A 51240-nucleotide genomic window follows, 5' to 3' on the forward strand; every position below is an offset into this window, starting at 1 on the left:
TACTGTCTTTCAACTTTTAAATAACAACGGTTTAGCTATTTTCAATCTAATTTATATTTTTTGTGCACAGAACCTAGCTTTTAGAGATAAAAAGATAAATTATATCAATTACTTTTTCTTATTAAAAGAAAACCATTTATCATAAACATGGTCTAAATGATTTGTGCTTGACTGATAACCTTTAATATATGGTTTAACTAAATGAGTCACCGTACCTGAGAAAAGCGGTATAATAGGATAGTCAGCCATAGCTAAATTTAAAGCCTTGGTATAGTAAGGCTTAGCAGCTGCTGGATTCGGCTGTTTCTCGCCTTCTTTAATTAACTTATCATACTCCGGATTACAGTATCCAGTATAATTATCATCATTATTACACATCCACATATCCGCAAAATTATCTATAGCATTAAAATCAGCAATCCACCCTCCTCTAGCAACACCATTATACGCACGGGCTGATCTTATTTTTATAAACACCTTAAACTCAGAATTCGCCTCTTTTGACTCAACTCCCAAAGTATCTTTCCACATTTGAGCGATAGCTTCAACATTCTTCTTAATTACGTTTTCTGTATTATATTCTATATCTACTTTAAGTGGATGATCTTTAGAGTATCCTGCCTCTTTATAAAGTTTTTTAGCTACAGCAATACGTTTAGACATTGGCCAATCTTTCCACTTATAACCAATATCTTTATACATACCTCCCTCAATACTACTAGGGAAAAAGCTATATGTTGGTGTTTCTCCATCTTTTGTAACATATTTAACTAAATCTTTACGATTAATAACCATAGATAATGCTTGACGTAATTTAAGATTATCTTTAAAAGGAGGTTTAGTTAAATTAAAATTTAAATACTCTAGAGTCAACCATTCTGCATGGCGAACTTGACTACCATACTTTTGCTTAATTGCTTTTAAATTACTAACTGGGACAGAGGAAACAAAATCTAAACGACCTGATTCATAAGCATTATAGGCAGCTGTTCTATCAGTAATTGGTAAAAATTTTACATTTTTAATATGAACATTCTTAGCATCCCAATAATATGGATTCTTCGTAACAGTTATATGTCCATTTGGTATCCATTCTTTTAATTCATAAGGACCATTTGAAATAAGTTTGCCAGCCTGGAAAAAGCTTTCCCCATACTTCTCAACTCCTGGTGCATATACAGGATATGTGCTAGTATCTGCCATAATACTTAAAAAATAGTAAACTGGGTGATCAAGCGTTATTTGTAAAGTATATTTATTAATAGCTTTTACTCCCAGTGTAGAAACTGGCTTTTTACCATCCATAATTGCTTGAGCATTTTTAATTGGCGCTAGTTTATAACTCACTTCCGAAGCACTTTTAGGATTTACAGTTCGTCTAAGCGAGTAAACAAAATCTTCTGCTGTAATAGGCTCTCCATTTGACCATTTAGCATCTTTGCGTAGATAAAAGGTATAAACTAAATTATTATCTGAGATCTTCCAAGAAGTCGCTATGGCAGGAATAGGTTGATTTGCCTGATTCTCTCCAAGCAGTCCTTCTCCAAGATCATACTCAATAGCTGCTGAAACATTTGTTGAAACATGCATAGGATCCAAAGACTCAGGCTCAGTCAGGTTACCTTTAACAAGAGTATCTTTATCTGCAGGAGCATATATATCTGATTTTGACGATCCACTTTTATCCTCACTTGAGCTACAACTAACCAAACTCATTGTTAATAAGCTTGCGGCTACCATTATTATTAAACTTTTTTTAACCTTCATAATTACCCTTCAATACTTTCTTTGAAAAAAACCTTACTAAACATTCTAGCTAAAAGAAGTTCAAATCTATTAAATTTTACAGCTATTTTTTAAATAAAATTAATTTAATATTCATGATAGGTAATAAAATGATTTTACTTATATCGTCACAGACAGATTAAGTTAAAATGATAAAGAATATAAAATAATTAGGAAGAAGATTAGGTTTTATATAACGTTTGTTACTTGTGTAAGAACACCTAAAAGAAGCATCGGCATGATACCTAAGAACAACAGCACTAAACCATTTACACTTAAAGCAACAAGTGTAGATAATGGCGCCTTAACTTTATGATCATTTTCTGGATCATCAAAATACATAGTCTTAATTACTCGTACATAGTAGAACGAAGCGATTACAGCCATCATTAATACAAAACATGCTAGCACATAATTACCATCATTAATTAGACCCATCACAACAAATAGCTTAGCGATAAATCCACCAAATGGAGGGATACCTGCCATTGAGAATAAAACTATAAGTAAGATAAATGACAACCATGAGTTCTTTGTGTTAAATCCTTTAAGATCTTTCAAAGTCTGAACCTCATAACCGCCCACACTAATAGCTGTAAGAACCCCAAAAGCTGCTAAAGCTGTAAATACATAAACAATTACATAAAAACTTGCAGCAGTTAACGCATAACCTTGTGGGTTTAATGTTGTAGCTAAAAGTACAAAACCTATTTGAGAAACTGTAGAGTAACCAAGTAATCTTTTTATATTAGTCTGAGATAGTGCAACTAAACTACCAAAGAATATTGATAAGATACCAATTACTTTGAATAAGTATACCCATGAATCTTTAAGTGAAGGAAAGCCTACAAAAAGAATATTCACAAGCATCGCAAAAGCAGCTACTTTAGGAATAGTTGCAACAATATTAGCTACTGCATTTGGTGCACCTTGATAAACATCTGGCAACCACATATGAAATGGAAATGCTCCAAGCTTGAATAAGAATGTGGCAATCATCATCACTAAACAAACTAGTAAGAATTTCTGCTCTAAGCCTGTAAAGTTATTATGTGCTAAAGCATGAGCTATACCTGAAATATTTAGCTGACCAGTCATACCATAAACAAAAGACATACCAAATAGTAAAAGAGCAGAAGCAATCGCACCTAATACGAAGTATTTAATAGATGCCTCTAAGCCTTCACCTGAATTTCTGTAGATAGCAATTAAAGCATACAAAGGTAATGATAAAAGCTCTAAACCAACATATATAGTAATCAAACTATGTCCTGCTATTAGAACCATCGCACCTAGCACACATAGCATTAAAAGAGTATAAAAATCACCATCAGATATTTTTCTATCTCTAACATATTCTCTTGAATATAAGGCAACAAATAGAGATAAAATTAATATCGTGATCTGTAAAGTATAAGCAAAGCCACTAAATACAACCTGCCCCTCAAAAACCGAACCACTTGACTGAAGTAAGTAGTCTTTAGCAAATGTAGCTATAAGAGCTAGTGCCGCAAACACTTGGAAAAATATATAATTTATATTTCTTATTTTTCCATGTAGGAACAATCCTGAAAACATTACAACTATAATACCAACAGCTAATAATATTTCCGGTAATATGTAAAGTATTGATAAACTCATAATCAAAACACCACCTTATAGAGATAAACCAACAATATTTGCCGATGCAGCAGCTGAAAGATGCAATATCGGCTCTGGATAAAAACCAAACAATAAAGTCGGCACCGCTAACAATATAAATACAAAGAACTCCATCTTACCTAAATCTTTAAGATTAGCCACTTGCGTAGACACAACCTCTCCAAAGAAAACTCTCTTATACATCCATAGTGTATATATAGGAGCAATTATCAAAGTCAGACCAGCTATCAAAGCTATTAATGGAGAGTACTGGAATACTGCTAATAAAATCATAAACTCACCCACAAAACCACTTGTACCAGGTAAGCCTACATTAGCCATACAGAAAAGTAAGAAGAATGTTGCAAATATCGGCATAGTTTTAGCTACACCAGAAAAATCAGAGATTTGTCTTGTATGCATTCTTAAATACAAATAACCAACACCAATAAACATACCACCAGATGAAAACGCATGAGCTATCATTTGGAACACTGCACCTTGGATAGCAAGTTGGGCATGAGTATTTCCTAAAGCTGTACCATCTTTTAAAATAAAGATCGAAAATAAACCAAGAGTAACAAGCCCCATATGCGAAATTGATGAATATGCGATTAGTCTTTTAACATCTGTTTGTGCTACAGCTACTATACCAACATAAACAATTGCTATTAGAGACATAATTATTAGTACATATTCTAGAGATGCTGTTACTTCAGGTAACATTGGAATAGCAAATCTTAAGAAACCATACGCCCCTAACTTAAGCATTAGTGCTGCTAATATGACAGAACCACCAGCAGGAGCTTCTGAATGAGCATCAGGTAACCAAGAGTGGAATGGCCACATTGGAATCTTAACAGCAAATGCTAAGAAAAATGCTCCAAAGACTAACCATTGAGCAGTAAGAGTAAAGTTAACTCCATTTGCCAATGCTTGAGAATGTGTTGCCCAAGCAATAAAGTTTTGAATAGAATAAGTATCTGCACTTACTAAAACATCTGAAGGAGATGCAGCTACTTTTGTCTGTATATACAGAATAGCAGCTAATAAAAATACTGAACCAAAGAATGTATACATAAAGTATTTAACAGCGGCATATGCTTTATTTTTACCACCCCAGATACCTATACCTAGACAAGTTGGAATAAGCAATGCTTCCCAGAAAATATAGAACAATATAGAGTCTGTCGCACAAAAAACACCATTTGTTAAACCACATGTGATCAAAAAAATTGCCATGTACTGTCTAACTTTGGTTTTAATCGATGTCCAAGCAGCCAATACAATTACTAAAGTTGCAAAACAAGTTAAAACAATAAATAGTACAGAGAAACCATCAACCCCAAGGTTATAGTAAACATCATGCATCCCAAAAACCTTGAACCATGTAAATGACTCTTGGAATTGCATAGCTGAGCTACCATAATCAAAAGATGCTACTAATGGTACACATAACGCTAGAGTTAAACAGCTAAACACTAGTGCAACCCAACGAGCAGCATCACCATGTAACTCTTCAGTTTTTGTTGCTAAGACAACAAAGCCGCCAATTATTGGTAGCCAAATTATCAAACTTAATAAATAATTACCTAAATTCATAATACAAATTTACCCCTAACCTGCCTAAACTAAAATCAGCAAAATCATAAATAACAATACACCTATCATCAATACAAATGCATAGTCAAACAGATACCCACGTTGGATCTTTCTAAAACTATCACCAGTATGATAAATTAAGCTAGACGTACCTTGGACAACTGCCTTATCTATGATAAATATGTCTATAACTTTCCATAAGAAGTTACTAATAGCTAAGAAAATTGCAACAAAAACAACATCATATAATGCATCGATGAAGTATTTCTTAACTAAAATATGATAAACAATTCCTACGCCAGATTTTGTACTAGCTAAAGCTCTAGGAATGCTTGGTAGCCATATATAAAGCACATATGATAATACTAAAGCACTAGTTGCTAACCAGAAAGGCACAGTTGAAACAGAATGCTTAATAAAGGCAAATGAATTAAATGTATCAGGCTCGCTCGCTAAATCAGCCGTTACAGACATACCATGTAACCCTGATTGAACGTATGAACTTATAGTGTTACCAAACAGTCCATGACTTTGTGATAATATACTTGTAAAGAAGTACTCACCGATAAAAGCAGAAGGTATTGCTAATAATATTAACGGTATCAATATGCTTAAAGGAGACTCTTTAATATGTGATTTTTCTTCTTCAGACATTCTCTCTTTACCATGGAAAACTAAGAAGAACATTCTAAATATATAAAAAGATGTTACAAAAGCACATGCTAATACCATATAGTATGCAAACTGATGCCCAAATACTGTAGTTGTTTGTGCTGCCTCAATAATTAGATCTTTAGAGAAGAAGCCAGAAAATGGTGGAAGAGCTGCAAGTGCCCATGCACCAATAAACATACACAAGTATGTAACAGGCATATATTTTCTTAAGCCACCCATTCTGCGAATATCTTGCTCATGGTGCATAGCCACAATAACAGAACCTGCCGCTAAGAATAACAATGCTTTAAACATTGCATGAGTCATAAGGTGAAACATTCCTATTGAAAATGCACCTGCACCTTGTGCAACCATCATATAACCAAGTTGCGATAATGTACAATAAGCAATAACTCTTTTAATATCCGTTTGTACAATAGCAATCAAACCCATAAATAAACAAGTGATTGCACCTATTATAAGTACAAAACTTAGAGCAGCCTCAGACAAGACAAACATTGGGGAAAGTCTAGCTACCATAAATACACCAGCTGTTACCATTGTCGCAGCATGTATCAAGGCAGAAATTGGAGTAGGACCTTCCATTGATCCTTCTAACCATGAGTGTAGCGGGAACTGTGCTGATTTACCCATTGCACCGATAAATAAAAGCACACACATTAAAGTAACAGGGCTAAAGCTCATTCCTAAGAAGTGTACAACTTGAGTATTATCAATGTTTGGTAAAGCTGCAAAAACAGTTGTGTAGTCGACAGATCCTGTATACAGAATAACAGCTCCGATACCTAGTAAGAAGCCTAAATCCCCTATTCTATTTACAATAAACGCTCTTAAACTTGCCACATTAGCATTATCTCTATTGAAATAAAAACCAATTAGTAAATATGAGAATAAGCCAACACCTTCCCATCCAAAGAATAAAAGTAAGAAGTTATTGCCCATAACTAGACATAGCATTGCAAATGTAAAGCCTGAGATATATGAGAAGAATCTTGCGTAACCTTCTTCACCTTTCATATATCCAATGGAGTAAATATGCACTAATGTTGATACAAATGTCACAATTAGCATCATATATACTGTAATTCTATTTACAGTAAAACCAATATCGAAAGAAAACAGTTTTGAAACTGGAGCCCATTGATAATAGCTAACACTATAAACTTCAGAGCCGCTAAATACACCACAAGCTAAAATCACACTAAGAACAAATGAAAGTCCACATAGTGAAATTGTGAAAAAATTAACACCTGCATTTTTGACAGATTTACCACCAAAGCCAGCAATTATTGCTCCAAGTAAAGGTGCTAAAACTATAACTGCGATTAATACAGCTGCTACTTGAGTACTTATTATCATAGCTTGATTAACCTCTCAGTGTATTAAGTTTACTTAAATCAATAGTTTTACGCTTTCTCGATATGGCAACAACTATAGCTAAACCTATTGCTGTTTCAGCAGCTGCTACTGCCATTATAAAGAATACAAAAACTCCGCCCATTGCTTGATGATGCATATTAGCAAATATCAAAAAATTTGTATTAACCGCTAAAAGCATTAGTTCTATAGACATTAAAAGTATCAAGATACTTCTTCTATTTATAATGATTCCGGCAACACTAATAACAAATAAAATCGTACTAAAAATTAGTCCATTTGTAACTGAAACTGAGATACTACTGCCCATCTTTCGCACCCTCTTTATTACTTGGCATCTTCACCATAGTCAGACGATCTTTCGCCCTAACTTTAACCTGCTTAGTTGGGTTAACTGACTTATTATCTTTACGCTTAGGTCTTAATGTAAGCGTTACTGCTGCAGTCATCGCTGCCAATAATATAAAGTCAATAAGCTCAAACACATACAAGTTGTTATTATTAAACATAGTTGAGCCTATTGTTTTTAATCCACCGACTCCACCTTGCATAGTTACACCTGCAAATACATGTGTAACCGCATAACTAATAATCGTTGCAAATATGGCACAAACTATTATCGCAGCTAAAGCATAGAAGAATCTCCCAACTCTTCCTTCTTTTTCAACATGTAAATCTAACATGAAGACCACAAACAAGAACATCACTAGTACAGCACCAACATAAACAACTATGAGTAATAATGCCAAATATACTTGTTGTAAAATAATCCAAACAGCCGCAGTAAATATAAATGTAAATATCATCGCGATTACTGAGTTAACAGGATTATTCCCCAACACCAATACTAGAGCTGAAATAATAGCTAGCGATGCAAAAATATAAAATAAAATATCTGTTACAATCATCTTTTTACCTAAAATCCTTATCTTGTAGCCTATCAGCAGCTATTTGCGACTCATACTTATCACCTACAGCAAGAAGTTTAGCTTTTGTCATAATATTCTCACCGCGCTCTTCAAAGTGGTATTCTAGAATATTTGTCTCAACAATTGAATCAACAGGACAAGACTCCTCACAGTAACCACAGAAGATACACTTAAATAAGTCTATTTCATAACTTGAAGTTCTACGCGAACCATCTTCTCTTTCAGTTGAATTAATCGTGATAGCTAACGCAGGACAAACTACCTCACATAGTTTACACGCAATACATCTTTCTTCACCATTTTCATAGCGTCTAAGAGCATGTAAACCTCTAAATCTATTAGATATCGGAGTTTTTTCATCTGGATACTGTACTGTAACCTTGCGCGTAAAAAAGTGTTTACCTGTTACTTTAAGACCTTTTAAAAGCTCCCATAGTAAAAAGGTTTTAAAAAAATTCGTTATATTTCTCATATCACTATCCCTTACCACCAAGGTCCTAGACCAAATCTAACCATACAAGCAACTACTACAACCCATACAAATGTTAAAGGTATAAATATCTTCCAACCCAAACGCATAATTTGGTCATATCTATATCTAGGGTATGTAGCTCTTACCCATAAAAACATGAACATGAAAATACCAGTTTTACCAAATAACCAAATAACTCCTGGCACAAAGCTAAACACGTGCTCTAAAGGAGTTGCTTGGAATGGTGAGTTCCAACCACCTAAAAACATAATAGATGTTAATATACTAATCAAAATCATATTTGCATATTCAGCCAAGAAGAATAAAGCAAATCTTGCACCTGTATATTCTATATGGTGACCAGCAACAATTTCTGACTCACCTTCCACAACATCAAAAGGTGCTCTGTTTGTCTCAGCGATACCTGCTATAAAATACACAATGAATAACGGGAATAAAGGTATAAAATACCAGTGCCATATCCCACCAACCTGAGCGTCTATAATCCCTGTAATTCCCATTGAGCCTGCTGCAATTACAACACCCACGATAGAAAAGCTCATAGCTAACTCATAAGATATAACCTGCGCACCTGCTCTTAAAGCACCAAATAGTGAATATTTATTGTTTGACGCCCAACCTGCTATCACAATCCCATAAATTGAGAATGAAGTCATTGCTAGGATATATAATAGACCCAAGTTCATATCCGATAGCACCACCCCTCTTGAGAAAGGTATAACAGCCCAAGCTGCATAAGCTGGTGCAAATGCTAATATCGGAGCTATGAAGAATAAGTATCTATTTGACTTATTTGGAATGATTATCTCTTTTAAGAAAAGCTTCAGTGCATCAAAGATTGGCTGTAATAAACCAAATGAACCAACCCTGTTTGGCCCAAGTCTATCCTGCATATATCCAATTACTTTTCTTTCTGCATATGTATAATAAGCTACTACTAATATTAGAGGAATTATTATTAACAACGTATACAGAACTGTCCATAAAATATACTCTATCATATTACTTCTCCCCTTCTACTAGCTTAATATTAACGCTATCACCTTGCATAAAATCTTTATACAGACTTCTCGGGATCATAATATTTTTAGCTTGCAAGCTTGGATCAACGATAACTTCTGGGTTTATCTCATTATCTATATCATAAATCTTAACAGTGCCTGATTTGACTTTAAGACCAATATCATCCGCTAATTCTTGAGATATTCTTACACCAGAGAATCTCTTCGCATCTTTTGTCTGTTGAAGAGGCTCAGCTCTTCTTAATAAACTACTAGAGCCATAAACAGGGTTTGATGCTAAAAATGCTATATTCTTTTGGTAATCAAGACTTGCATTTAATATCTGAGTAACATGGTTTATAGATACTCTAGTCCTATTTGCATAAGTATCTTCAGAAACCTCATTTATAGAGTTATACTCAAATCCTTCTAAGCCTAAAAGATTGCCAAGAACTCTTAGTATTCTCCATAACTCTTTGTTTTCAGCATACGGCTTAACAACTTGCTTAAACTCTTTTGTGTTACCAAACATATCAACGAAGCTACCACTAGTTTCGTAATGAGTAGCTACTGGTATAATTATATCAGCTACATCTTTAGTAAACCTATCTGCAAATGGAGTAAAGCTTACAACTATATCTATATCATCTAGAGCTTTTCTAAGTTTTTGCTCACCATATAAGCTATCTTTAGATAATTCAGTATGAGCTGTCAAAAGAAGTTTAGTCTTTGTTTGAGCATTTAAACACTTATATGTACTAAACTTTGTTTTAGATGAGCTAAGGATTCTATCAGCAGCCACTGAGTTAACATCACTAGCTAAAACACCGCCCTTAATATTTGTAACTTTTTCTAAAACATCTAGCACACAAAACACCGTTTCAAAAGCATCCGAGTTTACAATATCCTGACCGATAATTATCTTAGGGTTATCTGCAGCTATTATTTTATCTGCCGCATCTCTTATTTCTCCTGCTGGATCAACTTTTCTTAAGATTTCATCTAAATCGCCATATGGCAAGTTTGCTCTAACAAAAATTGCCTTAAGCAAGGACAATGCTATGTACTGGATATTATCAGCTGCTAACCTAACTTGTTTGATATCATAATTAAAGCTATAGTCACAAACATTCCAAGCAACTGCATTAGCATTATTTTTTTCAACAGCATCTTTAACAGCTAAGTTAACTAAAGGATATTCTTTTCTAATATTTGAACCAAATACTAATACAAAATCACTACTTCTAATATCATCTAAAGAACAGCTTAGGCCTTTACCTGAGCTAATACCTGAAATATCAGCATATTGTCTCACACGAGCATCAATATTATCTGAACCTACTGAAGCTAGTAGTTTCTTCATCAAAAACATTTCTTCTGATGTTGAAGATTCAGACATAATAGCTGAGATAGCTTCAACGCCATCTTTTTCTTTAGTTTTTTCAATAGCTACTTTAACAAAATCAAGAGCCTCTTCCCAAGAAACATTTGTCCAACCGCCAGATTTTTTAATCATTGGTTGCTGAATTCTTTCTTGGCTATACAAGCCTGAATACTCAAATCTATCTCTATCAGCTATCCATGTACCTGTTACCTCGCTTTCTCTTGGAACAACACGAACGAGCTTGTTTTGATAAACATGAGCATTTATATCTACAGCCAATGCATCACCTGATGAGACTGTTGAATACTGTTTAAGCTCCCATGCTCTAGCCTTAAATCTAAAGGGTTTTGATGTAAGAGCTCCAACTGGACACAAGTCTATAACATTACCAGATATTTCTGAGTCAAGCATATCTCCAGAAACATAAGTGCTAATAGAAGAGTGATCTCCTCTACCCATAACACCTAACTCTTTAATTCCCGCAACTTCGTCTCCAAAGCGAACACAACGTGTACATAAAATACATCTTGTCATGTCAGTAGCTACTAGCGAACCTAAATCAGGATCTGCAACAGCTCTCTTTGACTCAACATAATCAGAAGCAGTTTTACCATACCCCATAGCAATATCTTGCAACTCACACTCACCACCTTGATCACATATTGGGCAATCCAATGGATGGTTTATCAGTAAGAACTCCATCATGTCTTTTTGCATCTTCAATGCTGTCTCAGAGCGAGTTTTGACTTTCATGCCATCCATAATAGGTGTCGCACAGGCCGGAGATGCTCTTCTAGCACCTTCAACATCAACTAGACACATCCTGCAATTAGCAGCTACGGATAATTTTTTATGATAGCAGAATCTTGGAATATAAATACCATTCTCATCTGCAACTTCTATAATTGATTGATTAGGTAAAGCTTCATAATTTTTACCATCAATCTCTATATTTATTCTTTTGGATTCTTTATTGTCTGACACAGAACTACCTCAATCAACTATTGATCCACTATACTTTTACCATTATTCTCAATCATATAAACAAACTCATCTCTAAACTTATTTATATAACTTTGTACTGGCCATGCAGCTGCATCACCTAAGCCACAAATACTATTTCCTTCTATATTTGTCGCCACTCTTACAAGACTATCTATATCTTCAGGTCTACCTTCACCAGCTATGATCCTATGCAATGTACGAGCAAGCCAACCCGTTCCCTCTCTACATGGCGTACACTGACCGCAAGACTCTTCATGATAAAAATCTGCTAATCTAGCTAGTGTTCTGACCATACATGTAGTCTCATCTAGCACAACAACTGCTCCAGAACCTAGCATTGAGCCAGCTTCAGCTATAGATTCATAATCCATATTCGCTTTTAGCATTTCTTCGCCCGTTAGAATCTTAGAAGAGCTACCACCAGGTATCACAGCTTTAAGCTTATGGCCCTTACGCACACCACCACATATTTCTAATAGCTCTTTGAAAGGCATACCTAAACCAATCTCAACAACTCTTTGCTTTTCAACATGGCCTGAAACACAAAACAACTTTGTACCGCCACTTTTCTCAGTACCTAGTTTCTTAAACCATTCGCCACCATGTTGTAATATTGCTGGCACAGATGCATATGTTTCAGTATTGTTTATATTTGTTGGTTTACCATATAAACCTACAAACGCTGGGAAAGGCGGTTTAAATCTCGGACGACCTTTCTTACCCTCTAGAGAGTTTAAAAGCGCAGTCTCCTCTCCACATATATATGCACCAGCACCTACTGCTGAATATAAATCAAATGAAATCCCAGATGATTTTATATTAGAGCCTAATATACCTGCTTGATAAGCTTCTATAAGAGCATCTTCAAATCTTCTTATAGGCTCATAAAACTCGCCTCTAGTATAATTATAACCAGCTGTAGCTCCAACCACATAACCAGCAATAGCCATACCCTCAATAAGTTGATGAGGATTTCTTCTTAGAATTTCTCTATCTTTACAAGTCCCTGGCTCACCCTCATCTGAATTACAGACAACATATTTTTGCCCTGGAGTATTACGTGGCATAAAACTCCACTTCAACCCAGTAGGGAAACCTGCACCACCTCTACCTCTAAGCCCTGATGTTTTTAACTCTTCTATTATCTGCTCAGGAGGAATTTTTTCAGTTAATATTCTATTCCAATAAGAATATCCTCCTACAGATAAATAAGATTCCAAACTATAAGACTCATTTAAATGTAGGGTACGAAAACAAACTTCATTAGCCATTTACCACTACTCCAAAGAATCAATAAGTTGATTCACTTTTTCTATAGTCAAATTTTCATAAAAAACTTTATCCACCTCTAGCATTGGTGAACCACAACACGCACCTTGGCACTCTACTTCTTTTAGCGTTATACGACCATCTTTTGTAGTCTGACCAGGCTTGATGCCAAGTTTTTTCTCAATATGCTTCAAAATATCATATGCTCCATTTAGCATACATGAAACATTTGTACAAAGGTTTAGCTTATGTCTACCAACTGGCTGAAGATCATACATACAATAAAAAGTAGCAACTTCATAAACATCTACTTTACTAACCTGCAAATACTCTGCTAAGGCCGTTTGTAAATCATCCGTCAAAAAACCACCATTTTGATCTTGTAAAATATGCAAGCCCTCTAATATAGCCGATCTTCTTTGATCTGCTGGAAACTTACTTAAAACTCTATCAATATCTTCTCTCGCTTGCGGCGATATTAAATCTACTAAAGACATCCTTCCTCTACCTATCTACATCACCAAACACAACATCTATTGTTGAGATAATTGCCGGAGCATCTGCTAACATATGCCCTGCTAATAACTCATCCATCGCACTAATATTTGCAAAACCTGGCGCTCTCATTTTCAGCCTATATGGCTTGTTTGCACCATCTGATTTTATATACACCCCAAACTCACCTTTAGGATGCTCCGTGCCAACATAAACCTCTCCCTCTGGAGTGCAATACCCTTCTGAGAAAAGTTTAAAGTGATGAATAAGCTCTTCCATATTATTTTTCATTGCATTTCTTTTTGGAGGAGCAACCTTATGATCATCTGAAAGCACTGCTCCTGGATTAGCTCTTAGCCAATCAACACACTGCTTCATAATCTTATTTGACTCACGCATCTCTGCCATTCTCACAAGATACCTATCATAACAGTCACCATTTGCACCTACAGGAATATCAAAGTCCAACTTATCATAAACCTCGTATGGTTGAGCTTTTCTGATATCCCAAGCAACTCCACTACCTCTAAGCATAGGACCTGTAAAACCAAGCTCCTTAGCTCTTTCAGCAGTAACAACACCAATATCAACTGTTCTTTGCTTCCAAAGTCTATTATCAGTTAAAAGAGTATCAATCTCATCTAGAGACTTCTCAAAATCAGTAACAAAAGAGTCTAAAAAATCGAGCATGCTACCTTGTCTATTAGCATTTATCTTTTTAGTTTTTCTCTTACTAGTAAATCTAGTTTGCTTATATTGTGGCATCTGTGTTGGTAGATCTCTAGCTACACCGCCAGGCCTAAAGTATGCTGCGTGCATACGAGCTCCCGATACAGCTTCATAACAATCAAAAAGATCTTCTCTAACTCTAAATGCATACAAGAAAACTGTCATTGCACCTAAGTCAATACCACATGCTGCAACCCATAAAAGGTGATTAAGAATCCTTGTCATCTCGGCAAACAATACTCGAATATACTGCCCTCTTTCTGGCACTTCTAACTCAAGCAGTTTCTCTATTGCCATAACATATGCATGCTCATTACACATCATCGATACATAATCTAGCCTATCCATATAACCAATGCTTTGATTATACGGTTTAAATTCAGCAAGCTTCTCTGTACCTCTATGTAGTAATCCCACATGAGGATCCGCTCTAACAACATTTTCACCATCTAGCTCTAAAATAAGCCTAAGAACACCGTGTGCTGCAGGGTGCACTGGACCAAAATTCAACGTATAGTTTTTATACTCTGCCATTCTAATAAATCCACAGTTTTTTAATTACGAATAACTCTTGGTGCATTAACCCTATCATCAATTTCTACAGGCTCATACACAACCTTACAAAGGTTCTCATCGTAGCGCATCTCAACATAACCAGTCTGAGGAAAGTCTTTCCTCAAAGGGTGACCCACAAAACCATAGTCCGTCAACACTCTTCTTAAATCTGGATGATTATTGAAATAAATCCCAAACATATCATATACTTCTCTTTCAGCCCAGTCAGCTGAAGGCCAAAGGTCACTAACTGAGTCAACCAAGATAATTTGAGCGTTTTTTAACTTACATTTAACTCTAACGCGTACATTATTTGCCATACTTAATAGCTGATAGATAATCTCAAACCTATTCACAACATCCGTTGTTTTGAAATCTTGTTGACGAGCTCTTGAGAAACCTTGTTGAGAAACAGCCTTACCAACCTGCCAATCTGATTGGCCATAAGTTAAATAATCGACAGCCGTCACATCAGTTAACTGCTCAAATGAATAACCTTTCTTAAGTTTTTTAAGAACTAGATGAATATCTCTTTGATCTCTTACTTCAATTGTTATTTCATCATAAGCAATATAACTCTTAACACCCAATCCATCTAAAACTTTATTTAAGTTTTCAAAATGGTCTTGTAAAGAAACATTCACTATTACTTCCTCGCTATAGTATTTGTTCTAACAATCTTGTTTTGAAGCTGTATAATTCCATACACCAAAGCCTCAGCAGTAGGAGGACATCCTGGAACATATATATCAACAGGAACAATCCTGTCACAACCTCTAACAACAGAATAAGAATAGTGATAATAACCACCACCATTTGCACATGACCCCATTGATATTACCCACTTAGGATCTGGCATCTGATCATAAACTTGTCTTAATGCTGGAGCCATTTTATTACATAATGTCCCAGCAACTATAAGAACATCTGATTGTCTTGGAGAAGGTCTAAAAACAATCCCAAACCTATCTAAATCATATCTTGCTGCACCTGCATGCATCATTTCAACAGCACAACACGCTAAACCTGTTGTAACCGGCCATAAAGACCCTGTTCTGACCCAATTTATCAGAGCATCTGCACTAGCTGTTATAAATCCTTTATTTTCGTTACCTATTCCCATTCCAAAGCTCCTTTCTTCCAGGCATAAATCAACCCTAGAAATAGCACTACTAAAAATATAATCATTGCCACGAAAGCATGACCTGAAATAGCTGGAAAACCAGCACTTGCTCTTAGGTTTATCCCCCAAGGAATAATAAATGCTAGCTCAAGATCAAAAATCAAAAACAATACAGCAATCAAGTAAAACCGTACATCCAATTTTTCCCTAGCATCCCCAAAAGTTGGAAATCCGCACTCAAATGTTTCACCCTTTGTTTCACTAGGTTTGTTCGCGCCAACAATGGTAGATAAAACCTTACCTACGATTGCAAAAGTAGCACCTAATCCGAAAGCAATGATGAGAAATATCAAAATTGGAGCGAATTGCCCGTAAATATTAGTAACCATAGAAAAATTATAAATATAATTCAAGTACCGCCAATAATAGCATAATTAAGGTCTAAGTACAAAATCAGAAGAGCATTTATACAGTAGATGCCTACTATAAAATTTCGCTCAACCTTATATTAACCAAAAACTAACATTTTATTTATTTAATTTTAACAGTTAGCAAAATAAAAGTATTTATATGGCTTTATACTACTAAAATATGGTTTAAATGTTTGCATTAGCAGTGAAAACTATGTAAGAATTTAAATTAAACAGTAGATAAATATAAAGAAAAATGAACTCTAAAAATCTTGATCTAAAAAAATTTGGCTTCAAAATCACCCAACCGCGATTGGAAATACTAAAATTATTTGAAGAAAATTTAGATAAGCATTTCAGCGCTGATGATATCTTTTCAGAGCTAAAGTCGCAAAAAAGCACCACTGGTATAGCTACTGTATACAGGGTCCTAGGTCAATTTGAATCAGCTGGAATAATAAATCGTCTTAAGTTAGATAACGATCAAGTAATGTATGAACTAAATCAAGGTGGCCATCATGATCACATAATATGCATTGAATGCAATGAAATCCAAGAATTTTATAATGAAGAAATAGAAAATCTCCAAAGACAAATTGCTGAATCATTTGGCGCAGAGTTGATAGATCACAGTTTAAACCTTTATGTTAAATGTAAATCTTGCCGAAAAAAATAATTCTAGTTTAATTTACCTAAAATAACTCTTTATATATTTTTTCTAAAGAAGCAGTACCACCACTTAGTAAATATAGGCCTTTCCCTATAGTGCCATATCCAGATAGTTTAATACTCACAGTATCTGGATATGAAATCTTAATCGAAAGTTTGCCAATCCAATAGTAATTACAATCAAATTTTAGTTTCTAAGGATCTTTCTTGAGCATATTCAAATGTATATCGCTTCTAAAATCAGCATCAGCATGTAAGACATTCTTTGTAGTTTTATAATCAAATAAATCTCCTACAATAGCTCTATCTAAGATCATCTTCTTACAGAGCTTTTCTCTAGTTTTCCATGAGGTAACTGAGACAATAGAAGAATTAAAATCAACCAATAAACACGGTATATATTTAAGTTCCAATCTCTTAGCGACTGAAAATCTATGATGTCCATCAAGTATTATATTAGTATTAATATCAACTAATATAGGAACTTTCCATATTCTACTTTCTAAAACCCTTTTATATAAGCTGTTAGCGTTTTCTTTAGATATTTTTTCTGACGGGATAAGTTCTGATATCTTTTTAAGACTAAATGTTAACATACTCTGTACTCCTAATAAGTTACTACCACATCCTGGATAATATGTGATCTTTTAAAAAAATTTTGTGATACACAATAGCTAATAAGTGCAAAACAAAACATATACCTAATATATATGCAAAAAATAGATGAAAGCTAAAAATATAATTAGATAAGCCTGTATGATTAGCAATCTGAGGAAGAGGTATTAAATAAAATATTTTTCTTTCATGTGCAGAAAATATAGATGCTACAATACCACTTAGAGACATACCCAATATACTTACATACAATCCAAAATGGACAATTTTAGCAAATATATAGTTGGTAAGTGATAGTTTTGGATTATAAGGCACACTTGGATTAATAATTCTTGTAATTATTAAAAATATAACAAGAATTAATGCTACGTAACCAAAAGATCTATGTAAATCAACTAACCAATCAGGTAATAATTTATAGTATGCAGCTATACCAAAAGGAAATTGTATAATTATAAAAAATCCCAAAGCCTTATGAGCTTGCCTGATCCAAAAATCATATTTCATTATCATACCTTAGAAAATATATTTTCAAATTTAATCCCTAAACTTTAATAAACTAATAAAACACCAAGCAAGTAGAACACTTGTAACTGCAAAACCAGTACATAAGCCAAACCAGATTCCGTAACTTTTCAAATCTAACCAGTAACCAAAAACTCCCATTGCTGGAATACCAACCAACCAATAGCCAATGATTGTTGTGTTAAAACCAGCTTTTGTATTACCAAGACCACGTAATAATCCGATAAATATATTTTGAGAGCCTTTGAAATATTGGTGTGCAATAGCAAACCATAGAAGACTTGTTGCTACAGCAAAAACAGCTGAATCAGCTTTGTCTCCTCCAAGAAATAGCCCTAATACAAGCTTCGGAACAGCAATGTAAAAAATAGCAATAATAGCCATTACAGAAAAACTAATAGTAAAACTACGTAACGCGATACCCCTAACTTTATTTGCTTCACCCTTGCCTATAGCACGACTGACCAAAATAGAAGAGCCATGTGACAGACCAATATTAAGCTGATAAACAATATATGCCAGCTGATTAACAATATTTGATGCAGCAAGTGCTATTGGTCCAAATGTACCCATAAAAATAGTAGCTATAGAAGTAATTGCTGCTTCTGATCCATAAGTCAATGAGATTGGCATTCCCATCTTAGCAAGATGTACAACTGTTTCTCGCTTAGCTTTAAATAAATTCAAAGAGATAAGCTTATTAAGATCTTGATCAAGCATCACAGTTCGAAGATAAACAAAAAATATACCAAAATTAACTATTGTGGTTGCTAACCCTATACCAACAAGGCCAAGGCGAGGCAACCCAAACCAACCATAGATAAAAATTAAATTCAAAATAGCATTAAATGCAACTGAAACTAAAGTAACTAATAGTAGAGAGCCGGCTCGACGCATACCAACTGAGTACTGTCTTAAAACATTAAGCCACAACATAGGTAGAAGCCCTGGCGCTAATGCAAGCATAATTGGCTTAGCTAAAGTTGCGATAAGCTCACTTTGTCCAAAGTAAGCAAGGAAATTAGTGAGTATGCTAATAAATACAACTGCAACAATAGCTGTAACTGTTGCCAAAAGCAGTCCAGATCTTATCAAATCCTGCACTTCTTCTATAGCTTCATCATCAAGATTATTGCTATTAGTCCTAGTTTCACCCTTACCAACTGCTGTAGCAACAAGGTTTCCAAGTCCTGTCACCATCCCTACACACATCGTTCTAACTTGGTTATAAAGAACTAGAGCAAGTCCTCCAGCTGCAATAGCCTCCACACTAATCAAACCTAACATCAACAAGTCTGTACTCGTAAGTGCAACTTGGGCTAACTGAAGCGCTATGATAGGTGTTGCAAGAGTTATAATTTCTCGGTATTGTTTGAGTTCCATCATTATGCTGCTATCCTTCTAGATGCAAGAGTTATAGAGTCTTTATAAGCATTAAAAAGTTGATGAACAGTCAGTTGAGTTAATTCACTTAATAAGTTGTGCTCACGTAGCCATTCATCATTGTAAACAGTATCTAAATACTTTTCTCCAGCATCACATACTAATACCACTATAGTGCTATTTGGCTCAACTAACATTAGTCGCTTAAGTGCCACATGAATTGCTGCTCCAGATGTACCTCCAACAAGTAATCCTGTCCGACATGCAACAACTCGGGCAGTATTAAAAGCATTTATATCACTGACTGTTAACCCTTCATCAATTAATGAGTGATCAACATTTGTACCAACAGTAAATCCTTCTGGTGCACCTGCTCCAGTTTGCCAATATTTGCCTGGTTTACCTCCAAATATGATAGATCCAACTGGCTCAACACCAACACTAGTTACTTTAGAGCCCAAATTACGTAACTCTTTAACAGTTCCACATACTGTGCCACCTGTACCGACTGCCCCTATCAAATAATCAACATCTGTACCCAAATCATTTAATAATTCATTAGCAAGATTAGCATATCCCTTACTGTTATTTGGATTATAATGTTGATCTGGCCAAAATGCTCCTGTAGATTTAGCAATCTCTTCTGCTACCTGGCGTCTTTTAACTGTGCTTGGTTTATCAGTTCCACCTTCAACAAAAATCAAATTAGCACCTAAAGCCCTCATAGCAAGAAGCTTGTCTCGAGAGGCATGATTATCAACAATAGCGGTATACTTATATCCACGTTCAATAGCAATGAATGCAAGTCCTGTTCCTGTATTACCAGAAGTAGGTTCAACAATATGACCTCCTGGTTTAAGCTTTCCATCACGCTCTGCTGCTAAGACCATCTCTCTTGCCATCCTAACCTTACAAGAACCAGTAGGGTTAACCTGCTCTAATTTTAAAAGCAATCGACTACCTGCCCCTGTACGAGCAAGTTCAAATAACGGAGTTCCCCCTATAAGCTCAGACGCCTCTGTTAGGATTCTTTTTTTAGTAGATTTATACTCTGTAATCATTTGTCTATTCTCCAAGAAAAACCTTCATCTTGCTCAGCAACAACAACCTTTTTTGGTAAAGGAAGTTGATGAAATTCACTCTCATTTTTATCCATTTGATAGCCTGCAGTATTTGGATAAATTATTAAGTCTCCATATCTCGGTATAGCTGAAAACTTTATTTTACGCCAAGTTAATACATCATATTCCATACAACTAGATCCGCCAATAATTGCTTGAATAGGTGCTTGTGGGCGAGCTGAACCACGTTGTATTAATATTGGGGTAGGTAAAAATTCACTATTTTTCCATTGTTCAGAGAGACTCATACTAAGTCCTGCAACTGTTACAATGCCATGCTCGTCATTTTTCTTAAAGCCTTGAACTGGAAAGACTGTCATTCCAGCACCATCCAAAAGAGCCCTACCAGGTTCAAGATATAATTGAATTTGTGTATTAATAAGCTTATTTGCTAAGCTAATACTTCCAACTGATGAATCCAAAATTGCATCTAACATATCAGCACCAGTTGGCGATTGATGATAGGGATAGAAATGGCTGAATTTTTTACCTGCATGAAACTGATTAGGATTGTGAGTGTTTTTAAAACTATTCCAATCATCTTCATCAACATAGCTACAAGCAAACCCGCCACCAATAGATATTGATGAACTAGGAAAACCATACTCTCTAGCTTTTGTACACCACTCAATTAGTATAAATGCCATTTCTACGCGAGGTTTTACTAAATATCCATCTAAATGAAACGAAAAACCTTCCATACTAATATAGTTTTTAACATCTTTACATCGCTCTAATGCCGTAACAATATCTTCTGAATTAAGTCCAAAACGACTATTAGGACTATTTGGAGGAAGTACTCTTAGTAAAATCCTTAACTTATCACTTGTATTGGTAACAATATTAATAGCTCGTTCAAGCTCATCTAAAGCATCAATTGCAACCAAAGCTCCATGACGTGCAGACAACCATAAAAGTTCATCACTCTTTGCTGCCCCAGTAACACCTATATTTTTTCCTTGAATACCTTTGCTCAAAGCATGTATAAACTCTGGAATACTCGCAACATCAACCGCACCATTTAGTCTCGCTACTTCTGTCAACCATGCTCCAGCTTTATTTGCCTTTTTACCAAAATAAACTTGTCCTGTAATATTATGATTATTAAGAACCTTTTGAAAACCTAATAAATTATTGGCAAAACTTTTAGGGTGAATAATATGAAAAGGTCCATTTATGACATTAGTAATATTATTTAATAGTTTAGTATCTTTTTGAACGTTAATAGCCCAGTCTTGTTGTAGAGCATTCATTAAATTCATTGTTAACCCCATAGTTTAACTCGTGTACCACGTCCAGCTGAAATAGCTCTAGTTGCAAGAGCGTTAGCAACAGGAATATCTGTAATTATCATTCCACTTGAGAATGCAAATACTTTATCCTGCTGTGAATTTCTACCTGATTTATAACCAGCTATAATATCGGGTAATTCAGCATCGATAGATGCTTCATTTTCTGAACCAGCTAAACGTTTACCAGTAACACCCATTTGCATCTTATTTGTTGCTACAACATAATCAACATCTTGTAATACACCACTAGCCACCCCTTTACTAGCAACTGAAATTAGCAATCCCCCAGGCTTTAACCAACTAGTCTGAATTTTAGGGTGAGCAGCTCGCCCAGATGCAGCTACTACAATATCAGATTCAGTAACTGCTGCTGGGACATCTTCTATAAACTCTATTTCACGGTCTGGAAAATGTTTAGCAAATGTTGCAAGACTAGCAGCAATCCCATCAGGATGTGTACCAAATAATCTAAGAGTTTTAAGCGTAGGAATTGCAGTTAAAAGATATGCGAGAGTATTAATTCCTTGTGCTCCAGTACCAACCATTAGTGCTGACTCTGCATTTTCTTTTGCACAGTGTTTAGCTATTATTGCTGTTGTTGCTGGAGTACGATAGCCGCCAACACGGTGACAATCCATAAATGCAAATGGCAATCCTGTTGTATCATCATATAAACTGATTGTCGTATAATATTTATCAGCATTCTGACTACCTTGACGATAAGAGGTCTTAAATCCAACCTGTTGTAAGGAGCCATCATAACCAAGCATCGAATAAGAAACAGCATCTCTTTGTTTATCAGGGAGCTCCATCATTAACTTTGTTGGACATAAAGACTCTTTATTAGCATACGTTAAATACGCTTCTTCCACAGCTCGAATCACTTCTTGTGGGCTAAGCTCAATATCAGATAAATCTGCACGACTAAGGATATGAGTTATAGTTTTTTGTATTTCAGACATTTTTTCTCCTTTACCTTGAATGACAAGTATAAATCCTCTTCAAAAACAATAATGATAATCCGCATTATCATTTTAACAATCTAATTGTAATTAATAATCATTATCATTTCAAATGAATAGTTTATTTTTCGCGATTTTTCTTATCTCCGCAACAAAAGACTCTAAGAATGCAACTATTTTTATAGTTTTATGCTTAAGCTCTTTAACTGCAGGAAGGATCACAAACATGTGATGCTACAAGCATATCTATGCCTTTAACAGCATCGCCTCTTTCTTTTGGAATACTTTCATCAGAAACTGCATAATTATAAACATATAAATACAATCAGTATTGATTTTTCTATATATATTTAAGCACCTGTTATTAGGATACTTTTCATAACTATTCTTAACTTCTTTTAATTAAAAATAACGCAATACTAATTTATTACTGTTAATGATATTGATTATCAATACATAAAGATATATTATTCGCGGATTATTTAAAATTAACGTTAAACTAATATTTATTAAATGCAATTAATAACAAACCTTCGACAACTATTAATATATACATTATTAATTTTTCTTACTACCTTAGATATTTCTTTTGCTGATGGAAAAGATCAAGCAGATAATACCCACAACCAAAGTAATTTAGATGAGAAAAAAACTATACAAGAATTACAAGCAAAAATTAAAAATATTAAATATCAACTACTCGAGTTACAACAACAAAAAAAATTATCCGCTAAACCATCTAGCTTCACAACTTATAGTTCAAAAGTTAATAGCAGTGGTTTGGACTCATTTCTATCCAACAAGAAGGAAAATTCTGAAATTACTAAAAATATTAACAAAAATAACTCTATTATAAACTTAAGTGGAAAATCATTAGGTGGGATATTCAATAGTAGCGGAGGAATAAACGTTGGAAATGCACCTGCAATTACTACACGAGGTGAAGTAACTTTCCTTGGAGCATATTCAGGTAGTAACAGTATACCTATAGGAATGATCTCTAGTAGCTTATTTGCCTCAACATTAATAGGTCAACGTGGTAAATTTGATGATTATGGAATATTCTTTGGTGGCAAGCTTGAGGCAGATGCTCAATCATGGTTTGGTAGTAGTGGAATATCTAATTCAAAATATACACTTCCACAAAATGGACAAAATATTTTCCTAACAGCTGCAAAGCTATTCTTCTTATCAAATATCGGTCACTATGTCACAGCTCAGTTTGACTTTGATACAGATGAAACCCAAGGTTTTGGACTAGGCAATGCATTTGTAATCTTTGGTAATCTAGATACCTCACCATTTTTTGTAACTGCAGGAAGAAACAAACTATCAGTTGGAACTTTTGGTGGTGGTGGCCCATGGACTGGAGGTCCTATAATCTTTTTAGCTCCAGGTAAAGCTACTAACGTATCTATTAATTATAAAACCAGTATAATAAACGCTAACGTAGCTGTTTTTGGATCTAATGATAATCAAGCAAACTTTTCAACTGCAATCTTCTACGCAGCCAAATGGACTGATAGCTTAGCTGCTGGTTTTAATACAGGTTATGTTTATAATGTAGCAGGTGCTGGGAATGGATACTTTAAAACATTTTTAACAAATCAAAATAATCCTAATGGCAAAATAGGTAGTTATAATGTCAATGGTAACTTAACTTACGCTGTGGCTTCAGGCTTTTTAAACGTAGGAGCTGGCTGGGCAACTACTACGAATAAAGAAGACTTCAATGGCAACAATAAAGATGTTTTAGCTGGAGGATGGTACGGCGCTTTAAACTACTCTTTAGTTCTAAGAGGAAGAAATACAAACTTTGGAGCATCTTATGGCCAAACATATAATGCTACAAATATACCTATGCGTTTAACAGCATCTCCTCTTTCTTTTGGGAAGTCTCCAATAGGAATACAAAGACAATTACTTCTTTCTTCTCAGCGAGCTTATTTTGATAATAAAGTACTAATGGGTTTAGAGTATTCGTACCAACAACTATATAGTCAAAAGCATATGAACACAATTACGATGGATCTTTCGGTATATATTTAAAAAACTTAAGAAAAATAAAGACTAAATCCAATAGCCATGAGCTTCAAAACGATCAATAAAATGCTGACTAAAGTGCATTTTGTTTAACTGAAGATTTGCTAAGAGTCTCTTATATTGACCTGCCTTAAATATATAGTTTAAGACATAAAAGACATTACCTTTACCTACTATTTTTTCTACTTTCTTTTCAAAATCAGTAAAATCTGATTTCTCATCAATATAGTCATCAAGTAATGAGCAAAGCTTATCCATAGTTTTTTCATCAGCTCTATCAAAATATTTAGCTGTTTCATAATGAAATTCATATTTACTATCATGAAAAAATGGATAGACATTACCTTCCCAAGCAGCTTTATAAGCATCATCTACATAACTACTGCTCAAAACATTTAGCTTCATAAGATCATAATAAAATTTATTTGTATTTCTCATAACATCTTTCCTATTTATTTAGTTCTTGCTGAACTATTTGGTTAACTTGTTTAGGGTTTGCTTTACCTTTACTTGCTTTCATAGTCTGCCCAACAAAGAAGCCCATTAGCTTAGTTTTCCCTGCTTTAAAATCTGTTGCTTGTTGAGGGTTTGCTGATATTATACCTTGAACCAGTTCACGTATAGCTGACTCATCAGAAACCTGCTTTAAACCTAGCTTTTCAATAATAACTTCAACTGAATCTGTTGATTCAATATACTCAGCTATAACTTTCTTCGCATTAGCCTGAGATATTACATCCTTCTGTACATTAGAAATGATATCTAATAAAATTTCAGCAGGGACAATATCTTTAGAGAATTCTTTTTCAGCTCTATTTAAAGTTGATATTAAATCAACTGTAACCCAATTATAGGCTGGCTTATGACCTATTACCAATGCAACTTTATCATAATAGTCAGCAATCTCAAGATTTGATAGCAAGAACTCCACCTGTTGCTCAACTAAATGCTCACGGTATAGTGCTTCTCGCTCCTCTGGTCTAAGAGGCATTTGCTTTCTGATACTTTCAATATATTCATCTGTAATTATCAAAGGCAGAAGATCCGGATCAGGGAAGTAACGATAATCAAAAGCATCTTCTTTTGCGCGCATTGGACGTGTTTCATTAGCATCGGCATCATAAAGGCGAGTTTCTTGCATAACCTTTCCCCCTGATTCTAATACAGCTATTTGACGAGCATACTCATGCTCAATAGCTTTATCAATAAATCTAAATGAGTTAATGTTTTTTAGCTCAGCACGTGTCCCAAACTCTGATTGTCCTTCTGGTCTAATAGATAGATTTACATCACATCTAAATGACCCTTCTTGCATATTACCATCACAAATCCCCAGATGCTTAACTAATTGATGTAGCTTTTTCAAATACACAACTACTTCTTCAGCTGACCTAAAATCAGGATATGTCACAATCTCTAAAAGTGGCGTGCCAGCTCGATTGTAATCTAAACCTGTCTCCCCAACAACATAACCATGTAAAGACTTACCAGCATCCTCCTCTAAATGAGCCCTTTCTATACGAATAGTTTTCTGCCCTTTTGAGGTCTCAATATCTAGCCTACCCTCTTGCACTATAGGGTTTGTTGATTGACTTATCTGATATCCTTTTGGTAAATCTGGATAAAAATAATTCTTACGTGCAAAGAAACTATTCTTTGAAATTTTTGCATCAACAGCTAAACCAAACATTACTGCTTTACGAATAACTTCTTTATTTACTACAGGTAAAGTTCCTGGTAAACCTAAATCTAAAAATGCTGCTTGTGTATTTTGATGTTGACCATACTCTGTCGCAGAAGTTGAAAAAAGCTTAGATTTAGTACTTAACTGAATGTGGACCTCTAGTCCTATTACCATTTCCCAATTCACTATTAAATCCTCGCTTGCTCTAAAATAAATTCTTCTACATCATTATGCTTTTGATACTGTGTCACAATCTGTGTCAAAACATTATCATTAAATGCTTTTGCCATAAGCTGCCCACCCACAGGTAGACCATTTGCAAAACCGATTGGGAATGATATAGCAGGTAAACCAGAAATATTTGCAGTAATTGTGTAAATATCAGATAAGTAAGCCGAAACAGGATCTAGCTTATCACCTTTTTTGAAAGCTTCACTTGGAGATGCTGGCATAAATATAGCATCAACTTCAGCAAATACTTTATTAATTTCATCTGTCATCATTCTACGTAGCTGCTGAGCTTTGTTATAGTATGAATCATATTGGCTAGATGCTAATACATAGTTGCCTATCATAATTCTACGCTTAACTTCTTCACCAAAACCATCTGTACGCGATTTTCTATATAGTTCATCTAAATTCTTAGCTTCAGAGTTACGATAGCCATATCTAACACCATCATATCTAGCTAAGTTAGCCGCAGCTTCAGCTGGAGTAATAATATAATAAGTTGATAAAGCCTCTTTTAAATCTGGTACTTTTACAGATTTAATCTTAACACCTAGCTCTTTAAGCTTTTCTAAAGTTTTTTTCACTGCTTGTTGAACTTGTGTAGGTAAATCTTTAATCAAACTTTCATCTACACCTATTACCTTCCCAGCAATATCTTTCTCTAAATCTTTAGTAAATAGATTCTCCTCTGCTCCAACACAAGTAGAATCAAATTCACATTCACCAGCAATAGTATCTAACATAATAGCGACATCTTCAGCATAGTGGCCAAATATCCCAGCCTGATCAAAAGATGATGCAAAAGCGATCATACCAAATCTAGATGTACTACCATATGTTGGCTTCATTGCTGTCAAGCCACAAAAACTAGCTGGTTGTCTAACAGAGCCTCCTGTATCAGAGCCTGTGCTAACTGGTGCAAACCCTGCAGCAACAGCAGCGGCAGAGCCTCCTGAAGATCCTCCTGGCACTCTTTCTAAGTCCCAAGGGTTACTTACAGCACCATAATAACTATGCTCATTCGTAGAGCCCATAGCAAACTCATCCATATTAAGTTTACCCAAAGTTACCATACCTTGATCTTTACAGTTTTTGGTTACTGTAGAATCATAAGGAGCAACAAAATTATCTAACATTTTTGATGCTGCTGTAGTTTTTATATCTTTAGTACAAAAAAGATCTTTATGCAAAATAGGAATACCTGTTAATAGTCCTTGCTTACCTTCGGATATAATACTATCAGCCTCTTTAGCTTCTTTTATCGCTTGCTCTTCACATAAAGTAATCACAGAATTTATCTGTTTATCTTGATCTTTTATTTTAGCTAAATATTGCTTAGCTAGCTCAACTGAAGTTATCTCGCCATTATCTAGACGAGCTCTTAATTTTTTAATATATGACATAACTAAACCTATTTAACAACCTGTGGCACCATGAAGTAATCATCAACAACTTCACAAGCAAACTTATCAAAACTTGCTCTATTATCCTGATCTTGGGGAATATCTTCTCGAAATTTAAAATCCATGGTAATAGGTGAAACCATAGGCTTGACACCTTGGGCGTCAAAATCCTTGACCGTATCTAGGATCTCACAGATATTTGTAAGATCTTGGGTATACTGTTCTAGCTGTGTATCTGTTAAGTCAAAGCTAGATAGCTTAGCAATATGCTGTACTAATTTTTTATCCATTTAAAACACCTAAATAAATTATCTAAGAATACCCTTAAAATTATAAGATACTCATAAAAATAAAGAAAGACATACAAAGGTTATTTTATATTCGATGGTTGACTGTTTACTTGCTCTTTAATAGTCATTGGCTTCTTAACCTGCTTATTTTTATCAATGCCTATGTGAAGTTCGCTACTATTTAAGTTTATTGGGAAACCATTATACCTACGCCATAACTCATAACCTAAACTAACATTATTTAGCAGTACCCAACCATGAACTTTTGTACCTAACCTAAGTACATCTGGAGATGGCCAATCACGAGATCCACTTTGTTTTACAAAAATCTTAAACTGACCTTGAGCATTATTCTGAGGAGAAATAAATATAATTTCACCTTCAAAAGTTCCTATAGCAACTTGAGGCCAGCCACTAAACTGAATTGCAGGCCAACCTTCAAATTGAAGCATTACTTTATCACCGACACTCACCAATGGAATATCCATACTATTTAACCATATCTCAGCTATTCGAGACTTACTATCTGGTACAATTGTTGCTAAAACATCAGTATCTTTGACAATAACACCGCCAATACCATGGATCCGATCAACAATAACACCATCAGCCGGAGCTCTTACTAAACGACTCTGTTGGCGAGCTATTTGAACTTTTACCTTGGCTAAATCAACATTTGCTTTAGCTAAATCCTTGGTATAGTTAACCATTTCCATTTGAGCTTGCTCATAAATTCTCTCGGTACTTGCACCTTTTGTTACAAGATACTTATGCCTTTCAATATTTTTTTTAGTATTTTTAATAGCTAGCTTTATAGATTTTATACCTAACTCTATAGCAGCCTTCTCATCTTCTAACCTAGATACAACCTCTGGATCTAAATCTAGAACCTCTACTATAGGATCGCCTTTTTTAACTCTATCACCTTCAAAGACATACCATTTACCTAGTCTCCCACCAATAGGAGCAGAGATATTTTGCTGTCTTTCTGATGGCGATAACGTTGTAACATCACCATAACCATCGACGGTTTGTTGCCATGGTATCATTCCCAAAACGACTCCGACAACAATAATACTTAACAATACTAAAAAAATTATCTTCTTAAAACTAGGATCCTTTTTTAGCATTGCGTATGACTTTAGCTGCATTGAAATAGTTACCCTCTTTAGTCAATAGATATTATTAATGTTGGTATATCCAACTTCTCTAAAATTTGTGTAATTGTGAAGTTACTATTTTTACTAGCTAATCCATAGGTATCTATCAATACAAGAAGCTTTGGATCTTTTAAAATAGCTCTTATGATATTCATTTTTAGTACAACTTCACTATCAAAAACAACATTATATTTAATTGTTTGAGAATCTATAAGCTTATCAAACTTTTCCTCAAGAAAGCTAATATCAAACATCTTTAACAACTGATTTAAATATTTTAATTTCTCTTGAGAGAAATCATCACATAGGTTATCTAGTACCGTACCTGCAACCACCTCTATACCGCTAGCAATATGGACATTATCACTAACATGATCTTTCCTATAATTTCTAATACATATGCCATTAACTTTGACTGTTTTATCTAGTGTATCACCGAAGAAAGAGCTTAATAAGGCTTGTGCTGCATGGGTGGATAAAGATAACTTATTTAAGTGATTTTTACTAAAATCAAAACAGTATTTCTGATCATCGCCTAAATTAATCTCTAAAAGATCTACTTTATCAGTAAATTCTGCACTATCATGCTCATGCGCTACTTCTTGCTGATCTGATATTTCTAAAAGATCCAATATCTTTCTAGTTGCTACTAAGAAACCATAACAATCATATAAATACTGGCTAAACTTTAATAATCCTAATAGAACTATATTTACCAACAACTCTGCAGCAATTAACTGCCCTATAGAAAGCTGACCATTTATTATTAAATAACTTCCGATACCTAGAAGTAAAATATTAATAAAAATATATGTCAAACCAATATAAACATGCTGTCTAAAAATAACACTAAAGAAATTCTTTCTACTATCTATATAAGTACATAATTTAGTATCAACCTTATTTACAGAACTATCTTTAGGGAGCTGACGAAATGATAAAAACTCTGCTGTTTTTTCTTCAAACCAATAAACAACATCATATATAGCATTAGACTCTTTAAGGCCAGCCTCATAGCCCGCTCTTAGTGGAATAAATATGGTAAGCAATATACATGTAACAAGCAATATATCAAACACTAAAAATAACGGATGATAAAATGCTAAAATTATCACGCAAAATAAAGTCTGTAGAAAAATATCAAGTAAGATAATAAAAATCACAGATACTGACTTTTGTAAAAATTTTAACTCAAACGTTCTATTAATTTTTTCGCGAACATTTATTCTTTTTAATTTATCAAAATCAACTTTATGAATAGCTGAAACAATCCTTAACACAGTCTCAACAAAAACTTTACGCTGAATATCCTCAACTAATTTTAGCTGAAAAATTCTAACAAAAAAGGCTGCTGTTAAAAGTATAAATAATATAGTAATAAGAGATATAACAGGCCTAATAGATAGACTAACTCCAACCAAGTTAACCAAAGTCTGTACTGATACAGGTATTGTAAGAGATAAAAAACCTAACAATAAACTGTATATAATAAGAGTATATACAGTATGCTTTGGTATCTTTAGTACAGTTTTTATTTGTTTATATAACATAGTAAATTACTATCATGAATTATACTTCTTTAGTATAGTATATATTATAATAAAATCTACTTTGAAATAATTAATTTTTGTTAATAGGTATTCACAAGCAACTACTCAAAAGAGACTTTTTCATTAACATAAATATAATGATAAGCTAATCAAACGTTAGATATAAATGCTCCTATAACATAAAGTACTCTTTAAATTAATGACTCACTAATTTTAGCTATCTTTTTTCTATCTTCTTTACCATTAGACAACATCGGGAACTCAATACAATGATGGAATATATTAGGCATAATAAATTTTCTAATATATTTTGATAAATGCTGAAGTAAATCTTCTTTACTTAAAGGGATATGATCTTTAGTTTTATACCACGCAACAGGTACAAAATTATAAACAAAATCTGATTTGGCTACAGTGACACATGAGACAATTTTATCATGTTTAATCATTGCCTCCTCTATTTCAATTGGAAAGATACTTTCATTACTTTTTTGTATCAGATCATTTGCTCTACTAATAAACCAATAATAACCGTCCTCATCTTTCCTAACTAGATCTTGAGTACAATACCAATCATCTTGATTAGCAATAATATTTGTACTACCCGATAGATAAGATTTAAATAAAGATTCAGATTGGATATAGAGTTCACCAACATCCCCATCCTTGACCTTTTGAAGGTTATATTTATCTAATATTTTGACATTAACACCATCTATAGGTTTACCTAGAGATGCCTTTTTTTTATCATTTTTTTGATAATTATACATTATGGGACTACACTCTGTTGCACCATATAAGGTTTCTAACTTAACCCTAAAGCATTCATAAAACCTGGTTATAATATCCTCAGAGATATAACCTCCTCCAGCACGAACCTTGCGTGTTTTATTAAATATACGTCTTAACTCTATATTATGTTCTGCTTTAGCTAATAACTCATAAACAACTGATGGTGACAAAGATATATACGACGGCTTATAACTAATAATATTTTCAATAATACTCGTACTGTTTAAATCTTCTAATATTAAAAATGAACAGCCTGCAAGAACGCATGATATGACTTCTCCTAAACCAGAGATATGACTCATTGCTCTAGCAATGATACACTGATCTCTAAAATTGATGGATAATACTTTAGTGTATGATTTTATTGTGCTAATTAAGCTTTTAAAATCATGCTTTATAAGTTTAGGCTCACCAGTTGTTCCAGAAGAACCCAAGATTATCTGTCCTTTTTTACTTGCCTGGTGAAACTCACGTTTAAATGAATAGTTAGACTCTCCTGACTCTATATTTCTAGTGACTTGAAACATCGATTCAATATCAAACCCTCTGAATAATATCTTCTCATCATAATTATCATAAACCACCAAATCTGTTTCTAACTTTGAAGCAACCGAAAGTATAGTCTCATATGGGTAATCAGCATGTAGGATTGAAACATCAACCCCTGCATGCAAAGCACCTAAGAAAGAATATAGAAAGCCGTAACTATTTTTAACACAAAAAACAATATTTGTAATATTATTTTTTTTGAAGTAATGGCTTGCTTGTATTATATTAGCAAATAAAGTTTTGTAAGAATAAAACTCATTAGAGCTAGAAGATATAACACTCTCACTATCCAAGTTTAAATGTCTGAAAAAGAAATCCATATAATTACAGATAATGAATCTAAATATGAAAATCTTATCACTCTCATATCTTAATAGGCAATAATTTTAAACTAGCACAACTTTAATATTTTTTATTATTAGAATAATTTACTTATCGGACACTTCTCTCAAAAACATTATCTATTTCTTTTAAATAAGTTTTTTTGATCCCTTCAAAATCCATCTCAGGAATATCAAGAACAATATTATGTTCATCTTGCATAACTTTTTGTAAGTTCTGAGAGAAAGACTCTCCTGACTTAAGATCAAAAGCTACTTGTTGAACGATCTTATAACAATCTTCGCGCATAAATGGAGTATTTGCCACTAAGAAATGCAAATAAAAGCTTGATAAATAAGCACTAGTACTTCTAACTCTATCTTCGATAATATCTTTCTGAACTACAAGATTATCAATTGTATTTTTCATTCTACGTAATGCATAAACCATTATACCGAAGTTATCTGGAAGATAAAAACGCTCAGCTGATGAGTGAGAAATATCTCTTTCATGCCACAAGATACAATTCTCTAGAGCTATAGATACATGTGACCTAAGCATTCTAGCCATTCCTGTTAAGTTTTCAGTCGAAATTGGGTTTTTCTTATGTGGCATAGTTGAAGAACCTTTCTGACCCTTAGAAAAGCCTTCATACACTTCAAAAACATCACTTCTATGTAAGTGTCTAATCTCAACAGCTAATCTCTCAATAGCTGAAGCTATAAGTCCATGGATTGAGATTAGCTTAGCTATTCTATCTCTTGGAATAACCTGAGTAGAAACCTCTTCTACAGGTAATCCTAAAATATCAGCTGCTTTTTTCTCATCTTCTGTTGTTAGGATACAATAATTACCAACTGCACCTGAGAACTGTACAGTTAGTCCATCCTTTTGGAACTCTTTAAGATCTTTTAGTCTACGTTTAAACTCAACATATGCTCCCAAAAACTTCTGACCAAAGCTCATTGGCTCAGCAAACATACCATGACTTCTTCCCATAGTGATGATTTCTTTTGTTTCTTGAGCTTTTATTAACAATGAATCACATAAAGCTTCTAGATCTTTAACTACAAACTCTAAAGACTCGCGAACTTGTAAACTCAAAGCTGAATCAATAATATCTGATGATGTCACACCAAAATGGAAAAACTTGCCAGTCTCAGCAGTAAACTGCTCTGCTATTGAAGTACAAAAAGCAATGATATCGTGCTTTGTTACTTTTTCTATTTCATCAACTCTATCTGGTTTGATCTCTGCTTTAGAGCGAATCTCTGCTGCTGTTCCTTTTGGAACCATCTTATCTTCCAAAGCTTCTAAAATAGCTAGCTCAACTTCAAGCATCTTACGATATTTATTTTCATCTGCCCATATTTTTGAAATTTCCGCTACATCATACCTTTTTATCATTTCACTATCCCTATTTGATAAATCATAAGCAATCACATACATGAATACTCTAGGCAAAATGACTAAAGCACCAGCATACAACTAAAATCTTGATAAACTATCTATATACCTTTAATTCTCTCAAATAGAGCCTTATTGTCAACCTATTTATCATATTCTCAAAAGCTTGTTTAGATTATCCAATGCAACTCAATTTTTCTTATAAATTTAACTTATTAAGTGAATATTTCTGATCAATTATTTAGTTATAAATACCGATTTTATAATAAATATGATAAAGTCAAACGTAGATAAATTAGGAAGCAACTTATATGAAAAAGCATATACTTATTTCTACAGCTCTTATTGGTATTGTAACACTTGGTTATAGCTCTAACTTAAAAGGAAGTGACTATATTTCAACTCAACCAGGGACAACTTATATCTATCAAAGAGTTGAGGCAAATGACAATGATAACTTCTCAATCCGAACTAAAATAAAAAATTGTAATGATGAACGTACACAATGTAACTATGTTAGTAGAATAAAGGATCATGTTAAAGACCAAATAGATGGCTCAGAATCTAAATATGCATACGATATAAAAAATGGTGCCGTGTACATCAAGTATCCTAACTTGGACAAAGAAACTTTATTACTACCAGCGAACATTGAGTTTAATAAGGTAAGAAAAGAAAACTCTTCAAATGCAAACGGTAAATATACAAATTCCTATGAGTTTACTAAACAAATCCCAGAAATCACTGTAAATAATAATAAATATAAAAACTGTATCGAGCTTGAAGCTAAATCAAACATAAAACTGGAGAATCAAACAATAAACACACAAAGCCAAGAAGTTTATTGTAAAGGGGTCGGCTTAGTAAAAGAAATTTTCAAGGAAACTCATGGCTCAGAAAAACCTACAGTTTACAAAAGCCTATTATCATCAGTAAAAAAACCTTAACTCAAAAAGATAATGAAAAACTTATTAGCATTAATTATGATGACTTTTCTGCTAATAAGTTGCTCAACATATAATGGGCCAATTTTCAAAGGAAGTAACTATATTTCCAGAAATATTGGTACAACATATCACTATAAGCGGACTGATCTAGATACCAAAAAGAGTATTTTCTTCGATATAACAGTAGATAGCTGCAATGCAGATAAATCAAAATGCTCATACACTACCAAAATTTTTAACTCTTCAGGCAAGATAATCAATAAATATAATATGCATTATACAATTGATAAAGGTTCTTTTTTCTTTAAAGGTACTGTTCGCGTAACCGATAATTTCTATAAAGATAGTAGTATCTTACTTCCTGAGAAGTTACTACTTAACCGTGAAGTAAATATGCAACACCCAGAAAAGTTTGGTTATGTTAGAGAAAGACTAATTGTTCATAAAGAAGTTCCTAGTATCAAAGTTAATAATCATAAATATGAAGGCTGTCTAAATATCATATCTGAAACTATAACTCCTCTTAATGATAAAAAGATCAAAATCCTCACAAATGAGATAGATTGTAAAAATATAGGCGCTGTAAAAAAAGAAATGTCTATCTACTCTCTAATCCCTGTTAAAAACCCTGAGTATAACAACTTTGCCTTAAACGCTCGCTATATAGAAACTCTTCAAAATATTACTCATAAAGATAGCTAAGTTGAAGATTTAATATTCTTGTCTCTAAAGTAGTTATATATCCCATAAGCACTAATCGCAACCCAAGCCCCCTCTATTATAAAAGCTGGTGAATTCCAATGATAAACTAATGAAAACAAGACCCCACAGGACCCTAATATGTTTAATAACAAATAGCTTAAATCATTAGATTTAACGCGATTTATTTGCAATAAGAAAAAAGCTATTATTACAAGTAAATCACCGCTAATTCCTATAGTATTAGCTAACACTACTCCTCCTTTTAAAATTTTGTTTCACTTTAAAACTTAATATCCGAACTCTATTGTATATGATCGAGAAAAGTTTTGCTGAGGTTCAATATCAACATTACCTATACGATACTCAATATCAAGATCCATGCCTAATGTATCACTTCTACCACACCATGGCTCGATACATATATATGGAGCATTAGCTTTTGGCTTCGACCATAGTCCAAGGTATTCAAAACCATCAAATGATACTTCGATATATCTATCTGAACCTTTTTCAGATAATCTGACTTTCTTGTCTGAAAATTCACTATATACTAATGCATCATTATCAAATGTATGATTATCTAACTCAACTTTTGATAGTTTGAAGTGTTTGATTTCTCCAGTATAAAAAGCCTCAGATGTAATGGTATGAAAATCTAATTTCTGCTCTGAGAATGTTATTTCATAATCACTAAACTCATGCTTAGTATCAAAAGGACAAGCAAATGCTGGGTGAGCTCCAAAGCCACATGATGCAACGTCTTCACCTAAGTTTATAATATTATACTTAGTGATAAGTTCATTACCTTCTAGAGTATACGTAACCTCAAACCTTAACTTAAACGGATAATTATCTTTAGTGGTTTGCATTGCCAAAACAACAGCATTTTCATCATGTAAAACAATATCAAATACAGTATGGCGTGCAAGGCCATGATTACCCATGGGATATTCTTTGCCTTGATATTTGATCTTATTATCTATTGATTTACCAACCACTGGAAATAGTACAGGTGAGACACCTGCCCAAACACGGCCATCTCCAGACCACATATATTGATGATCTGTTTCAACATTTACGACAGCTCTGACTTCTGCCCCTAATTCACTAATCTCTACTAATAGGTTATCATTTTTGATTCTAATCATAAGAACTCCCCTTCGCTGTTAGTGAAGAGGGTTTTTATGTCAAGAAACGCGGTCATCCTCGTGCTTGACGCGAGGATCTCTTAACTATTTAAGAGATCCTTATCTTCATGGGAACGACTATAGTTATTAAATCAATAATCTTCACCGTTACATTTTCGACAGCACCCTCTTCAGGGTTAACTTCAATATTTTCAGTAAAAATGAGCAGCTCAAAAACTATGTTTTCAAATACTCCATTAGTATTTTATCACAATATAAATGAATAGATTAAATAGTAAACTCAATTTTAACTTACAGTAATTCCCCTTCATTTATGAAGGGATGGCAGTCGCAGACTGACAGAGTAGTTTACCCAACCCACTTCCTAGCATTTCTAAACATTCTCATCCATACAGAATATTCGTCATACTCTGCTGGGATATTCGAGTTTGTAATCGCTCTATAGACACGCTCTGGATGTGGCATCATTGCAAGGACACGACCATCTAGAGCTGTGACAGCTGTTAGACCATCTACTGCGCCATTTGGATTATATGGATACATCTCAGTTGTTTGACCTTGCCCATCAATATATTTAAGAGCTACTTGAGAGCCTGTTAGCATAGCTTGTTGCTGACTATCATTTTCAAATAATGGACGACCTTCACCATGAGCTACCGCAATTGGCGCTTTTGTTCCTGCCATATCAGCAAACCAAATAGAGTCAGACTCTTGAATCTCAACCATAGAAGCTCTAGCCTCAAATTGCTCTGATTTATTTTTAATAAATATCGGCCAATTTTCAGCACCTTTGATTAGCGATTTAAGCTGTGCAAGCATTTGACAACCATTACACACACCTAGTGCTAGAGTATCATCTCGACCAAAGAATTTGCTAAACTCATCTCTTAACTTCTCTGTAAAGAGGATATTCTTTGCCCAGCCACCACCAGCACCTAGAACATCACCATACGAGAAACCACCACAAGCCACTAATACTTTGAAATCTGCCAAAGTTACACGCCCAGCATGTAAATCTGACATGTGGACATCATGAGCCTCAAAACCGGCTGTAGTAAATGCTGCTGCCATCTCAACTTGGCCATTAACACCCTGCTCTCTTAGGATTGCAACTTTTGGCTTCTCAACATTGACAAACTTAGCTGTAATATCCTCTTCAAGATCGAATGTCGCCTCAACATGGATACCCTTATCACTAATATTTAAAATACTATCAAACTCTTGTTGAGCACACTCACTATTATCACGGATTGATTGAATTTGATAAGAAGTCTCAGCCCACCATCTTTGTAAGTTTACACGTGTATTTGAGTATACTTTCTCGCCATTTGCAAATATATTTAGCTCATCACTAGAGCTTAACTTAGCTATTGCACACAGGTGAATTTGAGTATCTCTGAACATCTCTTCAACTAATGCTACATCACTATTTTTAACTTGGATAACAGCTCCAACTTCCTCAGCAAAAAGTTTTGCCAATATATCTTGAGTTTGTAATTTAATGTCTAAACCTTTACGCCCTGCAAAAGCCATCTCAGCTAGAGTTGCAAATACACCACCATCAGACACATCATGATATGCTAAGATTTTATTTTCAGCTTTTAGTTTAGTGATATTTTCAAATAGCACTTTCAACTTACTTGCTTCAACATCCGGTGCAACATTACCAACCTGGTTATAAGCTTGTGCTAAACATGAAGCTCCAAGTCTACCAGCACCATTTGATAGATCAATGTGCAATAAAGTTGTAGCATTATCATCAACTATAACTGGTGTAAGAGTCTTACGCGCATTTATCACAGGCGAGAAACCTGAAATTACTAATGATAAAGGTGATGTTACTGATTTAGCTTGACCATTATCTGACCACTTAGTCTTCATTGACATTGAATCTTTACCAACTGGGATTGCAATACCTAACTCTGGTGCAAACTCCATACCAACTGCTTTTACAGCTTCATATAGCTTTTGGTTTTCATCACCTTGATTTGCAGCAACCATCCAGTTTGCAGATAGGCGAATATCACTTAGTTTCTCAATATCAGAAGCTAATAAATTTGTTACAGTCTCAGCAATTGCTAATCTACCAGAGGCAGCTGCATTTATAGTTGCAACAGGTGTTCTCTCACCCATAGCCATAGCTTCACCTGCTTGGCTATCCACTGTAGCAGTTGTCACAGCACAGTCAGCAACAGGAACTTGCCATGGGCCAACCATCTGATCACGTGCAACCATGCCTGTAATACTTCTATCACCAATTGTAATTAAGAAAGATTTAGAAGCTACAGCTGGTACTTTTAGTACTCTTTCAATCGCATCATCAAGTTTAATAGCACTTGTATCAAAAGCTTCTTGCTCAACTTTGACAGTTTTCACATCAATATGCATTTGTGGTGTATTACCAAATAATAACCCCATTGGTAAATCAACAGGCTTATTATCGAAATATTCATCATTTAGCGTAATATGCTTTTCAGAGATTGCCTCACCGATAACTGCAAATGGACATCTTTCTCTATTACACAGCTGTCCAAAAAGCTCTAGTGATTCAGAATCTACAGATAGTACATATCTTTCTTGCGACTCATTTGACCATATTTCTAGCGGAGAAAGCCCCTCTTCGCCAACATTTACTTTTCTAAGCTCAAAATGACCACCAACATTACCATCTTTAACAAGTTCAGGAAACGCATTTGAAATACCTCCGGCACCAACATCATGGATAAATGTGATAGGGTTATGCTCACCCATTTGCCAGCATCTATCTATCACTTCTTGGCAACGACGCTCCATCTCAGCATTATCACGCTGTACAGAAGCAAAATCTAGCTCTGAGTTAGTATCAGAAGATACTACAGATGACGCAGCACCACCACCTAGACCTATTCGCATTGCAGGTCCACCAAGACAAATTAGTTTAGCACCAACATTGATATCACCTTTCTCAACATGCATTCTCTTGATATTACCCATACCTCCAGCAATCATAATTGGTTTGTGATAACCAAACATCTCTTTACCTGTAGATGTATTGACTTCTTGCTCAAAAGTACGGAAATAACCATTTATATTAGGGCGACCAAACTCGTTTGAATAATGAGCTCCACCTATTGGAGCCTCTAACATGATTTGTAGCGGTGTTACGATATGATAAGGCTTACCATACTTATTACATTCCCAAGCTTGTTCAAAACCTGGTATGTTAAGATTTGAAACTGTAAAACCAGTTAAACCAGCCTTTGGCTTAGCTCCAAGACCTGTTGCACCCTCATCACGAATCTCACCACCAATACCAGTTGCTGAACCGCTAAATGGTGCAATAGCTGTAGGATGGTTATGAGTCTCAACCTTCATTAAAATATCAACTTCTTCTTGATTGAAGCTATAAATACCAGTTTGTGTATTTGAATAAAACCTCTGAGCCGTTGTACCCTCTATCACAGCAGCATTATCTTTATAAGCTGAAAGTACACCTTTTGGCGATTTCTCAGTGGTATTACGGATCATTTTAAACAATGATTTATCTTGTTCTTGATTATCAATAGTCCACTTTGCATTAAAAATCTTATGTCTACAATGCTCAGAGTTCGCTTGAGCAAACATATATAGCTCAGTATCTGTAGGGTTTCTACCAAGCTTTGTATATTCATCAGCTAAATAATCAATCTCTTGCTCACTTAGAGCTAAACCAAGCTTTTTATCCGCATCTTTGATAGCTTCGGCACCATTTCCTAAAACATTGACAAACTCTAACTCTTTAGGAGCTGTAACATCAAATAAACGCTGAAGATCTTTTTCACAAACAAAAACCTCTTCAACCATACGATCATGGACAAGGTCTTCTATCTCTTTTAATTCAGTCTCGGAAATATTTCCCTCGACACCAAAAAGAACTGCTCTCTCAACTCTTTTAACTGCATCAATACCAGTATTTTTGATAATATCCGTAGCTTTTGATGACCATGGCGAAATTGTGCCAATTCTTGGAGCTGTAATAAAAGTATGTCCCTGTGGCTTAACTGAACCATATTCTCTATTATAATTAAGCAATGAGCTTATAATCTCTACCTGCTTGCCACTAAGATCTTGAGAGCTTTCGACTACATGAATATATTCAGCAGAAATAGACTCGACCTTATTAGATATTTTTTTAGCATCTGCTAAAACCTTTTTCCTTCTAAATGGAGATAATGCACTTAAACCTTTAAAAATCTTAATCATTAGCTATCAAATCCTTTGTATTTCTTTTCTAACTCTTTTAATTCTTTTCTGTGTCTTTCAAGCTCATCTAAATAAGCGTCATCAACATCACCTGTAATATAATTACCAGAGAAAACACTATCCTCAAACTTAGTTATATCAGGGTTTTGCTTTTGAACAATCTCTTTAAGATCGGCTAATGGTAGATATATAAGTCCATCAACACCAATCCATTGGCGGATCTCTTCTAAAGATTTACCATGAGCAATAAGATCAGATTTAACCGGCATATCTATACCATAAACATTTGGATAACATACAGCTGGCGATACAGATGCTAGGTATACTGATTTAGCACCTAGATCTCTGATCATCTCGATAATGCGCTTAGACGTTGTACCTCGTACAATTGAGTCATCTACTAATAATACATTTTTATCTTTAAACTCTGCAGGAATTGGATTTAGCTTTCTTCTAACAAAATTCTTTCTATCAACATTCTCAGGCATTATGAATGTTCTACCTATATATCTATTTTTTACAAATCCTTCTCTATACTCGACTCTTAAAGCTGTCGCTATTTCTTGTGCTGATGCTCTACCTGTTTCAGGAACAGGTATCACAATATCAATATCTTTGTCTTTCCAAGCTTCTATAATTCTTCTACTTAGTGCTTTACCAGCATCTACTCTTGCTTGATAAACACTAACTCCATTCATAATACTATCCGGGCGAGCAAAATATACATACTCAAACAGACATGGCGCCAAAATAGGTTTCTTAGCACATATTTTTGAATGAACCTTCATATCTTCTGTAATAATAATTACTTCACCAGGCTCCACATCTCGTAACACCTTAAACCCAGAAATATCAAGGGAAACACTTTCACTAGCAACCATATATGCCTTTTCACCGTTATCATAATCTTTGACACCAAGCACTAATGGGCGGATACCGTAAGGGTCTCTAAATGCTACTAAACCAAAGTTAGCTATCATCGCTGTACAGGCATAACCACCCTTAGCATGTTTAAATACAAACTCACTTGCTTTATACACAGCTTGAATAGTTGCTCCTCCCTTTGACTTATTCATTCCACAAGCAAAAAAGTTAAGCAAAAGTTCAGAGTCTGAACTTGTGTTTAAATGGCGTCTTTCAATATCATGCAGCATCTTTGCTAATTCAGGTACATTCGTTAGGTTCCCATTATGTGCAAACACAATTCCATGAGGGTTGTTAACATAAAAAGGTTGACTATCAGCTGCACCAAGGCTACCAGCTGTAGGATATCTTACATGGCCAATACCTATATTACCTTTTGACTTTTCAAGTTTCTCATCCGTAAAAACATCACTAACTAAACCTGTATTCTTACGTATAAAAAAGTGTCCTTGATCCATAGTTGCGATACCTGCGGCATCTTGACCCCTATGTTGTAAAAGACTTAGACCATAAAACAATGCATAGCTAACCTGATTTGGTCCAGCAACCCCAATTACTCCACACATAATTCACCAAAAAGTTTAATTATCAAACAAAAATATTATAACAATATTTAACCGACTCTGTGGTAACTAATTTAATTAAATTAACTTCTACGATTCTTATTAGAAACAACTATTCCAAAATATATTTTGTCAAATATATAATTATAAACAAAAGCATATATCAGATAAAAAACAACAAAACTAAGATCTGTAAGCAATGCTTTCCATATGCTCATATGTAGCCAATAAGCTACTATTGGCAAAGTTACTACTAGCAATCCAAGTTCAAATGAAATCGCGTGAGTTATTCGCATAAGTAAATTTCTTTTTGATCTATGTCCTCCAAAGCGACTCTCTATAAAATCAAAAATATAATTATAAATAAGGTTCCAGACCATTGCTATCAAGGATATAACTATAGCCAAAAACCCAATATCAAAAACACTTTCATTTAAGACATATACCGCAACTGGAGTAAAAATAACCACTCCAAAAACCTCAAATCCAACAGTATGGACTACCCGAGCTAAAAAGCTCATATTCATAGTGTTCAATTGTGACTCCCTACTAGATCCTTCTCTTTTTAGAACTAATGTGAAAAGCTAGCTCCACTAGTTATGTTTTTACCTTCAAGTGAATCAATCGCAACTTTTAAATCTCGAAGCATAAGCTGAGCTAAATCAAAGGTAAATCCTCTTCTAACTAAAACTCTCATAACAACAAGATCTTCTCTATCTTTAGGCATTGAGTAGGCCGCTATTTGCCAACCTTTTGCTCGAATTTTTTCAGAGATATCAAATAAAGTATAATTCTTACCCACTTTAAGAGACCAGCTCACAGCAGGAATACCTCCTTGGCCACTATGGATAATGTCAAAGATACCCATATCATCAAGCTGACTAGCAATATATTTTGTAACATCATAGCTAACTTGATGTACCTTTCTATATCCTTCAAATCCCAATCTAACAAAGTTGTAATATTGAGCAACAATTTGTCCACCTGGTCGAGAGAAGTTCAATGCAAAAGTAGGCATATTACCACCTAGATAGTTCACATTAAAAACTAAATCATCAGGTAAATACTTTTTATCAGACCAAATGACCCAACCAACGCCTAATGGTGATAGGCCAAACTTATGTCCTGATGCATTAATTGATTTGACTCTAGGTAGCCTAAAATCCCATTTAAGCTCAGGATCTATAAATGGCGCAAGGAAGCCTCCAGAAGCGCCATCTACGTGAACAGGAATATCGATTCCAGTTTCTTGCTCAAACTTATCTAAAGCCTTACAAACTTCTTCAACAGGCTCATATTGCCCTGTAAATGTAACACCTAATGTAGGAACTACCCCTATTGTATTTTCATCACATCTTTCTATAACTGCTTCTGGAGTCATTATTAGATTGTCTTTAGACATTGGTATTTCTCTAAGCTCAATATCCCAATATTTTGCAAATTTATGCCAACAAACTTGAACAGGTCCTGTAACAAGGTTTGGCTTTGAGCAGTCTTTACCTTGTGCTTTCATCTTATCGCGCCAACGCCATTTCATTGCCATGCCACCAAGCATTGCTGCTTCGGATGAGCCCGTGGTTGAGCAACCAACTGTATCCTCTGCTGAAGCATTCCATAGGTTTGCTAAAATATTTACACACCTAGACTCTATTTCTGCAGTCTGTGGATACTCATCTTTATCAATCATATTCTTATCAAGGCAGTCATCCATAAGTTTATGTGAGAAATCATCAACTTGAGTTTGACAAAAAGTAGCCAGATTTTGCTTTGAGTTCCCATCCAACATTAACTCATCTTTTATCTCTTGATATGTTTGTAATGGATCTTGTGACCCTACAGGTATTCTAATTTTTGGCAATGACTCCTCAAAAAAATCAAAATCATCTACAATATTCTTTTTACCATGTAACGCCATAACCGCCCCTCTATTTTTTTATTTCTCTAAACTTAAAATCAACAATTTCAGATAAACTAAAAATCTCATTCTTGATATTATCACAGCAAACTGATATTACTAACTCATTATAATAAAATGTTATAAAATCATTAGGATAATCTTCACTAACCCAATCGCTACTATTAGTCTTTTTAAATATAGCATTATCTAAACCTTTTGCAATTCCTAGAGAGTTTCTCTTAACTTGAGACTCTTTTAAACTCCATAGCGTATAAAAATCTTTATATAAATCTTTATTTTGCTCTAAGGCCAGAAACTCGTTATGCTTAAAGTATCTTTTTGCTATTTTTAAAACTTTGCGTTTTTGAGATATTTCTTCGATATCAATACCTATTTGTTGGTATGCAACAGCTATTACTACCTTATTAGCTGTATGGCTGATATTAAAGTGTATATCACTATTACATAGATAAGGTTTACCATTTTCTGATGCAAATAACGGCTCTAATATGGAGAATTTTTCAGATAAAACAAAGTATCTAATAAATTGTGAAAATATTTTTTGATCGCTAGTAAGTTTTGATCGTTCGACTCTATCACCTAACCATGATATAACTTGCTCTACTTGATATTTTTCAAAGTCTAAAATAAAAACTGAGACTTTGGACATAATAATAAACCTATTCTGTTGCTATCTCAGATATTATATCTGTCTTACCTAATATAGCATTAATATAGGCAACATCCTTATATGTAAGACCACCTTGGAATTGTTTAAGAGCAACATAATCCTCAACATAATTAAATATTGAGTCTGCAAAAGAAAGCTGAGCTTGGACAAGAATAGCCTGACGGTTAAGTAAGTCAACAATTGTCTGAGTCCCTGCTTCAAAGCCCTCTAATATAGCTTTCACTGATGCAATACCAGAGTATACAGACTCTCTATATGCTTTTATCTTAACTGCATCTAAAACAACTGTTTGATAAGCTTGAACTGTGCCTGCATAAACTTCCCTTTTTGTTTGAAGTAAAGCATAGTCCGCAGCTTGATTATCATAGCTTGCTTTTTTAAGTCTTGCATAATCAGACCCACCTCTAAGAAGATTCCAATTAACACTACCTCCCACACTTGCAACATCAAACTTTGCAGGTATTAAATCAACTTGTGCAGGATCTCCAGAAAGATTATTCCTCTGCATCTGTATACCACCGGTTAAGTTAACTTGTGGAAAGAAAGTACCCCATTCTATACCAACACCCTCAGTAGCTGCTTGGTACTCAAACTTTTTCTGTGCAATATCAAGGTTGTACTTCTCAGAGGTATTTAGCCAATAATCAATATCATCTGGAATAGGATTTCCAAATTCAGTGTCTTTTGAAATATAAAGGATAGAGCTTATACGCTTACCAATAAGTTTTGCCATCACAGCTTTTGCATTAATAAGGCTTCTTTGTGCACTAACTCTATCGGCAATTGCTTGACGATATTGTGCATCTGTAGTTTTAAAATCGGCATAAGAAACCATTCCTGAGTTATACTGGTACTTTTGTGTTAGATATAACTTTTTGTTCCAAGCTTCGTTGGCAAACTGGAACTGCAGCGCCTGCTCAGCTCTTAATAGTTCAAAATATGCCTGAACTGTATTTACAATCAAAGTCTGTTCGGCCTTAGCATAGATCATTGCATAAGACTTTTGCAAATAGGTTGCTTGAGTATAGGTTTTCCATTTACTCCAGTCAAAAAGCACCTGAGATCCCTGGAAATTAAAAAGATTTGAAGTATCATCGACTTGCCCACCAAACTGATTATACAAATCTCTTCTTAAATTATATTGAAAATCAACTTGTGGTAATAAAGCACCTAAAGCAGCAGGAACAGTCTCAACATTTGCAGCAAAAGTTGATCTTGCTGCTTGATACTCAGCATTATGCTTAGCAGCTAACTCATATATATCAATCAAACTATAAAACTTGTCTTTAGTTTGACCAACCATAGCAACTTTAGCAGCTTTTTTTAGATCATAAAACTGATTACCTTTCTTTATTTCATCCGCTTTAATATACTGTTTCTTCACACTGTAAGGATTTGACGCTATATCAGTTCCTACTGGTCTGCCGACATCATTATATTTAGGAACTGGCGTATCTTCATTAGCCAATGCAAAGCAAAAACTAAAAAAACTTACAAGATATATACTAAGCTTTTTCATAATTGTTCTTTACTTATTATATGTATCAAAGAGAAAGCTTTTCTCAAACTTCTCATTAGCTACTTTTTTTATTATATATGCTTTATCACATACATTATTTCGAATAACAAAAACAATTCTGCCACCAACCTCTAAAAGTTCAAGTAGGCTGTTATCAATATCATCTTCTTCAACGATATTTGATATATATATACAATTGTATTTCTTTTCATTTTTTTTGATATTAGTAAGGTATTCAGCACTATTAAATTCAATATTATAGATTCCTATATTTGCAAGTTGTCGTCTCACCTGACTAAGTCTTTGCTCATCATAATCTATTAATTCAACATTTTTAGCTAGCTTTGCTAAAAGCGCCGCTGGATAACCACACTCAAGACCAAGTTTTAAGACATTATCACCAGCTTTAATATCTAAGGCCTCAATAAGCCTTGCAGTAAGCATTGGACTTCTTAATAACCTATCTTCAATCGTTAACGCAGTATCACAGTATGCTAAACCTTGTAAATGATTCGGCAAAAAGATTTCTCTAGGAACATCCGCCATAACTTTAGCAACACCATCCAAAGAAAGTCCTTCTGTAAGGACTTGCTGTTTAACCATATTTTCTCTAGCAAGCTCGAAATTCATATTTGACCCTATAAATTTAAGAAGTAGTTTTGGTCTACTATTTTAGACAAAAGATGATACCATAATACCATAGCAAAAGGAACCTTACTACTTTTTGCTCTGAGATATCAGTTAAAAAGTTCGTTAATAATATTAAGTTTATCCTGCTCTTTCGTACGATAAACAAAATAACTATAACTACTACCTAAAGACACACCTTTATCTATACAGACTAAATCTTCATTTTCACCTGGTTTTAATGGAAAAGTTGGTAAGAAACCATAACCAACACCTTGAAGAATAGCATTATAGACACTTAAGCAACAATCAAAACTTATTATGTTTGATAAACCAAATTTATTTCGCTGTTTACTCTCTAAAATCAAAGCAGACTCTCTAAAGACAGTATCTAAGTTTCCATAGCGCTTTAGAAGCTTTTTAGAAGCGTACATATCAAAATCAATTCTATGATATAACCTGACATTAAAACCTTTATTTTTAAGATCTTGGACCTCATCATCACTAATTACAGCCAATATAACATCAATACTATAACTCTCTAACATCTCTATCAAACGAGGTTTCTCATAAACCTTCAAATCATACTCAAATGAAAATCCTTGATCTATACACTTATTAATACCATCAAATACACTCTGCTCAAAGATTGGTGACATTCCTATTTTGATATTTGATTTTTTACTTCTTAACAAAGGCAGTTCTAGTTTATTAACTTCATCAACTCTATCTACTATTGATTTTATAAGATCGTAAAAACACTTTCCCTTTCTATTCAGCCTAAGACTATTATTTTTCCTTTCAAAAAGCTCAATCTCAATAATATCTTCTAGGTTTTGTAGCTGTTTAGTTACAGCAGGAGGAGTAAGAAAAAGATTCTCGGCAGCTTTTCTAACACTTTTATTCTCAACAATCGAAATGAAAACTCTAAGCTGATGTAACGTATACGACATATAAAATTTTCTCCACCACACATTAACCATAAGTTAACATATCAATAAAAATTATTCAATTTACGTACTAAAAAATATTGTTTATGATTACCCTCTAATAATAAACTTAAGTGGATTCATAAAATGACTAAAACTAACCTTGAAATAATCAAAAACTTCTTAAACTTTCAAAAAACTGGACAACCTGAAAAAGCAGTAGCACTAATAGATGACAATGCTGCTTGGCATAGTGATAGTATTGAAGGTCCTTGGAGTGGTAGTCATCACGGTAAAGAAGCTATTATTAAACACTTTACAAATATTAAAGCTTCTGTTTCTGAATTTAAAAAAACTCCTATCGACTTAGTTGCAAGTGAAGAAACTAATTTTGTATATGAGTATGCTTATCTAGAGTGTACTTTTCAGCATAATAAAGAATTCTTTGAAACACACCTAATCTCAATATATGAAGTAAAAGATCAGAAAATAGTTTCTTATAGAGTTTTAGAAGATTCAAACAACCTATACCAAACTTACCATAAACAAGCTTCAGGAAAATAGTTTCATGAGTAAAAATATTAGAGTTCTCACTTATACACTCGCTTTTTTATCAATTCTAACAGCTAATGTCTATTTACCTGCTATGCCTGTGTTACAGCATGCCTTTGCAACAACAAAAGCAAGTATGGGGCTAACCGTTAGTTTTTATATGCTAGGGCTTGCTATTGGTATTCCAGTATATGGAACTCTCTCAGACCATATTAAGACTTCAAAAGTTTTAGCGTTTGGTCTTGCTCTATACATTATTGCTAACCTTATAGCTATTTTTTCACCAAATATCTCAACTTTCCTTATAGCCCGTCTAATCCAAGGATTAAGTGCTGCTAGTGCATTATGTTTATGGCAAGTTCTAGCATTTAGCTATTTTGAGAAGCAAGCGACACAAATCATCAATACTGGCTTTATACTTATTGGTTCAATGCCTGCTTTAGCACCAATATTTGGTGGAATAATTTTAACATTCTCAGCATGGTATGGAATTTTTATTGTCCTAATTATAATAGCAGCTATACTATTTTTGATAACTGTAAGACTACCGAACCCGCCAGAGAGTATTCATAAAAAACAGCATAAAGTTGAGCAACAACATATTATTATAGCTATATTCCATCAATATAAGAGCCTTCTTAAAGACTCTAAATTTATGGTTTTGGCTTTAACAAGTGCTTCTATGTATATCTCTGTATATGTATATCTATCTCAAGTTCCATTTTTATTAACAAAGCTTCATTTTGCTACAAAAGAATTTAGTTTATTCTTTATTCCAATATCTATAGCTTTTATATTAGGTGGAATAATCTCTAAGAGATTGTTAAAAGGTGGAGCTAAATTTAAAAAAATGTTTATGCTCCCTGTTAGCTTATTTGTCATAGCTGCAATTGTGGTTTTAATAGCTAAATTTATTGATATACCTCTTTCTGGATGGTTACTAGCAATACCTTTCTTTATTTTCACAATAGGCTCTGGAATCGGTATGCCTAATATAATTAGCCAGGCTTTATCTCTACATCCGCATAGAAGAGGTACAGCAGCTTCTTTTATGGGATTACTACAAAATCTTGCGGCATTTATATTTAGTAGTCTTGGAGCTTATTTAACTCAATATGGCTACAATGGACTAATAATATCTTATATTATCTTAGCTGGCCTACCTCTATTTTGGTTTATAGTTTATATTACCAAGTATAAATAGGACTCTAAAAGTACGTAACAGTAATCTAAAGTGCCAATTTTGTAACTTACTTCTAAACTTAGTCTTGATATTTCTTGTAACCACTTAGCTATTGAGATGGTGGAAAAAGAAGAAATTATCTAAGGCTCTTTAATTCTATTACTTTCAATAATTGAATTTAAGGGCTTTAAACTGATAAAAACTGTATAAAATCATCAAGCCTCAACATCTAAAATGTTAACCATAAGTTAACATTTTAATAAAAAATATTCAATTTATTTATATATAAATGTAATTTAAACTTACTCAGAAATAAAACAAAACTAGAGTTTAAAATGAATAAATCAAATATCAAAACTATTAAAGAATTTTTAAATCTACAAAGAAGTGGTAACTTAGACGCAGCTTTAGAGCTCATAGATGACAATGCAGAGTGGCATACTGATAGCATTAATGGCTCTTGGAGCGGTTCTCACTTTGGTAAAGAAGCAATTATTGAGCACTTTAAAAATACTAAGGGCGAAGTTGACACATTTAGCAAAACTACTATCGATTTAACAGCTAGTGAAAATCTAAATCTTGTTTATGAATATGGCAAAATAGAGTTGGTATTTTCTCATAATAAACAAATTTTTGAAACTTATACTATGTCTATTTATGAAATAAAGAATAATAAAATTATCAGTTATAGAATCTTAGAAGACTCTAACACACTATATCAGGTATATAATAAAAAAGGTTAATCTGTATGCAAAAACAAGCAAAACTACTAATATATCTATTAGCATTATGGGACTGTTGAAATCTGATATTAATTTTAAAATTGTTTAAAATATACTGAAAAGTAATATATGATTTTTTTATGTT

47 protein-coding genes are annotated in these 51240 nt (G+C 34.1%); 7 read left to right on the top strand and 40 right to left on the bottom strand.

Annotation, left to right across the window (positions count from 1 at the left end; genetic code table 11):
• Positions 1-108 precede the first annotated feature (108 nt).
• The 15 genes from AB8E56_RS01950 to ndhC all read right to left on the bottom strand — a co-directional run bounded on the left by AB8E56_RS01950 (position 109) and on the right by ndhC (position 16452).
• Positions 109-1767 carry a peptide ABC transporter substrate-binding protein gene (locus AB8E56_RS01950; protein ID WP_329477406.1) on the bottom strand — a complete coding sequence of 553 codons (1659 nt, stop codon included), beginning with the start codon at positions 1765-1767 and terminating at the stop codon, positions 109-111.
• A 207-nt stretch (positions 1768-1974) separates the two neighbouring features.
• Entirely contained in the window at positions 1975-3426 is a 1452-nt protein-coding gene (locus AB8E56_RS01955) for an NADH-quinone oxidoreductase subunit N (RefSeq protein WP_329477408.1), read from the bottom strand.
• Positions 3427-3441: 15 nt separating this feature from the next.
• Positions 3442-5028: an NADH-quinone oxidoreductase subunit M gene (locus AB8E56_RS01960; RefSeq protein ID WP_329477410.1), complete on the bottom strand. Its 1587-nt coding sequence runs from the start codon at positions 5026-5028 to the stop codon at positions 3442-3444.
• A 24-nt stretch (positions 5029-5052) separates the two neighbouring features.
• A complete protein-coding gene (gene nuoL, locus AB8E56_RS01965; RefSeq protein ID WP_329477412.1) occupies positions 5053-7062 on the bottom strand; it encodes an NADH-quinone oxidoreductase subunit L in 2010 nt (669 codons plus the stop codon).
• Between the two features lie 7 nt (positions 7063-7069).
• Positions 7070-7390: an NADH-quinone oxidoreductase subunit NuoK gene (gene nuoK, locus AB8E56_RS01970; RefSeq protein ID WP_329477414.1), complete on the bottom strand. Its 321-nt coding sequence runs from the start codon at positions 7388-7390 to the stop codon at positions 7070-7072.
• The gene (locus AB8E56_RS01975; protein ID WP_329477416.1) at positions 7380-7988 is read right to left on the bottom strand and encodes an NADH-quinone oxidoreductase subunit J; all 609 of its coding nucleotides are present in this window, start codon (positions 7986-7988) and stop codon (positions 7380-7382) included. Before AB8E56_RS01975 ends, nuoK begins: the two co-directional genes overlap by 11 nt.
• A gap of 4 nt (positions 7989-7992) precedes the next feature.
• Positions 7993-8481, bottom strand: a complete 489-nt coding sequence (gene nuoI, locus AB8E56_RS01980) for an NADH-quinone oxidoreductase subunit NuoI (RefSeq protein WP_192578671.1) — start codon at positions 8479-8481, stop codon at positions 7993-7995.
• An 11-nt stretch (positions 8482-8492) separates the two neighbouring features.
• Positions 8493-9503 (bottom strand): NADH-quinone oxidoreductase subunit NuoH, encoded by a 1011-nt coding sequence (gene nuoH, locus AB8E56_RS01985; protein ID WP_329477421.1) that lies wholly within the window; start codon positions 9501-9503, stop codon positions 8493-8495.
• Between the two features lies 1 nt (position 9504).
• Positions 9505-11871, bottom strand: coding sequence for an NADH-quinone oxidoreductase subunit NuoG (gene nuoG / locus AB8E56_RS01990; protein ID WP_329477423.1), 2367 nt, complete (start codon positions 11869-11871; stop codon positions 9505-9507).
• 17 nt (positions 11872-11888) lie between these two features.
• Positions 11889-13163 carry an NADH-quinone oxidoreductase subunit NuoF gene (gene nuoF, locus AB8E56_RS01995; RefSeq protein WP_329477425.1) on the bottom strand — a complete coding sequence of 425 codons (1275 nt, stop codon included), beginning with the start codon at positions 13161-13163 and terminating at the stop codon, positions 11889-11891.
• A 6-nt stretch (positions 13164-13169) separates the two neighbouring features.
• Positions 13170-13658 (bottom strand): NADH-quinone oxidoreductase subunit NuoE, encoded by a 489-nt coding sequence (gene nuoE / locus AB8E56_RS02000; protein WP_329477427.1) that lies wholly within the window; start codon positions 13656-13658, stop codon positions 13170-13172.
• 7 nt (positions 13659-13665) lie between these two features.
• On the bottom strand, positions 13666-14919 hold the full coding sequence (locus tag AB8E56_RS02005) for an NADH-quinone oxidoreductase subunit D (RefSeq protein WP_329477429.1): 1254 nt from the start codon (positions 14917-14919) through the stop codon (positions 13666-13668).
• 20 nt (positions 14920-14939) lie between these two features.
• Positions 14940-15584, bottom strand: coding sequence for an NADH-quinone oxidoreductase subunit C (locus AB8E56_RS02010; protein ID WP_329477431.1), 645 nt, complete (start codon positions 15582-15584; stop codon positions 14940-14942).
• A gap of 2 nt (positions 15585-15586) precedes the next feature.
• Positions 15587-16063: an NADH-quinone oxidoreductase subunit B family protein gene (locus tag AB8E56_RS02015; RefSeq protein WP_329477433.1), complete on the bottom strand. Its 477-nt coding sequence runs from the start codon at positions 16061-16063 to the stop codon at positions 15587-15589.
• Entirely contained in the window at positions 16054-16452 is a 399-nt protein-coding gene (gene ndhC / locus AB8E56_RS02020) for an NADH-quinone oxidoreductase subunit A (RefSeq protein WP_329477435.1), read from the bottom strand. Before ndhC ends, AB8E56_RS02015 begins: the two co-directional genes overlap by 10 nt.
• A gap of 277 nt (positions 16453-16729) precedes the next feature.
• On the opposite strand from ndhC, the gene AB8E56_RS02025 reads away from it, so the two are divergent.
• Positions 16730-17149, top strand: coding sequence for a Fur family transcriptional regulator (locus AB8E56_RS02025; protein WP_329477437.1), 420 nt, complete (start codon positions 16730-16732; stop codon positions 17147-17149).
• Between the two features lie 187 nt (positions 17150-17336).
• Here AB8E56_RS02025 and AB8E56_RS02030 read toward each other — a convergent pair whose 3' ends face one another.
• From AB8E56_RS02030 to AB8E56_RS02060, 7 genes are all read right to left on the bottom strand, one after another.
• Entirely contained in the window at positions 17337-17738 is a 402-nt protein-coding gene (locus AB8E56_RS02030; RefSeq protein WP_329477439.1) for a ParB N-terminal domain-containing protein, read from the bottom strand.
• 22 nt (positions 17739-17760) lie between these two features.
• Positions 17761-18264, bottom strand: coding sequence for a cytochrome b/b6 domain-containing protein (locus AB8E56_RS02035; RefSeq protein WP_329477441.1), 504 nt, complete (start codon positions 18262-18264; stop codon positions 17761-17763).
• A 30-nt stretch (positions 18265-18294) separates the two neighbouring features.
• Positions 18295-19668: an MATE family efflux transporter gene (locus tag AB8E56_RS02040; RefSeq protein ID WP_329477443.1), complete on the bottom strand. Its 1374-nt coding sequence runs from the start codon at positions 19666-19668 to the stop codon at positions 18295-18297.
• Positions 19668-20726 (bottom strand): cysteine synthase family protein, encoded by a 1059-nt coding sequence (locus tag AB8E56_RS02045; RefSeq protein ID WP_329477445.1) that lies wholly within the window; start codon positions 20724-20726, stop codon positions 19668-19670. The genes AB8E56_RS02040 and AB8E56_RS02045 overlap by 1 nt, the downstream gene beginning before the upstream one ends.
• Positions 20723-22048 (bottom strand): alanine racemase, encoded by a 1326-nt coding sequence (locus AB8E56_RS02050; protein ID WP_329477447.1) that lies wholly within the window; start codon positions 22046-22048, stop codon positions 20723-20725. Before AB8E56_RS02050 ends, AB8E56_RS02045 begins: the two co-directional genes overlap by 4 nt.
• Before the next feature lie 2 nt (positions 22049-22050).
• Positions 22051-23040 (bottom strand): ornithine cyclodeaminase, encoded by a 990-nt coding sequence (locus AB8E56_RS02055; RefSeq protein WP_329477449.1) that lies wholly within the window; start codon positions 23038-23040, stop codon positions 22051-22053.
• Between the two features lie 202 nt (positions 23041-23242).
• On the bottom strand, positions 23243-23365 hold the full coding sequence (locus AB8E56_RS02060; RefSeq protein ID WP_329477451.1) for a hypothetical protein: 123 nt from the start codon (positions 23363-23365) through the stop codon (positions 23243-23245).
• A gap of 188 nt (positions 23366-23553) precedes the next feature.
• Here AB8E56_RS02060 and fslE point away from each other — a divergent pair, with 188 nt between their 5' ends.
• Positions 23554-25089 carry a rhizoferrin import outer membrane protein FslE gene (gene fslE / locus AB8E56_RS02065; RefSeq protein ID WP_329477453.1) on the top strand — a complete coding sequence of 512 codons (1536 nt, stop codon included), beginning with the start codon at positions 23554-23556 and terminating at the stop codon, positions 25087-25089.
• 21 nt (positions 25090-25110) lie between these two features.
• Here fslE and AB8E56_RS02070 read toward each other — a convergent pair whose 3' ends face one another.
• From AB8E56_RS02070 to purB, 8 genes are all read right to left on the bottom strand, one after another.
• The gene (locus tag AB8E56_RS02070) at positions 25111-25521 is read right to left on the bottom strand and encodes a hypothetical protein (RefSeq protein WP_329477455.1); all 411 of its coding nucleotides are present in this window, start codon (positions 25519-25521) and stop codon (positions 25111-25113) included.
• A 10-nt stretch (positions 25522-25531) separates the two neighbouring features.
• Complete coding sequence (gene gatB / locus AB8E56_RS02075; protein WP_329477457.1) at positions 25532-26953, bottom strand: Asp-tRNA(Asn)/Glu-tRNA(Gln) amidotransferase subunit GatB; 1422 nt, start codon at positions 26951-26953, stop codon at positions 25532-25534.
• 2 nt (positions 26954-26955) lie between these two features.
• A complete protein-coding gene (gatA, locus tag AB8E56_RS02080) occupies positions 26956-28401 on the bottom strand; it encodes an Asp-tRNA(Asn)/Glu-tRNA(Gln) amidotransferase subunit GatA (RefSeq protein ID WP_329477459.1) in 1446 nt (481 codons plus the stop codon).
• Between the two features lie 8 nt (positions 28402-28409).
• Positions 28410-28691: an Asp-tRNA(Asn)/Glu-tRNA(Gln) amidotransferase subunit GatC gene (gatC, locus tag AB8E56_RS02085; RefSeq protein WP_329477462.1), complete on the bottom strand. Its 282-nt coding sequence runs from the start codon at positions 28689-28691 to the stop codon at positions 28410-28412.
• Between the two features lie 80 nt (positions 28692-28771).
• Positions 28772-29842, bottom strand: a complete 1071-nt coding sequence (locus tag AB8E56_RS02090) for an HlyD family efflux transporter periplasmic adaptor subunit (RefSeq protein WP_329477465.1) — start codon at positions 29840-29842, stop codon at positions 28772-28774.
• A gap of 17 nt (positions 29843-29859) precedes the next feature.
• Positions 29860-31401: an ABC transporter ATP-binding protein gene (locus tag AB8E56_RS02095; RefSeq protein WP_329477467.1), complete on the bottom strand. Its 1542-nt coding sequence runs from the start codon at positions 31399-31401 to the stop codon at positions 29860-29862.
• 191 nt (positions 31402-31592) lie between these two features.
• A complete protein-coding gene (locus AB8E56_RS02100) occupies positions 31593-33062 on the bottom strand; it encodes a class I adenylate-forming enzyme family protein (protein WP_329477469.1) in 1470 nt (489 codons plus the stop codon).
• Between the two features lie 112 nt (positions 33063-33174).
• Positions 33175-34470 carry an adenylosuccinate lyase gene (gene purB / locus AB8E56_RS02105; RefSeq protein WP_329477470.1) on the bottom strand — a complete coding sequence of 432 codons (1296 nt, stop codon included), beginning with the start codon at positions 34468-34470 and terminating at the stop codon, positions 33175-33177.
• 311 nt (positions 34471-34781) lie between these two features.
• Here purB and AB8E56_RS02110 point away from each other — a divergent pair, with 311 nt between their 5' ends.
• Together AB8E56_RS02110 and AB8E56_RS02115 are read left to right on the top strand one after the other, a co-directional pair.
• Entirely contained in the window at positions 34782-35417 is a 636-nt protein-coding gene (locus AB8E56_RS02110; RefSeq protein ID WP_329477472.1) for a hypothetical protein, read from the top strand.
• Positions 35418-35429: 12 nt separating this feature from the next.
• The gene (locus AB8E56_RS02115) at positions 35430-36119 is read left to right on the top strand and encodes a hypothetical protein (protein WP_329477474.1); all 690 of its coding nucleotides are present in this window, start codon (positions 35430-35432) and stop codon (positions 36117-36119) included.
• Here the strand turns inward: AB8E56_RS02115 and AB8E56_RS02120 are convergent.
• The 10 genes from AB8E56_RS02120 to AB8E56_RS02165 all read right to left on the bottom strand — a co-directional run bounded on the left by AB8E56_RS02120 (position 36116) and on the right by AB8E56_RS02165 (position 48662).
• On the bottom strand, positions 36116-36370 hold the full coding sequence (locus AB8E56_RS02120; protein ID WP_329477476.1) for a hypothetical protein: 255 nt from the start codon (positions 36368-36370) through the stop codon (positions 36116-36118). The genes AB8E56_RS02115 and AB8E56_RS02120 overlap by 4 nt on opposite strands.
• Positions 36371-36406: 36 nt before the next feature.
• Positions 36407-37267 (bottom strand): aldose 1-epimerase family protein, encoded by an 861-nt coding sequence (locus tag AB8E56_RS02125; RefSeq protein WP_329477478.1) that lies wholly within the window; start codon positions 37265-37267, stop codon positions 36407-36409.
• 348 nt (positions 37268-37615) lie between these two features.
• Complete coding sequence (gene purL / locus AB8E56_RS02130; RefSeq protein WP_329477480.1) at positions 37616-41488, bottom strand: phosphoribosylformylglycinamidine synthase; 3873 nt, start codon at positions 41486-41488, stop codon at positions 37616-37618.
• Positions 41488-42978, bottom strand: a complete 1491-nt coding sequence (gene purF / locus AB8E56_RS02135; RefSeq protein ID WP_329477482.1) for an amidophosphoribosyltransferase — start codon at positions 42976-42978, stop codon at positions 41488-41490. The genes purL and purF overlap by 1 nt, the downstream gene beginning before the upstream one ends.
• A gap of 80 nt (positions 42979-43058) precedes the next feature.
• Positions 43059-43511 carry a PACE efflux transporter gene (locus AB8E56_RS02140; RefSeq protein ID WP_329477484.1) on the bottom strand — a complete coding sequence of 151 codons (453 nt, stop codon included), beginning with the start codon at positions 43509-43511 and terminating at the stop codon, positions 43059-43061.
• Positions 43512-43546: 35 nt separating this feature from the next.
• Positions 43547-44890, bottom strand: coding sequence for a glutamate decarboxylase (locus tag AB8E56_RS02145; RefSeq protein ID WP_329477486.1), 1344 nt, complete (start codon positions 44888-44890; stop codon positions 43547-43549).
• A 10-nt stretch (positions 44891-44900) separates the two neighbouring features.
• The gene (locus AB8E56_RS02150; protein WP_329477488.1) at positions 44901-45542 is read right to left on the bottom strand and encodes a 4'-phosphopantetheinyl transferase superfamily protein; all 642 of its coding nucleotides are present in this window, start codon (positions 45540-45542) and stop codon (positions 44901-44903) included.
• Positions 45543-45552: 10 nt separating this feature from the next.
• Positions 45553-47082: a TolC family protein gene (locus tag AB8E56_RS02155; RefSeq protein ID WP_329477490.1), complete on the bottom strand. Its 1530-nt coding sequence runs from the start codon at positions 47080-47082 to the stop codon at positions 45553-45555.
• A 9-nt stretch (positions 47083-47091) separates the two neighbouring features.
• Positions 47092-47712 carry a protein-L-isoaspartate O-methyltransferase gene (locus AB8E56_RS02160; RefSeq protein ID WP_329477492.1) on the bottom strand — a complete coding sequence of 207 codons (621 nt, stop codon included), beginning with the start codon at positions 47710-47712 and terminating at the stop codon, positions 47092-47094.
• Positions 47713-47819: 107 nt separating this feature from the next.
• Entirely contained in the window at positions 47820-48662 is an 843-nt protein-coding gene (locus AB8E56_RS02165; RefSeq protein WP_329477494.1) for a LysR family transcriptional regulator, read from the bottom strand.
• 123 nt (positions 48663-48785) lie between these two features.
• Between AB8E56_RS02165 and AB8E56_RS02170 the strand changes: the two genes are divergently transcribed.
• The 3 genes from AB8E56_RS02170 to AB8E56_RS02180 all read left to right on the top strand — a co-directional run bounded on the left by AB8E56_RS02170 (position 48786) and on the right by AB8E56_RS02180 (position 51116).
• Positions 48786-49202 carry a nuclear transport factor 2 family protein gene (locus tag AB8E56_RS02170; protein ID WP_329477496.1) on the top strand — a complete coding sequence of 139 codons (417 nt, stop codon included), beginning with the start codon at positions 48786-48788 and terminating at the stop codon, positions 49200-49202.
• Between the two features lie 4 nt (positions 49203-49206).
• The gene (locus AB8E56_RS02175; RefSeq protein WP_329477498.1) at positions 49207-50394 is read left to right on the top strand and encodes an MFS transporter; all 1188 of its coding nucleotides are present in this window, start codon (positions 49207-49209) and stop codon (positions 50392-50394) included.
• A 314-nt stretch (positions 50395-50708) separates the two neighbouring features.
• Positions 50709-51116 carry a nuclear transport factor 2 family protein gene (locus AB8E56_RS02180; RefSeq protein WP_329477500.1) on the top strand — a complete coding sequence of 136 codons (408 nt, stop codon included), beginning with the start codon at positions 50709-50711 and terminating at the stop codon, positions 51114-51116.
• Positions 51117-51240: the final 124 nt, after the last annotated feature.

Origin of the sequence: Francisella sp. 19X1-34 (assembly GCF_041102755.1) — a bacterium.
Lineage (GTDB): Bacteria > Pseudomonadota > Gammaproteobacteria > Francisellales > Francisellaceae > Francisella.

Coding starts and splice junctions, on each gene's coding strand:
- AB8E56_RS01950 (WP_329477406.1), bottom strand. CDS start 1,767: ATGAAGGTTAAAAAAAGTTTAATAATAATGGTAGCCGCAAGCTTATTA.
- AB8E56_RS01955 (WP_329477408.1), bottom strand. CDS start 3,426: ATGAGTTTATCAATACTTTACATATTACCGGAAATATTATTAGCTGTT.
- AB8E56_RS01960 (WP_329477410.1), bottom strand. CDS start 5,028: ATGAATTTAGGTAATTATTTATTAAGTTTGATAATTTGGCTACCAATA.
- nuoL (WP_329477412.1), bottom strand. CDS start 7,062: ATGATAATAAGTACTCAAGTAGCAGCTGTATTAATCGCAGTTATAGTT.
- nuoK (WP_329477414.1), bottom strand. CDS start 7,390: ATGGGCAGTAGTATCTCAGTTTCAGTTACAAATGGACTAATTTTTAGT.
- AB8E56_RS01975 (WP_329477416.1), bottom strand. CDS start 7,988: ATGATTGTAACAGATATTTTATTTTATATTTTTGCATCGCTAGCTATT.
- nuoI (WP_192578671.1), bottom strand. CDS start 8,481: ATGAGAAATATAACGAATTTTTTTAAAACCTTTTTACTATGGGAGCTT.
- nuoH (WP_329477421.1), bottom strand. CDS start 9,503: ATGATAGAGTATATTTTATGGACAGTTCTGTATACGTTGTTAATAATA.
- nuoF (WP_329477425.1), bottom strand. CDS start 13,163: ATGGCTAATGAAGTTTGTTTTCGTACCCTACATTTAAATGAGTCTTAT.
- nuoE (WP_329477427.1), bottom strand. CDS start 13,658: ATGTCTTTAGTAGATTTAATATCGCCGCAAGCGAGAGAAGATATTGAT.
- AB8E56_RS02005 (WP_329477429.1), bottom strand. CDS start 14,919: ATGGCAGAGTATAAAAACTATACGTTGAATTTTGGTCCAGTGCACCCT.
- AB8E56_RS02015 (WP_329477433.1), bottom strand. CDS start 16,063: ATGGGAATAGGTAACGAAAATAAAGGATTTATAACAGCTAGTGCAGAT.
- ndhC (WP_329477435.1), bottom strand. CDS start 16,452: ATGGTTACTAATATTTACGGGCAATTCGCTCCAATTTTGATATTTCTC.
- AB8E56_RS02025 (WP_329477437.1), top strand. CDS start 16,730: ATGAACTCTAAAAATCTTGATCTAAAAAAATTTGGCTTCAAAATCACC.
- AB8E56_RS02030 (WP_329477439.1), bottom strand. CDS start 17,738: ATGTTAACATTTAGTCTTAAAAAGATATCAGAACTTATCCCGTCAGAA.
- AB8E56_RS02035 (WP_329477441.1), bottom strand. CDS start 18,264: ATGAAATATGATTTTTGGATCAGGCAAGCTCATAAGGCTTTGGGATTT.
- AB8E56_RS02040 (WP_329477443.1), bottom strand. CDS start 19,668: ATGATGGAACTCAAACAATACCGAGAAATTATAACTCTTGCAACACCT.
- AB8E56_RS02045 (WP_329477445.1), bottom strand. CDS start 20,726: ATGATTACAGAGTATAAATCTACTAAAAAAAGAATCCTAACAGAGGCG.
- AB8E56_RS02050 (WP_329477447.1), bottom strand. CDS start 22,048: ATGAATTTAATGAATGCTCTACAACAAGACTGGGCTATTAACGTTCAA.
- AB8E56_RS02055 (WP_329477449.1), bottom strand. CDS start 23,040: ATGTCTGAAATACAAAAAACTATAACTCATATCCTTAGTCGTGCAGAT.
- fslE (WP_329477453.1), top strand. CDS start 23,554: ATGCAATTAATAACAAACCTTCGACAACTATTAATATATACATTATTA.
- AB8E56_RS02070 (WP_329477455.1), bottom strand. CDS start 25,521: ATGAGAAATACAAATAAATTTTATTATGATCTTATGAAGCTAAATGTT.
- gatA (WP_329477459.1), bottom strand. CDS start 28,401: ATGTCATATATTAAAAAATTAAGAGCTCGTCTAGATAATGGCGAGATA.
- gatC (WP_329477462.1), bottom strand. CDS start 28,691: ATGGATAAAAAATTAGTACAGCATATTGCTAAGCTATCTAGCTTTGAC.
- AB8E56_RS02090 (WP_329477465.1), bottom strand. CDS start 29,842: ATGCAGCTAAAGTCATACGCAATGCTAAAAAAGGATCCTAGTTTTAAG.
- AB8E56_RS02095 (WP_329477467.1), bottom strand. CDS start 31,401: ATGTTATATAAACAAATAAAAACTGTACTAAAGATACCAAAGCATACT.
- AB8E56_RS02100 (WP_329477469.1), bottom strand. CDS start 33,062: ATGGATTTCTTTTTCAGACATTTAAACTTGGATAGTGAGAGTGTTATA.
- purB (WP_329477470.1), bottom strand. CDS start 34,470: ATGATAAAAAGGTATGATGTAGCGGAAATTTCAAAAATATGGGCAGAT.
- AB8E56_RS02110 (WP_329477472.1), top strand. CDS start 34,782: ATGAAAAAGCATATACTTATTTCTACAGCTCTTATTGGTATTGTAACA.
- AB8E56_RS02115 (WP_329477474.1), top strand. CDS start 35,430: ATGAAAAACTTATTAGCATTAATTATGATGACTTTTCTGCTAATAAGT.
- AB8E56_RS02125 (WP_329477478.1), bottom strand. CDS start 37,267: ATGATTAGAATCAAAAATGATAACCTATTAGTAGAGATTAGTGAATTA.
- purL (WP_329477480.1), bottom strand. CDS start 41,488: ATGATTAAGATTTTTAAAGGTTTAAGTGCATTATCTCCATTTAGAAGG.
- purF (WP_329477482.1), bottom strand. CDS start 42,978: ATGTGTGGAGTAATTGGGGTTGCTGGACCAAATCAGGTTAGCTATGCA.
- AB8E56_RS02145 (WP_329477486.1), bottom strand. CDS start 44,890: ATGGCGTTACATGGTAAAAAGAATATTGTAGATGATTTTGATTTTTTT.
- AB8E56_RS02150 (WP_329477488.1), bottom strand. CDS start 45,542: ATGTCCAAAGTCTCAGTTTTTATTTTAGACTTTGAAAAATATCAAGTA.
- AB8E56_RS02155 (WP_329477490.1), bottom strand. CDS start 47,082: ATGAAAAAGCTTAGTATATATCTTGTAAGTTTTTTTAGTTTTTGCTTT.
- AB8E56_RS02160 (WP_329477492.1), bottom strand. CDS start 47,712: ATGAATTTCGAGCTTGCTAGAGAAAATATGGTTAAACAGCAAGTCCTT.
- AB8E56_RS02165 (WP_329477494.1), bottom strand. CDS start 48,662: ATGTCGTATACGTTACATCAGCTTAGAGTTTTCATTTCGATTGTTGAG.
- AB8E56_RS02170 (WP_329477496.1), top strand. CDS start 48,786: ATGACTAAAACTAACCTTGAAATAATCAAAAACTTCTTAAACTTTCAA.
- AB8E56_RS02175 (WP_329477498.1), top strand. CDS start 49,207: ATGAGTAAAAATATTAGAGTTCTCACTTATACACTCGCTTTTTTATCA.
- AB8E56_RS02180 (WP_329477500.1), top strand. CDS start 50,709: ATGAATAAATCAAATATCAAAACTATTAAAGAATTTTTAAATCTACAA.